The sequence below is a fragment of the Hoylesella pleuritidis genome, assembly GCF_963541955.1.
In the GTDB taxonomy this organism is placed as follows: Bacteria; Bacteroidota; Bacteroidia; order Bacteroidales; family Bacteroidaceae; genus Prevotella; species Prevotella pleuritidis.
In genome coordinates this window covers 57,672-115,342 of record NZ_CAUTUT010000006.1, presented here as the reverse complement: position 1 = coordinate 115,342, position 57,671 = coordinate 57,672, and the positions used below count along the sequence as shown (strand labels likewise).

At 47.3% G+C, this 57,671-nt stretch carries 49 protein-coding genes (2 of these 49 cut by a window edge); 7 read left to right on the top strand and 42 right to left on the bottom strand.

All coding sequences use genetic code 11. The features are described from left to right. The 3 genes from secDF to RWY97_RS03990 all read right to left on the bottom strand — a co-directional run. Positions 1-24 carry the 5' end (the start) of a protein translocase subunit SecDF gene (gene secDF / locus RWY97_RS04000; protein ID WP_315565656.1) on the bottom strand. It extends 2,988 nt beyond the left edge of the window, so only the first 24 of its 3,012 coding nucleotides appear in the window; its start codon is at positions 22-24; the stop codon falls past the left edge of the window. A gap of 117 nt (positions 25-141) precedes the next feature. Then, positions 142-1,224: an endonuclease/exonuclease/phosphatase family protein gene (locus tag RWY97_RS03995; protein ID WP_315565654.1), complete on the bottom strand. Its 1,083-nt coding sequence runs from the start codon at positions 1,222-1,224 to the stop codon at positions 142-144. Between the two features lies 1 nt (position 1,225). Further along, positions 1,226-2,155 carry a rhomboid family intramembrane serine protease gene (locus RWY97_RS03990; RefSeq protein ID WP_024991634.1) on the bottom strand — a complete coding sequence of 310 codons (930 nt, stop codon included), beginning with the start codon at positions 2,153-2,155 and terminating at the stop codon, positions 1,226-1,228. A gap of 212 nt (positions 2,156-2,367) precedes the next feature. Here RWY97_RS03990 and RWY97_RS03985 point away from each other — a divergent pair, with 212 nt between their 5' ends. After that, complete coding sequence (locus RWY97_RS03985) at positions 2,368-2,643, top strand: HU family DNA-binding protein (protein ID WP_021582809.1); 276 nt, start codon at positions 2,368-2,370, stop codon at positions 2,641-2,643. A 124-nt stretch (positions 2,644-2,767) separates the two neighbouring features. Here the strand turns inward: RWY97_RS03985 and RWY97_RS03980 are convergent, their stop codons facing one another. The 25 genes from RWY97_RS03980 to RWY97_RS03860 all read right to left on the bottom strand — a co-directional run bounded on the left by RWY97_RS03980 (position 2,768) and on the right by RWY97_RS03860 (position 33,219). After that, positions 2,768-4,111 (bottom strand): FtsX-like permease family protein, encoded by a 1,344-nt coding sequence (locus tag RWY97_RS03980; protein ID WP_315565652.1) that lies wholly within the window; start codon positions 4,109-4,111, stop codon positions 2,768-2,770. A 255-nt stretch (positions 4,112-4,366) separates the two neighbouring features. Further along, the gene (gene rbfA / locus RWY97_RS03975) at positions 4,367-4,753 is read right to left on the bottom strand and encodes a 30S ribosome-binding factor RbfA (RefSeq protein ID WP_024991632.1); all 387 of its coding nucleotides are present in this window, start codon (positions 4,751-4,753) and stop codon (positions 4,367-4,369) included. Positions 4,754-4,762: 9 nt separating this feature from the next. Continuing rightward, positions 4,763-5,611, bottom strand: coding sequence for a glutamate racemase (gene murI / locus RWY97_RS03970; protein ID WP_273178131.1), 849 nt, complete (start codon positions 5,609-5,611; stop codon positions 4,763-4,765). A gap of 29 nt (positions 5,612-5,640) precedes the next feature. Further along, complete coding sequence (locus RWY97_RS03965) at positions 5,641-6,153, bottom strand: OmpH family outer membrane protein (protein WP_314739665.1); 513 nt, start codon at positions 6,151-6,153, stop codon at positions 5,641-5,643. Between the two features lie 66 nt (positions 6,154-6,219). Further along, positions 6,220-6,720 (bottom strand): OmpH/Skp family outer membrane protein, encoded by a 501-nt coding sequence (locus RWY97_RS03960; RefSeq protein ID WP_021584005.1) that lies wholly within the window; start codon positions 6,718-6,720, stop codon positions 6,220-6,222. A gap of 64 nt (positions 6,721-6,784) precedes the next feature. Then, entirely contained in the window at positions 6,785-7,297 is a 513-nt protein-coding gene (locus RWY97_RS03955) for an OmpH/Skp family outer membrane protein (RefSeq protein ID WP_315565651.1), read from the bottom strand. Positions 7,298-7,338: 41 nt separating this feature from the next. Further along, complete coding sequence (locus RWY97_RS03950) at positions 7,339-9,957, bottom strand: BamA/OMP85 family outer membrane protein (protein ID WP_039876383.1); 2,619 nt, start codon at positions 9,955-9,957, stop codon at positions 7,339-7,341. Between the two features lie 58 nt (positions 9,958-10,015). Continuing rightward, the gene (locus RWY97_RS03945) at positions 10,016-10,771 is read right to left on the bottom strand and encodes an isoprenyl transferase (RefSeq protein WP_021584041.1); all 756 of its coding nucleotides are present in this window, start codon (positions 10,769-10,771) and stop codon (positions 10,016-10,018) included. After that, positions 10,772-11,452: a type IX secretion system protein PorG gene (gene porG, locus RWY97_RS03940; protein ID WP_315565670.1), complete on the bottom strand. Its 681-nt coding sequence runs from the start codon at positions 11,450-11,452 to the stop codon at positions 10,772-10,774. 15 nt (positions 11,453-11,467) lie between these two features. Further along, positions 11,468-12,898: a DUF6242 domain-containing protein gene (locus RWY97_RS03935; RefSeq protein WP_315565648.1), complete on the bottom strand. Its 1,431-nt coding sequence runs from the start codon at positions 12,896-12,898 to the stop codon at positions 11,468-11,470. 970 nt (positions 12,899-13,868) lie between these two features. Then, positions 13,869-14,903 (bottom strand): Rid family hydrolase, encoded by a 1,035-nt coding sequence (locus RWY97_RS03930; RefSeq protein ID WP_315565646.1) that lies wholly within the window; start codon positions 14,901-14,903, stop codon positions 13,869-13,871. A 151-nt stretch (positions 14,904-15,054) separates the two neighbouring features. After that, positions 15,055-15,711, bottom strand: a complete 657-nt coding sequence (locus tag RWY97_RS03925; protein ID WP_315565644.1) for a NigD1/NigD2 family lipoprotein — start codon at positions 15,709-15,711, stop codon at positions 15,055-15,057. 3 nt (positions 15,712-15,714) lie between these two features. Beyond that, positions 15,715-16,863 carry a 1-acyl-sn-glycerol-3-phosphate acyltransferase gene (locus RWY97_RS03920; protein WP_273175230.1) on the bottom strand — a complete coding sequence of 383 codons (1,149 nt, stop codon included), beginning with the start codon at positions 16,861-16,863 and terminating at the stop codon, positions 15,715-15,717. Between the two features lie 152 nt (positions 16,864-17,015). Beyond that, entirely contained in the window at positions 17,016-18,020 is a 1,005-nt protein-coding gene (locus RWY97_RS03915; RefSeq protein WP_315565642.1) for a D-alanine--D-alanine ligase, read from the bottom strand. 13 nt (positions 18,021-18,033) lie between these two features. Then, entirely contained in the window at positions 18,034-19,098 is a 1,065-nt protein-coding gene (locus tag RWY97_RS03910) for an RluA family pseudouridine synthase (RefSeq protein WP_315565640.1), read from the bottom strand. 2 nt (positions 19,099-19,100) lie between these two features. Further along, positions 19,101-19,805 (bottom strand): PASTA domain-containing protein, encoded by a 705-nt coding sequence (locus RWY97_RS03905; RefSeq protein WP_021584052.1) that lies wholly within the window; start codon positions 19,803-19,805, stop codon positions 19,101-19,103. A gap of 505 nt (positions 19,806-20,310) precedes the next feature. Beyond that, positions 20,311-20,919 (bottom strand): ribonuclease HII, encoded by a 609-nt coding sequence (locus RWY97_RS03900; RefSeq protein WP_024991622.1) that lies wholly within the window; start codon positions 20,917-20,919, stop codon positions 20,311-20,313. An 11-nt stretch (positions 20,920-20,930) separates the two neighbouring features. Continuing rightward, on the bottom strand, positions 20,931-22,145 hold the full coding sequence (locus RWY97_RS03895; protein ID WP_315565637.1) for an aminotransferase class V-fold PLP-dependent enzyme: 1,215 nt from the start codon (positions 22,143-22,145) through the stop codon (positions 20,931-20,933). Between the two features lie 135 nt (positions 22,146-22,280). Further along, complete coding sequence (gene sufD, locus RWY97_RS03890; RefSeq protein ID WP_315565635.1) at positions 22,281-23,633, bottom strand: Fe-S cluster assembly protein SufD; 1,353 nt, start codon at positions 23,631-23,633, stop codon at positions 22,281-22,283. Positions 23,634-23,650: 17 nt separating this feature from the next. Next, positions 23,651-24,403 carry a Fe-S cluster assembly ATPase SufC gene (gene sufC, locus RWY97_RS03885; RefSeq protein ID WP_315565633.1) on the bottom strand — a complete coding sequence of 251 codons (753 nt, stop codon included), beginning with the start codon at positions 24,401-24,403 and terminating at the stop codon, positions 23,651-23,653. Between the two features lie 132 nt (positions 24,404-24,535). Then, positions 24,536-25,981, bottom strand: a complete 1,446-nt coding sequence (gene sufB, locus RWY97_RS03880) for a Fe-S cluster assembly protein SufB (RefSeq protein ID WP_060544518.1) — start codon at positions 25,979-25,981, stop codon at positions 24,536-24,538. 104 nt (positions 25,982-26,085) lie between these two features. Next, a complete protein-coding gene (infB, locus tag RWY97_RS03875; RefSeq protein WP_315565631.1) occupies positions 26,086-29,040 on the bottom strand; it encodes a translation initiation factor IF-2 in 2,955 nt (984 codons plus the stop codon). A gap of 121 nt (positions 29,041-29,161) precedes the next feature. After that, positions 29,162-30,427, bottom strand: coding sequence for a transcription termination factor NusA (gene nusA / locus RWY97_RS03870; protein ID WP_021584019.1), 1,266 nt, complete (start codon positions 30,425-30,427; stop codon positions 29,162-29,164). A 151-nt stretch (positions 30,428-30,578) separates the two neighbouring features. After that, positions 30,579-31,046 carry a ribosome assembly cofactor RimP gene (rimP, locus tag RWY97_RS03865; RefSeq protein WP_025065495.1) on the bottom strand — a complete coding sequence of 156 codons (468 nt, stop codon included), beginning with the start codon at positions 31,044-31,046 and terminating at the stop codon, positions 30,579-30,581. Positions 31,047-31,509: 463 nt separating this feature from the next. Beyond that, the gene (locus RWY97_RS03860; RefSeq protein ID WP_024991615.1) at positions 31,510-33,219 is read right to left on the bottom strand and encodes a Na/Pi cotransporter family protein; all 1,710 of its coding nucleotides are present in this window, start codon (positions 33,217-33,219) and stop codon (positions 31,510-31,512) included. Between the two features lie 83 nt (positions 33,220-33,302). Between RWY97_RS03860 and RWY97_RS03855 the strand changes: the two genes are divergently transcribed. After that, the gene (locus tag RWY97_RS03855) at positions 33,303-34,964 is read left to right on the top strand and encodes a nucleoside kinase (RefSeq protein ID WP_315565628.1); all 1,662 of its coding nucleotides are present in this window, start codon (positions 33,303-33,305) and stop codon (positions 34,962-34,964) included. Positions 34,965-35,104: 140 nt separating this feature from the next. On the opposite strand, the gene RWY97_RS03850 is transcribed toward RWY97_RS03855, so the two are convergent. From RWY97_RS03850 to RWY97_RS03820, 7 genes are all read right to left on the bottom strand, one after another. Continuing rightward, the gene (locus RWY97_RS03850) at positions 35,105-36,193 is read right to left on the bottom strand and encodes a C1 family peptidase (protein WP_315565626.1); all 1,089 of its coding nucleotides are present in this window, start codon (positions 36,191-36,193) and stop codon (positions 35,105-35,107) included. A 241-nt stretch (positions 36,194-36,434) separates the two neighbouring features. Further along, entirely contained in the window at positions 36,435-37,925 is a 1,491-nt protein-coding gene (gene cysS, locus RWY97_RS03845) for a cysteine--tRNA ligase (RefSeq protein ID WP_315565624.1), read from the bottom strand. A 145-nt stretch (positions 37,926-38,070) separates the two neighbouring features. Then, positions 38,071-39,075, bottom strand: a complete 1,005-nt coding sequence (locus tag RWY97_RS03840) for a 2-oxoacid:ferredoxin oxidoreductase subunit beta (RefSeq protein ID WP_315565622.1) — start codon at positions 39,073-39,075, stop codon at positions 38,071-38,073. A 43-nt stretch (positions 39,076-39,118) separates the two neighbouring features. After that, positions 39,119-40,969 carry a 2-oxoacid:acceptor oxidoreductase subunit alpha gene (locus RWY97_RS03835; protein WP_314079357.1) on the bottom strand — a complete coding sequence of 617 codons (1,851 nt, stop codon included), beginning with the start codon at positions 40,967-40,969 and terminating at the stop codon, positions 39,119-39,121. A gap of 528 nt (positions 40,970-41,497) precedes the next feature. Further along, the gene (locus tag RWY97_RS03830) at positions 41,498-42,475 is read right to left on the bottom strand and encodes a BamJ family beta-barrel-assembly machinery protein (protein WP_315565620.1); all 978 of its coding nucleotides are present in this window, start codon (positions 42,473-42,475) and stop codon (positions 41,498-41,500) included. Between the two features lie 13 nt (positions 42,476-42,488). Further along, positions 42,489-43,361 carry a BamJ family beta-barrel-assembly machinery protein gene (locus RWY97_RS03825; RefSeq protein WP_273175203.1) on the bottom strand — a complete coding sequence of 291 codons (873 nt, stop codon included), beginning with the start codon at positions 43,359-43,361 and terminating at the stop codon, positions 42,489-42,491. A 63-nt stretch (positions 43,362-43,424) separates the two neighbouring features. Next, positions 43,425-44,030: a BamJ family beta-barrel-assembly machinery protein gene (locus RWY97_RS03820; RefSeq protein WP_315565618.1), complete on the bottom strand. Its 606-nt coding sequence runs from the start codon at positions 44,028-44,030 to the stop codon at positions 43,425-43,427. A 132-nt stretch (positions 44,031-44,162) separates the two neighbouring features. On the opposite strand from RWY97_RS03820, the gene RWY97_RS03815 reads away from it, so the two are divergent. Continuing rightward, entirely contained in the window at positions 44,163-44,870 is a 708-nt protein-coding gene (locus RWY97_RS03815; protein ID WP_315565617.1) for an SIR2 family NAD-dependent protein deacylase, read from the top strand. Between the two features lie 410 nt (positions 44,871-45,280). Here the strand turns inward: RWY97_RS03815 and kbl are convergent, their stop codons facing one another. Further along, positions 45,281-46,468 (bottom strand): glycine C-acetyltransferase, encoded by a 1,188-nt coding sequence (kbl, locus tag RWY97_RS03810; RefSeq protein ID WP_315565616.1) that lies wholly within the window; start codon positions 46,466-46,468, stop codon positions 45,281-45,283. Between the two features lie 181 nt (positions 46,469-46,649). Here kbl and RWY97_RS03805 point away from each other — a divergent pair, with 181 nt between their 5' ends. Beyond that, positions 46,650-47,609: an NAD-dependent epimerase/dehydratase family protein gene (locus tag RWY97_RS03805; protein ID WP_024991610.1), complete on the top strand. Its 960-nt coding sequence runs from the start codon at positions 46,650-46,652 to the stop codon at positions 47,607-47,609. Positions 47,610-47,754: 145 nt separating this feature from the next. Here RWY97_RS03805 and RWY97_RS03800 read toward each other — a convergent pair whose 3' ends face one another. Together RWY97_RS03800 and RWY97_RS03795 are read right to left on the bottom strand one after the other, a co-directional pair. After that, entirely contained in the window at positions 47,755-48,891 is a 1,137-nt protein-coding gene (locus tag RWY97_RS03800) for a TlpA family protein disulfide reductase (protein WP_315565615.1), read from the bottom strand. A gap of 58 nt (positions 48,892-48,949) precedes the next feature. After that, the gene (locus tag RWY97_RS03795; protein WP_315565613.1) at positions 48,950-50,830 is read right to left on the bottom strand and encodes a DEAD/DEAH box helicase; all 1,881 of its coding nucleotides are present in this window, start codon (positions 50,828-50,830) and stop codon (positions 48,950-48,952) included. Between the two features lie 312 nt (positions 50,831-51,142). Here RWY97_RS03795 and RWY97_RS03790 point away from each other — a divergent pair, with 312 nt between their 5' ends. Further along, a complete protein-coding gene (locus RWY97_RS03790) occupies positions 51,143-51,682 on the top strand; it encodes an LOG family protein (protein WP_273175194.1) in 540 nt (179 codons plus the stop codon). On the opposite strand, the gene dprA is transcribed toward RWY97_RS03790, so the two are convergent. The 4 genes from dprA to RWY97_RS03770 form a co-directional block, all read right to left on the bottom strand. Next, a complete protein-coding gene (gene dprA / locus RWY97_RS03785; RefSeq protein ID WP_314079372.1) occupies positions 51,679-52,806 on the bottom strand; it encodes a DNA-processing protein DprA in 1,128 nt (375 codons plus the stop codon). The two genes, RWY97_RS03790 and dprA, sit on opposite strands and share 4 nt — an antisense overlap. A 120-nt stretch (positions 52,807-52,926) precedes the next feature. After that, positions 52,927-53,334 (bottom strand): acyl-CoA thioesterase, encoded by a 408-nt coding sequence (locus tag RWY97_RS03780; RefSeq protein ID WP_021583996.1) that lies wholly within the window; start codon positions 53,332-53,334, stop codon positions 52,927-52,929. A 385-nt stretch (positions 53,335-53,719) separates the two neighbouring features. Then, positions 53,720-55,039, bottom strand: a complete 1,320-nt coding sequence (locus RWY97_RS03775; protein WP_315565609.1) for a DUF2851 family protein — start codon at positions 55,037-55,039, stop codon at positions 53,720-53,722. Between the two features lie 131 nt (positions 55,040-55,170). Beyond that, entirely contained in the window at positions 55,171-55,440 is a 270-nt protein-coding gene (locus RWY97_RS03770) for a hypothetical protein (protein ID WP_315565607.1), read from the bottom strand. Positions 55,441-55,959: 519 nt separating this feature from the next. Between RWY97_RS03770 and RWY97_RS03765 the strand changes: the two genes are divergently transcribed. Further along, on the top strand, positions 55,960-56,955 hold the full coding sequence (locus RWY97_RS03765; RefSeq protein WP_024992351.1) for an NAD-dependent epimerase/dehydratase family protein: 996 nt from the start codon (positions 55,960-55,962) through the stop codon (positions 56,953-56,955). A gap of 1 nt (position 56,956) precedes the next feature. Then, positions 56,957-57,671: the 5' portion of a phosphatase PAP2 family protein gene (locus RWY97_RS03760; protein WP_315565604.1), read on the top strand. The gene runs 233 nt beyond the window's last position; only the first 715 of its 948 coding nucleotides appear in the window; it begins with the start codon at positions 56,957-56,959; its stop codon lies beyond the right edge, outside the window.

Genomic DNA, 57,671 nt, shown 5'->3' with positions numbered 1-57,671 from the left:
AATTACAATTCCTTTGTTTTGCATTTTGTATTTTATTATATTTAATTGTTCATTCAATAACAGAATATAAGCCGTGCAAAGGTAAACAAATTTTCAGATAACAGAAAATTTATACCTCTTTATTATTCAAAAATCAGGCATTTAGCGTTTTTTTAGCCAGCAAGAGATGGGATAATGATCCGAGAAACCGAACTTATCATCCACTTCACAATTGTAAGGCACCCAGTCATCAGAGCACATCAGATTGTCAATTCGCACGTAGAAACCGTTGTGATGATATGAAATGCCCGCTCCGTTGGCCGTTGCCACATAGCAATCCGTGAGCTCGCGGGCCACAACTCGACGTGCATAAGAAATCGGACTATCGTTAAAATCGCCGCAACAGATGATGCTCCGGCCGCGATGGGCCCTTATATAGCGGGCCACGGCATCTGCCTGTGGAGCCCGTTTGCGCGCAGCCTCGGCGAGTTTGTCAATCAATCGGCGCGACTCTCGCTTAGAAGTCTCTCCTTTGAGCTGACCTTTCATCATCTCCTTAAACTGCGATTTATCTTCGGGAGATAAGCCGACACTTTCCAAATGATTGTTAATCACAATCACGGTATCATTTCCTAATTTAACGTGAAACGCTGCGCTAACATTGCCTCGCGACTCATAACGGATCTGTTCGTGCCTGAGGATAGGATATTTACTATACAATGCGATAACATCTCCACGGTTTTTCTGCACTGTATCGGCATAAAGATAATGCTTGGACATCACAGAATCAAGGTATCTCTGCCCATCAGTAGTAGCCATTTGAGATTCTTGCAGACACAGGATATCGGCATCTTGCGCAGCAAGATAATCCACAATAGGATTCGGTTTACCTTCTTCTACGGTCCAACAGGCGAACAACCATACATTGAAAGACATTACTTTGATACAGCCTTGGGGTGCTTCACGACTCACATTCACCGGGAAATATGTCCGAACAGGCCCATAACAGATGATATAACCAATGAAAGAAATCAGTGCATAACGCCATTTAAAGATCAGCCAAAACACCAAAAAGCCGAGATTCAATACCAAAAAGACCGGGAAAATGAGTCCCACAGTGGCCAAAATAGGATGACTGACAGGGTTGATACGGTCTGAATAGCCCACCAAAAACATCAGAATAACGGTGGCGACATTAGCGCCTGCCACCAATTGAACCGTCAATCGCTTCAATTGTCTGATCATCTCACTTGTTACTTTGCTCGAAAAGCCGCTGCTTTTCAGCCTTGGTCAAACTGTCGTAACCACTTTTCCGAATCTTGTCCAAGATACGATCAATCTCTTCCTGTTCGTCTTTTTTACGCGCATTGTAGTCCCAATCGGACTCATTCGGCGTATTGTCGTCAGGCCGATGCTGATCGGTCGACTTACCGGTACGCTGTTCCCACCGACTGCGCAGATTCTGAAAGAACTGTTCTCCGCGTGACTTTCCATAGCCATTTGCGGCTACCGGATGACGCTGCCAGTAACGAATCATCAGGAAACCGAATAACATTCCACCGAGATGGGCCAAATGTGCCACGTTATCTCCGGGTGTTGCAAGAGCCGAAAACAATTCGATTGCGGCATAACCACACACAAACCACTTGGCTTTAATAGGTACCGGAAGCGGGAAAATGAAGATTCTTTCCTCCGGAAAAATCATTCCGAAGGCCAGCAATATCGCATAAATAGCACCCGATGCACCCACCGTGGTCAATCCATTGAGGCCCGATGCGTTGGCTCTCATCACTTCAATAGCCTGTGAAAAGCCAATGGGTGTCTGCGAATAAAGTTCGAAATAGATGGATCCGAACTGTGCTGCCTCTTGCAAAAGACCTGCGCCGACACCACAGGAAATATAATAAAAGAGAAATTTCTGCGGTCCCCACACTCGTTCCACGACACAACCGAACATCCAAAGTGCAAACATATTGAAAAGGATATGCTCGAAACCGGCGTGCATAAACATATAAGTCACGAGTTGATAAATATGGAAATCGGAAGCCATTAAGAAATGCAGACCCAACAAGTCGTTTAAGTCGACGCCCGAAACAGACCTCAACACATACATCAAAAGAAACGCCAAGACGTTGCAGATAAGCAGATTCTTGGTCACAACAGGAATCGTTCGCATTCGAAAATCAATCAAGTTACGTTATCGTTTTATGCCCGCAAAAATACGAAAAATATCCGTTATAAAGCACAAAAACAGTCCTCGAAGCACTATTTTACGCTAAATTGCGCACTTTTTTGTGTTTTTTGTTTGATTTTCAAGATGAAAGTTCTATATTTGTCAGCGAATAACAACAAAAGAGTTAAGTATCATCCAATTTAATAAACAAAGTTATGAACAAATCAGAATTAATCGAGAAGATTGCAGCAGGAGCCGGTTTGAGCAAGGCTGATGCAAAGAAAGCCTTAGAGGCTTGTGTTGACACATTGAAGAAAGCACTTGTGGCTGGTGACAAAGTACAACTGATCGGCTTCGGCACATTCAGCGTAACCGAGCGCCCCGCACGTGAAGGTATCAACCCGGCAACCAAACAAAAGATTAAGATTGCCGCTAAGAAGGTGGCTAAATTCAAAGCCGGCGCAGAGCTTTCTGACGCAATCCAGAAGTAGGATACACTGCATACGAGAAACGGCGGTTCTTTAACGGAACCGCCGTTTTTGTGTTTATAGAGGACGAAAGAACAATTGTCAATGAGCTATTCCCAATTATCAATTGGATGAAAGACGAGAAACCTCACACATTCAAGAGGCGACGGCTGAAGTATCTAACGGGATACCATACTGCCAACCACCCCACAGTGATAACCGTAAAGAAGATAATCGTGACATCGATGTAATGCACACTCACTGGATAAGCATTGACAACGAACGACCCATCGCTGTCGCCGAGATGCACAAAACCGTATTCCTGTTGCAGCCAACACAGCAAAAGGCCCAGCAAAATTCCGATTACAGCACCGATAAACGAAATCATTCGTCCTTCGAAAAGAAATATCCGCGTGATCTGTCGGTCGTCGGCGCCGAGATTGCGAAGCGTCACCACATCGTCTTTTTTATCGATAATCAGCATCGAAAGCGAACCGATGATATTGAAACAAGCCACCACTAAGATAAAGGTCAGGAAGATATAGGCGATGATTTTTTCGATAGCCATAATCTGAAACGTGTCATCCTGCTGCTCGAATCGGTCGAGAACGCGATATTTATCACCCGCAATCTGCTGCATCTCACGTTTGACAGACTCGAGATCGCTACCCGCCTTGAGCCTCAATTCAAGCGAAGAGAGGAATCCCTGTTCACCAAACAGATTGCGCGCAAAGGCTATCGGAGCAATGATATAGCTCTTGTCGTACTTAGATTGCTTGACAGAGAAGACCACTCCGGGCGAATCAAGCGAGTCGACAACGAATGATGAGGCGGGATCAGACAGATCCGGCTGCCCATCTTTAAGCGGAGCATAGACCTTCAAACCACCTTTCCACCGCGTTCCCGTGCCTAAATCCTGTGCAAGTCGAATACCGATGGTACCGTATTGCAGGTTGCCGGCCCGCAAGTCAAAGGCTCCTTCGCCGTAAAGGATGTCCTTGATGTGGGTAAGTTCGGCAAAGTTGTCATCCACACCTTTGATGACTACCATCGCTTGTTTATCTTGATAAACGGCCAAAGCATTGTCTTCTATACACTCGGTGGCCACATCTACTTGCGAGAGTCGGCGTATTTGGGTGAGAACCGGGTCGTCAGCCGGTGCCGTTTTACCCATTACCGGCATCACCTTTAACTGCGGATCGAAATCGGTAAAGAATGAAGCAACAAGGTCGTGAAAGCCGTTGAAGACGCTGAGAACTATCACCAAAGCCATCGTTGCCACCGAAACGCCGACCACCGAGATGATACTGATGATGTTGATAACGTGCGTACTCTTCTTGGAAAAGAGATAACGGCGAGCAATAAAGAAAGAGAAAGCCCTGGTTCGGACCCTTTTTCGAGAGCTGAACGATGAGGAAAAAGGTTCACCTTCGGCCCCTCTTTCTTGGGAGAGGGGAGTAATATATTGCTCAGTTGAGTTGTTATTTTCCATTGCGTTTTTGTGACTTGAAAAACAAGAGATGGCTTTTTACCTTGCAACTAACCGTTAGTTACACTTCAATTAAGCATTACTTGCAGTGCGATTAACCGTTAGTTAGCAGCCAATTAACGATTAGTTAGCGAGCAATTAACCGTTAATGAGCGACAGACGTTCGGTAAGGCGCGAGCGAATAAGTTTTTACTTGTGGACAGATATGCCGATCCGCCTCTACAAAATAACTGCAGCTTGTTTCCTCTTTATATCCTTTCACCTATCACTCTCCCCTTCTGTGAGAGCAGGGGTTGAGCTAAGTCCTTTGTCGTTATTCAACAGTTCGTCGATTCGCTCTAAATAATCGAGGCTGTCATCGATGAAGAAACGGAGCTCGGGGATGATTCGGAGCTGGTTACGCACGCGTTTGCCCAATTCGTAACGGATGGTTTTCTCGTTGCGATTGACATTTTGCAGCATCTCGTCTCCGCGTTCCGAGGGAAATATACTGAGGTAAGCCGTGCAGATACTGAGATCGGGCGAGATGCGACAACGCGTCACACTAACCATCACTCCGTGCATAGCACGGGTCTGCGACTGAAAAATCAAACTGAGTTCTTTCTGTAACAGTCGCGCAATTCGGTTTTGTCTTGTTTCTTGCATACGTTTAAATCATTCTAAATCAACGTGTTTCACGTCTACATCCTCATTAAGAAAGATGCGTGCACTGGCCTTGAAGCGAGCTGCATTCTCGGTTGTAAGATAGCGGCAAAGACCTTGTCGGGTGCAGCGTGCATCCATTTCGGGATGCCGATGCAAGTAATCGCGCAGACTCTCAGCCACATATCGGCCCTGCGGAACTACCCGAACGCCCTGCGGAACATACCTCTTGATACTGCTCATTAACAACGGATAATGCGTACAACCCAGTATAATGGCGTCTATTTGCGGATCTTTCTGCATCAGGGTGTCGATTCGTTTCTTCACGAAATAGTCTGCTCCGGGTGTTCCCGATTCGTCAGCCTCGACGATGGCAGCCCACAACGGGCAGGCCACTCCGCTCACTTCGATATCGGGAAAGAGCTTTCTTATTTCAAGATTATAGCTTTTGCTGCGGATGGTTCCTTCTGTGGCGAGGATTCCGATGTGCCGACTCGTCGTGAGATGACCGATTGATTCGGCCGTGGGTCGGATGATTCCGAGTACCCGCCGACGCTCATCGAGCTGTGGAAGATCATTCTGTTGGATAGTGCGTAATGCCTTGGCCGACGCCGTATTACACCCCAAAATAACGAGATGGCATCCCATTGAGAACAGCTTCAGCACGGCTTGGCGCGTAAATTGATACACAATCTCGAACGAACGAGCACCATACGGGGCCCGCGCATTGTCTCCGAGATAGAGATAATCATAATCGGGCAGCAACTGACGGATGCTGTGCAGAATGGTGAGTCCGCCGTAACCGGAGTCGAAAACACCGATGGGGCCGGGCTGCATAGGGAAAGATTCCTTGCCGTTCATTGTGTCATTGCCTTATCGAGAAGGGTCAATCAGCGGACAACAGCTTCTCTGACAACAGCCGAAATATCTTCGCCCGATGCCGGATTAATGTAAGGCGTTGCATCATTGTCGGTATTCAGGATAAAGGCATACCCTTTATCGCGCCCTATTCTCTGCACGACGGCAGTGAGTTTAGCTTTCAACGGGGCCTCGGCCTCAGCCTTGGCTTTGCCCATCAGGCGCTCGGCCTCAGCCTTGAAAGCCACATTACGATTCATTAAATCCATTAATTCGGCCTGCCGCTTGTTGCGGATCGAAGGGGCAAAGTCGCGTTGTCCGTCGAGAAACTCTTCGTATTTCTTGTTAAATTCGTCCTCTGCACGCTTGGTTTCAGCATCGTATTTGTTCTTCAAATCATTGAGATTGCGCTGCATTACAGCATAGCCGGGCATAGTTTCAAAGGCCTCTCGATAGCTGAAATAGCCGAAACGTAACTGCTGTGACTGTGCATTGGCTGCGAGGGAAAGCGTTGCGAGAAGCAGGAAAAGCAAAAACTTCTTCATTGTATGACACGTTTGGGATAAACAATAAAGGCGGACCCGACGGCCCGCCCCATTCATTCGGTGATATTATTTGAGCTTGTTGAGCTGAGCCTTCACATCAGAAGTGACATCCTTGCTTAGTGTATCGCTGATGTAAGGGATGCCGGCCGACAGGTCCATAATATAGACATAGCCGCCGCTCTTGCCTACTGCCTTGATGGCATCAACCAACTTACTCGTGATTGGTGTCATTTTCTCTTGCTGGAGCTTTTGAAGCGCCTGCTGATTGTCCTGATAAGTCTGCTGAATCTTCGTGTACATCTCTTGCAAACTCTGCTCAGTCTCTTTCTGCTTGGTGGCATTCATCGTGCTCTTTGCTTTCTCATACTCCGAGCTCTTGCGCTGAAGTTCGTCCTGCATAGCTTTTAAGTCGTTCTCAAACTGCTTGGCCTTAGCTTCGATTTCACCACGGGCTTTCACAAATTCGGGCATATCCGACATTACCTGTTGGGCATTTAAGTGTCCGAATTTCTGTGCGAAGAGCGACAGAGGAGCGAACAACAGCAACGTTAAAATAAACTTTTTCATTTCTGTTTTCTATTTTTTGTTTGTTTATCTTCTTGTTCGTTATACGGCTGCAAATATACAACTTTTAGTTTGAATAGCCTAACTTTTGCAACACTTCATTGCTGATGTCTATCCTGGGAGAACCGAAAATGATGCCGTTATCGCTGCTTCGGTCGATGACGAGCGAATAACCGCGTTGCTCGGAAATCTCTTTCACGATGTTGTAAACCTCTTCCTGGATAGGCGTTATCAAGCTCGCGCGCTTCTTGAAAAGCTCCCCCTCGGGTCCGAAGTATTTCTTTTTCAAATCGGCAGCAGCTTTTTCCTTTTTCATAATATCGTCTTGCTTAGCCTTCTTTTGCTCTTGCGAGAGGAAGACAGACTCGTTCTGATAGTTCTTGTACATCGTTGCGGCAGCCGTGTTGAGTGCTTCCACTTCTGCCTGCCACTTCTTGGAGACTCGGTTGAGCTGCTCATTGGCACGCTCGTAAGCAGGTATATTCTTCAAGATATACTCCATATCCAACAGCGCAAACTTCTGTGCGCTCGCACCGACCGCCGTTAAAGCGAATACGGCTAATATCATTAACTTTTTCATTCTCTCCTTATTTAATAATTATCTTGTCGTTATTGGTCTTGTCAGAATTCCTGACCGAGGATGAAATGGAACTGTCCTCCGCCTTTCTTTCCATATACTTTATCGAATCCGTAAGCCCAATCAATACCCATCAAACCTACCATCGGCAGGAAGATTCGTACACCGACACCGGCACTTCTCTTCATATCGAAGGGATTGAACTTAGATGTTTGCGTCCACGCATTACCTGCTTCGAGGAACGTCAAACCGTAAATCGTGGTATTGCCGAGCATAAACGGATAGCGGAGTTCGAGTGAAAAGCGATCGTAAGCGTAGGCTTCTGCACCCCGAGGAGTCAACGATCCGTTTTCATAACCACGCAAACCGATGGTCTCTTCGGCATAACCTGTGGAGTAACCGCTCATTCCGTCACCTCCCATATAATAGGTTTCAAAGGGGCTCTTCTTGTCTTTATTATACGATCCGAGCAGTCCTAACTCGACTCGCGTCATCAAAACGAAACACTTCTGACCGCCGGACAGCGCCGTGTAGGTCTTGGCTTTGAACTTCCATTTATGATATTCCACCCAACGGAACTTCTCTTGCTGCTCTGCCGAATAGTTAGGCGACCTGGGATTGGTTGCTAAATGAGCATAGTCTTTATGATCCCAAGCTGACCAAGGGGGCGTAACCGTCACCGAAGCGAGGAAATCTGAGCCGCGACGGGGAAAGAGTTGGTTATCCGTTGATGTACGGCTGAGGGATATTCCAAGGTTTAAGTTATTGGAATTACCGTTCATCATCAGGAAGTATTTCCAATTCTTGAGCATATAACGGGTATAAGCGAGCTGCACGGAGAGCGTGAAATAGTCATCCGGCCACCGTAAGCGCTTACCCCATCCGAATGAGGCACCGAAGAGTTTGATATACGTATCGGGATCGTAATAGTTCTCATAGTTATTATAATAACTGCGTCCGTAACCGTAAAGAGAATTCAGATAGTTGTTCCTCCACGCCGAATTATAATAGTTACTGGATACATCTGAGTATTTAGAGAAATAAGCTCCCACGCTAAATTGTATCGGACGCTTGCCTCCAAACCAGTTAGTCGAATAGTTAACGTTATAAGATTGATAGTATTTCGCATTGGTTTGGGCTCCTATAGAGAGTACTTCACCGTCGCCGACAGGCAGTATTCCGCGGTGCTCTTTATTCTTATTGAAAAGGTTGGCGATAGAGAAATTATTGAGTTTGAGACCAACTCGCGCAATCAGTCCAGCCTGCCCCCAACCTAACGAGAACTCAACCTGGTCGTTAGACTTCTGAGTCAGATTCCAATTCACGTCTACCGTACCGTCTTCATAGTTCGGTCTGACATCCGGATTAACCTTTTCGGGATCAAAATGACCCATCGATGCCAACTCGCGAACAGACCTTTGGAGAGCTTCTTTGGAGAATAAATCACCCGGTTTAGTACGTAGTTCGCGTCTCACTACATTCTCATAAAGACGGTCATTACCGTTAATACGAACATGGCTGAGGTGTGCTTGTTGTCCTTCTGTTATCCGCATCTCCAAGTCAATGGAGTCACCCACGATGTTGACTTCTGTCGGTTGCAAATTGTAGAAGATGTAACCATTATTCCAATAAGCATTACCCACAGCGTCTTCGTCTTCTGAAAGGCGTTTACCCAACAGTTTTTGGTTATATACATCACCTCTCTTCATTCCGAGAATACGACTCAGATCGTCCGTCGAGTACACCGTATTGCCCACCCAAGTAATGTTACGCAGATAATATTTCTTACCTTCGTTCACCTTCAAATAAATATCAACGTGCTTGCCATCATAGTTCCACACGCTGTCTTTGACAATGGCTGCATCGCGGAAACCAAGCTCATTGTACTTGTCTATTAGGCTTTTCTTGTCTTTTTCCCATCTTTCTGGCGTGTATTTCTTTGATTTCAACAGGTTGGCAAATTTACCGGCCTCGTGCGTTTTAGCAAAAGCGCCCTTTGAGAAGAAGCTACCTTTAATCCGTTTAGCCGAAACCTGCTCATTTCCTACAAGTTGAATCTCGTGCACACGCATCTTTTCTTTCTTATCGATGACTACATCCAAGATTACCTGATTCTTATTAGCGACATCGTTTCGCTGGTTAATCTCGATGTCGGCATTCTTAAATCCTTTGTCATCAAAATATTTTTTGGCCAGAATTTTGGCACGATCAATCATATTAGGCGTAACTTGCGACCCTTTGAGCAAGCCCAACTTGGCCTCCATATCATCCTTTTCCGATTTCTTCAAACCAATATAATTAATCGTGGAAACACGCGGGCGCACTTGCAGTTCAATATGAAGATAAGCCTTACTGCCGATAATCGAATCGACGGAGACGGCTACTTTCGAGAAAAGTCCGTGCTTCCAATAGCGTTTTACAGCATCAGTCACCGCGTTTCCGGGGATAGTGATCTCTTGTCCCACACTCAATCCCGAGATACCTGTCAGCACATAGTCTTCGTAACCATCAACTCCCGACACGTTGATACCGCCTATCGTCACCGTGCGCGGGATGCCAGCGTAAGAGATTTCAGGATAATCGACCTTATCCTGTGCCTTTATTTGCAAACCGAAACACAATGTCACGGCCAACAAAAGCAATACCTTATTTATATGATTCATATCTAAAATATTTTCAAGATACCGAGACTTGCCCACAAACAGGCATTTCTCTCTATGTCTATTCACTCTGTTCCACCTGTGCTTCGGTCTTACCAAACCGGCGTTGACGGCGTTGATAGCTCACAATAGCACGTTGCAAATCCTGCTCTTTAAAGTCAGGCCAATAGGTATCACAGAAGTATAGCTCTGCATAAGCAATCTGCCAAAGCAGGAAATTGGATATACGCAACTCTCCACCAGTACGAATCAGCAAGTCAGGATCAGGCATAAAGCGTGTTTCAAGATGGTTACAGAACGCCTCTTCGGTGAGCTTCTGCACGACATCTTCACAATTTCCGTCTTCCGACAAAGTTATTGCTTCACGCACAGTAACACGCATTGCCTCGACGATCTCCCATCTTGCAGAGTAGCTCAAAGCCACAACCATCGTCATCGCGGTATTCTGCGCAGTGTGTTCCATCGTCTCCTGCAACTTTTTCTGTACGTCTTCGGGCAATCGTTTGATGTCGCCGATCACACGAAAGCGCACATTATTCTTCATAAATATCTCGTCTTCGAGTGACGACAAAACGAGTCCCATCAAGGCCGAAACCTCATCGGCAGGCCTGTTCCAGTTCTCTGTGGAAAACGTATAGAGTGTAAGGAACTTCACACCGAGCCTCGTACACGCTGCGGTAATACGTCTGACAGCATCCACTCCGGCCTGATGTCCGAAGCTGCGAGGTTTTCCCCGCTCTGCGGCCCAACGCCCGTTGCCATCCATTATGATGGCAATATGTCGAGGAATACGATTTAAATCTATCTGTTCTGTCATTCAGAAGTCTTTGTTACAGGTTCTACACTTAGGCGCGAAACTATACGTCAATCCAACTATCATCGTGCTATAACAGTCGGTATTCTTAAAAATACCACTGCTTTTCACACCATAAGGGTCTTTCACTCCATCGAGTTCGTCGCTCAACGAAAAGTGCATCGCCCACTCAATGCCAATGTTCAGGCGCTTGCCTAACTTGTATTTGACACCCAATCCCAATGGGATATGAGCTGTAAAAACATTCTTTCCGCCGCCCGTTACATATGTTCCGCCGAGTCCTGCCAGCACAAATGGCGTCAATCTCTGCGCTCCTCGGTAGTCGCGACCGGTTCCGTAAGGCCAAAAGTTATATTCATATACGAGACCGATATCGGTCAATGTATTATCGAATCGATAAACTTGGCGCCGATACGCGGGATAAACGGTCTTGACATCTGCCGAAGAACCTTTCAACTTTCCATAACTCGCACATAACCGTAAAGCCATATAAGGATTGAGAATACGCCTTAATACAAGCGCGCCTGCGGGTTGCATATCCCGTAAGATGCTGCCATTGAAATCGCCTTCATAGGCTACTGCCCCGATGGCTGCACCCGCTTCCCATCGATACTCCATATCTTCTTGTGCATCGACAGCGATTGCCGTGGCAAGAAACAGGATGAGAAAGAGTAGCCGGTGCATTACTTTCACCCCGCGTTATTCCTTAAACACGTTCTGTTCCTTACGCCAACCGAGCTGTGTAAGACGACCTTTCCATATCCGTCCGCTGCCTCCGCATACCATCCATACATGGTTATTGGCATCCACAGTGAGTGCAAACACAGTGGCAGTAGCGGTGAATCCCTTAGGAATCGTTATTGCCGTGTCGGCCCGCCAGACAATTCCGGCATCATAACTCATATACACCGCGGCAAAGCCCTTTGTCTTGTCAGCTCCGATTCCGTGTCCTCCAACTGCTAATAAACCGCCGTTATATCCTGCGACACACAAGCCTTGAAGACGCGGCAAACGATATTTCCCGCCTTTCACCGTACCATAATAGGCCCACGGTTGTACTTGTGCACCCGCCAATGTTTCTTCAATCTTTCCCCAAATTGCTGCTGCCGTATCGCCAGCATAATCTGTTGCACTGCGATTTCCGACAAGAATGAGACGTGATGTGTTGCTGTTTGTTTTCAAAGGAAGCGTGCAAAGGCTGATATCTTGAACCGGTAGCAAAGCCGACTTATCATCAAGCGATTCCTCACGCCACGTTATTCCACCATCGGCAGATACTTCTAACATCTTCGAAGCATTGAGTGCATAGAGCTTATTACCGCTTGCACCCATCAATCGATGGATATTTGTCACGGCCACTTGCGTCCAATCAGTTCCGTTTGACGACTTCCAAAGCGCTCCGTTATCCAAAATATAAAGTTGAGCGGCCATTACGCATACATTCTTATATGCCTCACGACCAAATGCTTGCATTCCGGTCAGAGCCCAATTGTTACCATCGGAGGTAGCGGTAGCATACGTTACGGTATTCGTTCCATTATCGCCGAAGACGAAAATCTTGCCGTTAAGACTCACAGCTTTCATTCCCAGCAAACTACCCAACGATGAGTTAGCCGTCAATTCCGTCCAATTAAACACGTTAGGCACCTCTTTATGTACATTCACCCGCACGGTATAAGCCCGATAATTATTGCCCGAATTACTGTAAACACGCACCTCACGCGGACTGCTGAAGTCTAACGAGTCAGTTGCCACATAACGAACCAGACTGTCTTTCGTTGCTCCCGCTTTCTTCATATTCAGCGCAATAGCACCGCCGCTCTTACCAACGATTGTGGCAATAACCTTAGATGCGTCTACACCGACAGGCAAAGAGTCAGGATTATAGATTTCACGCTTGGTCTGGTCGATATAGAATGCGTATTTGCTTGCATTGAATTTTGCCTTATAAGTACTGTCTTTGCCGGCCTTAGTCTTGGTATGAACCGTCCTTTTGAGTGTCCCTACTGCAAACGAAGTGATAGCTGTGTCTTCGTAATAAGCCACATCTCGGTCTTCACCTTTCAGACAAGCCGTCATTAAAAACATTGCTGTCAGCAGCAACATAGAAGTTAAAAGCTTCTTCTTCATTACACCCTAAATTATGAATTTAGCTGCAAATTTAATCAGAAATCTGCAAATACAACTCGCTTTTAATGGTTTATTATGCAAAAAAGTACCCGATATCGCATTTTTTAAGTTTGTTTAGGTAAAGACGAGTTATACCGAACGAACATATCGGAAAGCAACGGCCCTGGTGCATATTTACGCATATGGATAAAAAAAAGAGGACAACACGAATCACTCGTATTGGCCTCTTGAAAGAATAATGTTATCGGATGTGTGTATTAACCAAAGCGATAATGCTGAGGATAGTCAACAAAGTGACCCACAACAACATCTCGATTGTTCCATAATCTAATAACATAATCTTTACCTTAAAAAATCTATCAAACTACTAACCTAATGAAAACTTATTAAAATGTAAATGCATTCTCACGAACACGGTGCAAAGATACGACATTGTTTTCAAACCAACAAACATTTTCTTCATTATTTTTCTTCCATCCGAAAGAATTTGATTTAAATCAAATTTCACGAGACTGAATTGACAATTTATTGCTCGCCAAAGTAAAAACTTCTACCTTTCGAACTGTACCCGTAGCCCATCAGCACAGCCGACGATTGTTTCTGATGCCACTCTTTACCTTATTTTAAAATAGATGTATATCTTCCATATTACGGATTTTACCCAAAAGGAAATTCCACAGGCAATTAGATCTCTTCTATTCAATATCTTGCTGAAAATCAGAAGCATACAATTCCAGTAGCAATTAGCCGTCAATCGGTTTGCAACTAACGATTAAATACATTGCGAAAAGCCATTAAACGACGTGTGTTTAACCGTTAGTTGCAAACCGATTGACGGCTAATTGCGAGACATTTTATATATAATTGATTTTCAATCATTTATAAAGACGCTCTCTACTTGTTGATTTTCGTTTGGGAATGATGTTCTTTTGTTTTCTATTCAATTGCGGAGCGATACACCAATTGCCACCTATAAATATGCGGGGTATCGTAAATTCGCTACACATTCCATTTCGATCAACCACTCCGGACGGCACACTTTCGCTCCCAAAAGAATGCGGGGCGTATCAGGATAAGCGGCATTCATAAAGGCTTCTACGGCCTGATAGTCCGACGGATCGCGCAGATAGACCAGCAGATAGGCTACGTCTTTCATCGTAGCTCGGCCGTTTTTGAGCAGTGCCCCAATGTTTTCAAGCAGCCGACCGGTCTGCCGCAGGATGTCGCCTTGATAAAGAACGTCTCCGCGGTTGTCGATACTGGCCGTACCCGAAATAAAGATTTTATGACCGAAAGACATTCTGATGCTTGTTCCCCGTTCGAAAGCCACACCGTATTCGTGCGCCGGATTGAGGTGATCCGGTGCTTTGAGATAGGTCTTGTCAGCCTCGGTGAGGCCGGGATAAGTGAGGAAGTCAATACCCACCAACGCATTGCGCACCTGTGAATAACCACCGATGCCCGTGCTGGCAATAAAATGCGAGTCGGCAGTCAGGCCGTAACGGCGGAACACATCATTGCGAGCACGCACCATTCCTTCGTAATTCACATCGATATCAGCCATATATATCCACGTGCGTACACAATGTTCTTTGAGCGAAAGCCGATGTTTCCCAAGTTCTTCGAGATACTTTTCAAAGAGCAGAATAGTCTGGGTGTAAGCATTATTGCCGCGCGTCTCCTCCTCATTGAGCCGCATACTGTGGAAGAGAAAGTCTTGCGGAGCGTCCGAAGTCTTGATTAATACCGAGACCTTAGAGCCGTTCAGCGGTATCTGTTCAACAATGGTGTGGGGCAATTGACTTAAAATCTCTTTGTAAAGAGCCGATTTCAGCAGTGTGTCATACTGATTTTGGGCGTCGCTCAAGAATATTTTACTGTATTGCAAGCGCCTGCCTGCAAGGCCCTCCATATCCAGACGATTGCCCACCGACATATATAGCTCGATCAATCGTTCTGCAACGGTGCCCCGTCCTTTGGCCGATAAGATAAAATATTGTTCCATTTCGTCTTGCATTTTATAATGCAAAAATAAGGATTCTTGCTGAAAATGCGTAACGAAACGGTGTGAAAGACATACAAAATACCGATAAATGATGTCTCCGTGGGCAATAATCCGACTCCTTTCCGTTGGAGAAAAAGGGAGCGGCCGGCTCTTATTTGATCAGTATTTTACTCTTTTTCCCTTTATAAGTATAGACATTCAGATGGATGACTGACCCCTTGGCAACATTTCGCAGTGGCACACTGAGATGGCCGCGGACGCTGTAATACTGGGGCACTCCGTTCTGATGATGCAACAAGGTGAGATAAATGTGCGACACGTTGTTGGCCGATTGCTTGACGGAATCGCACGAAACGCCGAGCGTCTGACGAGTGTCGGGAGTGTCAGTCTTACCTGTTTTAACAGCGAAACCGATATTGAGATACTTCCGGTTGCGACTGATCCACGCACTCTCAAAGATGAGCGGATCGGTGAACCGTGGCTCACCCTCGGCCATTTTACGCCATTTCATCACAGGAATTTGCTTCATTCGCACCGCTTCCGGCCCCTCTTCGCTAAGGTTGTAATAGGCTAACACACGATAAACGGAATCGCCCCGTACGGCCCAATCAACCGTAATGCGCGGCGAAAAAGCAACGGAATCACCGTCGTCGGTGATAAGATAATCGACCACTCGGGGCGAAGTGGTATGCAACTCGGCAAAATCGGCACGCAGATAAGAATATTTTCCGTCGCCTGTCCGGTAGTTTTCACGTCGGCAACTCATCACGATGATAAGCAGACCGACTACTGCAAGGAATTTCTTCATAGGTTATTGAGCGGCAAGATAATTGATGGCGGGATTGGCATACATTGTCAACAGGCGTTCACGCAGATAGGATTCGTCTTTGTTTTCAAGCTCAATCTTGGCCAACTGACCACTGATGTATTGTTCAAAAGCGGTTTGGTCGACATCCGTATACGCCGAACGGTAGGCCGTCGACCCCCGAAGCAGATCGAGTGCAACATAATTGCAGGGGTAGAGTCGATAGTTTCGGTGAATCTGTCGGTCGATAAACGCAGCGACAGAAGCATACAGTTCGGTCTTCGGCAGTGCCGGATCGAGTTGCGTGAGATAGTTGTCGAGACACGGTGCACATTGATAATGGATACGCCCTTTGTATCCGAAAATGCCCGTTTGCATACTGACAAGGTCGTCTTGCGGGCTCTTCTTCCATCCCTGTACATCGCGTTTGAGCTGAAACTCCTGTGCTTTGAGATAGTCGCAGGGGTCGAATTCATACGAAATTGTCAGCGGAACGATATGCAATTGAATGAGTCGCTCGACCGCAGAACCCGTTCCTCCCATCGCCATCATTTTAAGAACGGCCTCCTGTGTACGGTCATCCGAGTCCTTAGCACGGCCTTCGCGCTGTGCAATCCACACGTTTTCGTGCTTCACATTTACTGCATAGTGCATATATTCGGACAGTCTTCGGCTGGCCGCCAGCATCTGTCGCATCGGCAGATTGCGCTCGACAATAAACGATTTATTGACTCTCACGAGGTCTTTTATCCACGGAAGCGACAGCAGGTTGTCGCCGATGGCTATCTCACAGGTCGTCGTGAAGCCCGCATCTATGAGTAATTTGTCGAGGAAAGCAGAGTCGAGCACGATGTCACGGTGGTTACTTATAAAGGTAAATCGGCCCTGATTACCAATCGCCGAGATGTCGATATCGCAGCTTTTGCTGGCTTTTGACAGGAGCTTTTCAAGAAAACCGTAACAGAACGTGTGCTGAAACTCCAAGCCGGTCTTACATTCCCGCATCCTTGTTGCAAACACATCGAAAGACATTTCGGGCATAATGAAAGCGATAACTTTGCGAAACTGCTCGTTGTTCAGCAGTCTTTCAAACACTTCGGGCAGCTCTTCGGGCTCGAAAGGACGTATCGGATCGAATTCAGATAGCGTGGACATAGATTCTTGTTGATTTTTGGGGATTGTGCGTTTAGACGTTAAATCGTGTGCGTTTAATCATTAGTTGGATTGCATTTAACCGTTAGTTGGATTACGTTTAACCGTTAGTCAGGTTGCGTTTAACGGTTAAATGCAACTCGACTAACGTCTTTTCACGACATCTGATTTTCAATAATATCGGTCAAGACATCCTTAATGTCTAAGCCGGCAGCTTTCACTTGCTGCGGAATAAAGCTCGTGGCGGTCATTCCCGGAGTACTATTGATCTCGAGCATGTTGATGACATCGCGACCGTTTTGATCTTGGGAAATGATGTAATCGATGCGAATGATGCCGTTGCAATGCAATATGTCATAGATCTTCGACGTCTCTTCGGCCACCCGTTCGGCCGTTTCGGGATTGAGACGAGCAGGTGTTATCTCTTCGACTTGTCCGTTATACTTGGCGTCGTAATCAAAAAACTCGTTGCTGGTAACGACTTCCGTGGCGGGAAATACGACCGACTTGTTTTTCGTTTTGTAGCAACCGACAGAGATTTCCGTACCTTTCAGGTAGCGTTCTATCATCACTTCGTCGCTCTCCATAAATGCAACGCGCAAGGCAGGAGCTAACTGATCGGCATTCTTTACCTTTGAAATACCGAAGCTCGAACCGTCGGCTGCAGGCTTGACAAAGCACGGCCACCCAATGCGCGACGCTATTTCAGCCTCGGAATACTTATCTTCTTCACCGCGACGAAGCAGCAAACTATCAGCCACATTCACACCGAAGCCGCGCAGATAATTGTTAAGCACGAATTTATCAAACGTCATTGCCTCCACTAAAACGCCACTTGTGCTGTACGGAATATGCAGAAGCTCGAAGTAACCTTGCATTATTCCGTTCTCACCGGGCGTTCCGTGAATCGTAATATACGCGTAATCGAACACCACGAGCTTGTCATTCACCAGAAAAGAAAAGTCGTTTTTATCAATGGGAGCCGTGGTTCCGTCTTCAAAATGCACGTTCCAATCGAGTCCTTTCACGTCGACAATGTAGACATTATAGCGCTCTTTATCAAAGAAAGAGTACAAACCTTGAGCCGAACGCATTGAGACGTCATGCTCGGAAGAATCTCCACCGCACACGATGGCTATGTTTCTTTTGGGATTTTCCATATCTTTTGTGTCCTTAATTATCGTAAGTGTCGATGGTGGTACCCGTTATAAAGGCTCTCCATTTATCTATCAGCTGCTCCATATCACGCGGAAGCGGTGCACAGAAATCCATCTCTCGGCCAGTAGTCGGGTGCCGGAAGCCCAGCGTTCGGGCGTGAAGTGCCTGACGATTGCATAATTTAAAGCAGTTTTGAATGAACGACTTGTACGTCGAACTACGGTTACCGCGCAGGATTTCGGTACCTCCATAGCGCTCATCGGCAAACAACGGGTGACCGATATGCCGCAAGTGAGCTCGAATCTGATGTGTCCGGCCTGTCTCGAGCATACATTCTATCAACGTAACATAGCCGAAACGCTCGAGCACGCGATAGTGAGTGACGGCTGGTTTGCCGATACCCGAAACGGGATCGAATACTTTCATCCGCAGCCGATCACGCGGATCGCGCCCAATATTGCCCTCGATGCGACCTTCATCTTCGGCGAAATGGCCCCACACCAAGGCATTATAGCTGCGCCGAGTGGTCTTGTTGAAGAACTGAACACCCAACTTACGCTTAGCATCGGGCGTCTTGGCAACAAGCAACAGACCGCTGGTGTCTTTATCGATACGATGTACCAAGCCGACCTCGGGGTCGTTGGGATCATACGAAGGCAAGTCTTTCAGATGCCAGGCAACGGCATTCACCAACGTGCCATGGAAGTTTCCAGCACCCGGATGGACAACAAGTCCAGCGGGTTTATCGACTACCAGCAACTCAGCATCTTCGTAAACGATGTTCAACGAGATGTCTTCGGCCTCGATAGTGCTATCGTGTCGCGGGCGGTCAAGCATTAAAGTGATTACATCGTTGGGCCTAACTTTATAATTACTTTTCACCGGACGATCGTTCACGTGCACGAAACCGGCATCCGCAGCCTGCTGAATGCGGTTGCGACTGGAATGCTGCAACTTCTCGAACATATATTTATCGATGCGCAACGGGCTTTGCCCCTCGTCTACAACGATGCGGAAATGTTCATAGAGCGGCTGTTGCTCATCTTCCAATTCGTCGATTTCTTCTGTATATTCAGTCATTATCACTTCTTTTCCTGACCGTTGGCCGGTGCGGGTTTCGGTGCAGTCGGCGACTCGTTCGCAGGCGGACCTGTCACCTCTTCAAACTCATCGACATCGCCTTCCGCATTCAATTCGATGGGTTCTACATAATTGATGGAGTCTGATTCACTACGCATTCCGTTGCCAACTTGTATCGTCAGTACATCGTCTATGGATATTCTATCGCCAGTCGACACGTGGTGGCCCCGTACCAAGACACCGTACACCCAGTCTTTTTCACCCGGAATAAACTCGGGTGACCCCAACTTGAAGCCCATTGCTCTGAGTTTGGCCATCGCTTCACGCAGAGAACTGTTGTCGATAACATCCGGCAGGGTAATAGTCGGCGTGTTCAGCGAGTTGATCGTGAGGTAAACGATATGCCCGGTCTTCACTCGTTCTCCTGCACCCGGCGATTGGGCGAGGACACATCCGGCCGGAAGTGTCTTGACATAACCCGTATCGATGACCTCGACTTGCAGTCCGGCGTCATTAAGAATGTACTTGGCGTCGTTGAAAGACTTATGCAACACGTTAGGGATTGATATCGATTCGCCGTGATGGGTATAGCTTTCAAGCCCGAACTTGACGCCTAATCCCAATACGACAACTACCGCAACCATTGCCAAAATGTTGCCCCAGAGGTATTTACTCATCAGTTTCTGTACAAAATCCGAAGACTTCATTCCTTTCGTTTCGTTGTCAGCTGCAAAGTTAAAAAATAAAAGTGAGAATCAAGAGTAGATAATTGATAATTCTTAATCCTCTAAGTTAGGGGTTGGGAGACTGTGAACGGAAACACGTTTTATAATTCATCGTATGCAATGTACCATTCGTAATTGATAAATAACGTACCCTTCACATCCATATAGAGAGCAATCGGCATATTATCCCATTAACCAATCCTGCCTGTTTTACCACGCTCTACACCCGTGTAAGGGCCGATCGGCGCATCGCCCCGCAGCTGAATAAGAAGGCGAAAGAACAGAAACTGAGCAATACTCATATAGCATTGATTATCAGCGACATATAAACTGCATCACGAATAACGGTTAAACGCATTACAAATAACCGTTAGTTGGCGTGCGAAAAGCCATTAAACGGCACGCGGTTAACCGTTAATCGTCATACAATTGACAGCTAATCAAAATACTCTTTTTATCTTATTGATTTACAATTGATTACATTCGCTCAATCCTCAATTGCAAAATCGAGTTCTGCTTCACCTAAAAGCTGGAAACTACGGCGGTGGTAAGACGTGATGCCGAACGACCGGATGGCCTCGCGATGACGACGAGTGGGATAGCCTTTATTGCTCGCCCAATCGTACACGGGATATTCGCGCGCCAGCTGCTGCATATATTCGTCGCGATGGGTTTTGGCCAGAATGCTCGCAGCAGCTATCGACTGATATTTTCCATCGCCTTTAACGATGGTGGTGAAAGGCAAATTCTGATAAGGAACAAACCGATTTCCGTCAACGATAATGGCCTGTGGGCGCACCCGAAGCTGGTCTAACGCACGATGCATAGCCAAAAAGCTGGCACGGAGAATATTGATTCGGTCAATCTCTTCGGGCGTAACCACTCCCACGGCCCACGCCAATGCGTCGCGCTCTATCGCCTGGCGGAGCTGCGACCGACACTTAGACGACAACTTCTTAGAATCGTTCAGCGCCGGATTATCATAATCATCGGGTAGAATAACAGCTGCTGCGAAGACGCTTCCGGCCAAACATCCGCGTCCCGCCTCATCGCATCCGGCCTCGATCAGACCGTTATAGTAATGTGGGGTAAGCATTCGACTCGCACTTAAAACATATTGCTTACACGCCGAATGCCTGCTACGAGTGCATCGATCTCTGCTTTTGTGTTGTACAAAGCAAATGAAGCCCGCACCGTTCCGGCAATGCCCAAGTGCGTCATTAGCGGCTGAGCACAGTGGTGCCCGGTGCGAACAGCAATGCCGAGGCGGTCTAATAGCGTGCCCATATCTAAGTGATGGATGTCGCGAACAAGAAAACTTACCACGGCATCCTGATGCTCTGCCTCACCGAACAGTCGTATCCCCTCAATTGTTTTCAGCTCCTGCACGGCATAACGGGTAAGCTCCTGCTCATACCGTTGAATATTATCGAGACCGAGATCGGTCATAAATCGGATGGCCGTTGCAAGTCCGTGAGTGGCAATATAATCAGGTGTGCCGGCCTCGAATTTGAACGGGAGCTCGGCGAATGTTGTCCTTTCAAAGTCTACATTGGCAATCATCTCACCGCCGCCTTGATACGGCGGCAGGCGGTCTAACCACGACTCCTTGCCGTAAAGCACACCAATACCTGTGGGACCATACATCTTATGTCCGCTGAAAGCAAAGAAATCACAGTCTAACTCCTGCATATCCACCTTAAAATGAGGAGCACTTTGAGCCCCATCCAGCACCACGGGGACATCGTGTTCGTGAGCTATTCGGATGATGTCTTGCACGGAATTCACCGTCCCGAGCACGTTACTTACGTGGGCAACGCTTACCAATCGCGTGCGTGGTGTAAACAGATTGGCATACGCCTGTATGTCGAGTTCACCGCGATCGGTCATTGGAATCACGCGAATGGCAATGCCTTTACGAGCCGCTTGTAACTGCCACGGAACGATATTAGAATGGTGTTCCATCACCGAGACAATCACTTCATCGCCCGGTTGCATCTCGCCGTCGCAGAAAGAAGTGGCTACAAGGTTCAGACTTTCGGTGGTTCCGCGGGTGAAAACAATCTCATTCGTCGAACGAGCGTTGATAAACCGGCGCACGGTTTCGCGTGCTTGCTCGTGCAAGTCGGTAGCTTGCTGAGAGAGATAGTGCACGCCTCGATGCACATTTGCATTGACATTGAGATACTCTTCACGCATAGCATCAAGCACGCAAAGCGGCTTTTGCGTGGTAGCTGCATTGTCGAGATAAACCAACGGATGCCCATACACCTCGCGAGAGAGTATCGGAAAAGAAGCACGGATTAATTTATCATTCATCATTCACAATTCATAATTGGCACCTTCGATAGTAGACGTATCCCCTTTCATTACCTTAATCTCTTACTTTCTTACTCTTTTAATCCTCTTTTCATCTTTCATCAATCATCATTCATCCCTTTTCACCCTTTCACCTTTTCACTTTTCCACTCTTAATTGCCTGCATCCCTCACATCGATCGAGTTCACCACGGAAGCGTTTTTCCACTAAATGGTGCAGGCGATCGCGCAAAGGTGTGAGCTGCATTTGGTCGATCACCTCGTTGATAAAGGCAAATTCGAGCAAGAGCTTGGCTTCTTCAAGACTGATTCCACGCTGACGCATATAGAAAAGAGCGGCATCATTGAGCTGGCCTACGGTCGAACCGTGGGCGCATTTCACGTCGTCGGCATAGATTTCGAGCATCGGTTGCGTAAACATTCGAGCCTCCTTGGTGACGCAGATGTTCTGATTGCGCTCCTCGGAACTGGTCTTCTGTGCTCCATGACGTACCAATACGCGGCCCGCAAAAGCTCCGGTTGATCGGTCGTCGAGTACATATTTATAGAGTTCCCGACTGGTACAGCGCGGCACCTGATGGTCTATCATCGTATTATTGTCTACGTGCTGTTGCCCGTCGGCCACGACACAGCCGCAGAGATTACATTCAGCACCCTCGCCTTTGAATATAAGGTCGGCACGATTGCGTGTAATTCCGTTGTGAAGTGTGATGACATTGTGATTCACCCGACTGTCGGCCTGCTGCTCGATATACACATTGCTCACCCTGACATTCTTGTAATGGGTTTCCTCCAAACAGTAAAGATCGAGCTGAGCGTTGGCTTCCACGTACGCCTCTATCACCTGTGTGGCCAGGAAATTGCGGTCGTCCATCGTGTGATCGCAGAAAAGAAACTTTGCTTCTGCACCTTCTTCGAGTACGATCAACACCCGGCGGTTAACCATCAAATCGACATCCGAGCGGAGAATATTCACCACTTGAATGGTGCGATCTATCTTTACGCCCCGCGGAACATACACAACGAGTCCGTCTTCGGCCAGCATCGTGTTGAGCGCCGTTATCGCATCGTCGGCCGTTTGGGCCAACTTTGCATAATAACGGGCAATAAGCTCGGGCCGATCAGTGGCCACTCGGTTGAGCGAATCAACCCAAACGCCCTCGGGCAGCTGTACTTTGGGTTGCGTTCGGGTGTAAAAACTGTCGTTGACAACGAAATACAGTGATGTACTCAGATTGGGAACGTCACAGCTGAAGACGTCGTATGGGTTGACGGGAATGTCGATTCGTTTGAGATTCAACCCATAATCGGGCTCGAAAAGTTGCTGTATGTCGGTATATTTATATCGTTCTTGTTTACGCGAAGGGAACCCTTGGCGACGGAAGTCATCAAAAGCGCGGTCGCGAACGGCATTGAGCGGTGCAGCAGAATGGTCGAAAATCACCTGCCGATTGGCCTCATACAGGTCGATATATTGTTTTTCGCTTTGCATAAATTTAGTCTTCTTGCTTATTCACCGACCTCTGCTTTAATCCAGTCATAGCCTTTGGCTTCGATCTCTTTGGCTAATTCTGGCCCGCCGGACTTCACAATTCGCCCCTTGTAAAGCACATGAATGACGTCAGGTTTGAGGATATCAAGCAGACGTTCGTAATGTGTTATGACTATAGTCGACGTATCAGCACGCTTCAATTTATTGACACCCTCGGCCACAATACGCAGTGCATCGACATCTAAACCGGAGTCTGTTTCATCCAAAATAGCCAATTTCGGCTCGAGCATAGCCATCTGGAAGATCTCGTTTCGCTTCTTTTCGCCTCCGCTGAAACCCTCATTCACAGAGCGATTGGACAATTTTGCGTCGAGTTCTACAATGCTTCGCTTCTCTTTCATCAGCTTGATGAAGTCGGCGGCAGACATCAGCGGGAGTCCCAAATACTTGCGTTTCTCGTTGATGGCAGCACGCATAAAGTTGGTCATAGATACACCCGGAATCTCAACCGGATATTGAAACGAGAGAAACAAGCCCTCATTGGCCCTGTCTTCGGGCTTCATTTCGAGTAGGTTTTTACCGTTAAAGTAAGCCTCTCCACGTGTAACCTCGTAGAGTGGATTGCCCACCAGCACGGCCGACAGTGTACTTTTACCCGATCCGTTGGGTCCCATTATGGCGTGGGTTTCGCCATCTCGTACGGTGAGATCAATGCCCCGCAATATCTCTTTGCCTGCAATTGAGGCGTGTAAATCTTTTACTTGCAACATAAGTTTATGAGTTGATGAGTTCATAAGTTTGTGAGTTGATGAGGTAATGAGTTTGTAAATTGGTGCGTTTTAAGTATTAAACGCTCGTCTTTCATCATTAATCCTTCATCACTCATCATTAATCCGTCACTCCTACCCTACTGTTCCTTCGAGCGAAACACTCAAAAGTTTTTGGGCTTCAACGGCAAATTCCATCGGTAATTTATTCAAAACTTCCTTGGCATAACCGTTAACAATCAGGCCGACAGCTTGCTCCGTAGGTATGCCTCGCTGATTGCAGTAGAACAATTGCTCCTCGCTGATCTTGCTGGTTGTGGCTTCGTGTTCTACGATTGCCGTGTCGTTGTGAATGTCCATATATGGAAACGTATGCGCACCACAGTCACTTCCGAGCAGCAGACTATCGCAAGAGCTGTAATTCCGGGCATTATCCGCATTGGCAGTAGCACGTACCAAGCCTCGATAAGAGTTCTGACTATGACCCGCACTGATACCTTTCGAGATGATGGTAGACTTTGTATTCTTGCCCATATGAATCATCTTGGTACCCGTATCGGCCTCCTGATAATTGTTGGTAACGGCTACCGAATAGAATTCTGCTTGCGAATCGTCGCCCCGAAGAATACAAGACGGATACTTCCAAGTAATGGCGCTGCCCGTTTCTACCTGTGTCCACGACAGCTTCGAGCCGTTACCGCGCAGGTCACCGCGCTTCGTTACGAGGTTAAAGACACCTCCTCGGCCTCTCTCATCACCCGGATACCAGTTCTGAACAGTTGAATACTTCACCTCAGCAGCCTCTTTTACGATAATCTCTACTATCGCAGCGTGCAGCTGATTCTCGTCTCTCATTGGGGCAGTACAGCCTTCTAAATAGCTCACATACGCGTTATCTTCGGCCACAATGAGTGTACGCTCGAACTGACCGGTATTTCTTGCATTGATGCGGAAATATGAACTGAGTTCCATCGGGCAACGAACACCCTTGGGAATATATACAAACGAACCGTCGCTAAACACTGCACTGTTGAGCGCTGCGAAGAAATTGTCACTATAAGGAACGACTGTTCCCAAGTATTCGCGTACCAAGTCGGGATGCGTTTTAACGGCTTCGCCGATTGAACAAAAGATAATTCCTTTCTCGGCGAGCTTTTCCTTAAATGTCGTTTTCACCGAAACGGAGTCCATAATGGCATCTACTGCCGTTCCACTCAATGCCAAACGCTCTTCCAAAGGGATGCCAAGCTTCTCGAAAGTCTTCTCCATTTCGGGATCGATCTCTTTGTTTTTGGGCTTCTTAGCCAATGGATCGGCATAATAAGAGATGGCTTGATAATCGATTTCAGGCAATCGGACGTGTCCCCACGAGGGCTGTTTCAGCTTCTGCCAATAACGAAATGCCTGTAAGCGAAACGCCAAAAGCCATTCCGGTTCACCTTTTTTTACGGAGATCAAACGCACAACATCTTCGCTCAAACCTTTCTCAATGATATCCGTATGCACGTCTGTAGTGAAGCCGAACTCATATTTTTGTTCGGCTACTTGCCTCACATACGCATTCTTATTGTTATTATCCATCATTTACTGAATGATTAACCGATTGTAGGAACATACGCTACGTACGCCCCTACAATCGTCAGATACAAAATCCATACCACACTTCGGGATGGTAACAAATGTGCCTACAACTTCTGTTGAACCTCAATCTCGGTGAAGGTTTCGATGATATCGCCTTGCTGAATATCGTTGAAGTTGACGAAACTGATACCGCACTCGAAGCCGGAAGCCACCTCTTTGACATCGTCTTTATAACGTTTCAAGGCGTTGAGATCGCCTGTATGGATCACAATTCCGTCGCGAACGAGCCGCGCTTTGTCGCTTCTATGCACCTTGCCTTCGGTTACAAAGGCACCGGCAACAGTTCCGACCTTCGATATTTTGAATACTTCGCGCACCTCAACTTCACCTGTTACCACTTCTTTCTTCACTTTATCGAGCATTCCGATCATTGCAGACTTCACGTCGTCGATGGCGTCGTAGATCACGGAATAGGTATTGATCTCTACACCTTCTTGCTCAGCCAGCTTGCGTGCAGCAGCCGACGGGCGCACTTGGAAGCCCACTATGATGGCGTCAGAAGCATCGGCCAGGGTGACATCACTCTCTGAAATCTGTCCAACAGCCTTGTAAATGACGTCTACTTTGATCTTTTCGGTAGACAGTTTGATGAACGAATCGCTCAGCGCTTCTATCGAACCGTCGGTATCTCCTTTAACAATGATGTTCAGTTCTTTGAATGATCCTAAGGCAATTCGATGTGAGATGTCGCTCAGCGTCAATCGTTTCTGCGTGCGAAGACCTTGCTCTCGTTGCAACTGCAACCGTTTGTTGGCGATGTCTCGAGCCTCTTGCTCGATCTCTAAAACGTGGAATGTGTCGCCGGCTGTCGGTGCACCATTGAGTCCCAAGATAATAGCAGGCTCGGCAGGACAGGCTTCTTCGATGCGCTGATTGCGCTCGTTGAACATCGCTTTGATTCGACCCCAACTGGTTCCGGCGATTACATTGTCGCCCACTCTCAGTGTTCCGTTACTCACGAGCAGCGTACTGACATATCCGCGACCTTTATCTAATGACGATTCAATGATACTTCCCGTAGCCTTTCGATTGGGATTAGCCTTCAAGTCAAGCATTTCGGCTTCGAGAAGTACCTTTTCCAAGAGCTCTTTCACGCCCAACCCCTGCTTGGCACTAATCTCCTGACACTGGTATTTACCACCCCAATCTTCCACAAGAAGGTTCATTTGCGAAAGATCTTCACGTATTTTGTCAGAGTTGGCACCCGGTTTATCAATCTTATTGATGGCAAACACCATCGGCACATTAGCTGCTTGAGCATGCGCAATTGCCTCGCGCGTGGTCGGCATCACACTGTCGTCGGCCGCAATGATGATAATCGCGATGTCGGTAACCTGTGTTCCGCGGGCACGCATAGCCGTAAATGCTTCGTGTCCCGGGGTATCCAAGAAAGTGATACGGCGTCCGTCTTCGAGCTTCACGTTGTAAGCACCGATGTGTTGAGTGATTCCGCCAGCCTCACCCGCAATGACATTGGTCTTGCGAATGTAGTCGAGCAGCGATGTCTTACCGTGATCCACGTGTCCCATCACCGTTACGATGGGCGCGCGCGATACGAGTTCCGACTCGTCGTCGGCCTCTTCGGTCACGGCTTCAGACACTTCGGCACTCACATATTCAGTCTTGAAGCCGAACTCTTCGGCAACAAGATTGATTGTTTCGGCATCCAGGCGCTGATTGATCGACACCATAATGCCGACACTCATCAACGTACCGATAACCTGATTGACCGATACATCCATCATCGTTGCAAGTTCGCTGACGGTGACAAACTCCGTGAGCTTCAGCGTTTTGCTGTCTTTGCGCTCGGCACGAGCCTCTTCGTTGAGCTTCTCCTGCACGGCATCGCGCTTCTCTTTGCGGTATTTCGCACCCTTCTTGTTCTGATTCTGTTTATTGGTAAGCCGTGCCAGCGTCTCCTTTACTTGACGTGCTACATCCTCTTCGTTCACTTCCAAAGGCTTGCGATTGCGCTTGCGGTTCTTGCTTTTCTTACCGGAGGCATTTTTGTTTGTGGCCGAATTACCGGTATTCGCAGGCTGATTGGCCGCAGCATTGATATCTACGCGCTCCTTGTTGATACGAACCCGCTTCTTACGCTCGCCTCCTGCCTGTCGGTTTTTCTCTTCGCGCTCTTTCCGCCGTTCTTCTTTCGACTTCTTCTTAGGCCGTGTACTCTGGTTGATTGCATCGAGATCGATTTTTCCGAGTACGTTTACCTTGGGCGCGTTGAGCATCGCTTTCTCACTCTTCAACTGGAAAATAGCGGGGCCGGAAGACTTGTCTTCGGCAGATTCAGATACGCCTTGTTCTACGGATTTTACTCCCTCGGAAACAGGGATATCATCAGTCGGTTTCTCAGATACCGTTACTTGCACTGCGTTTAACGGCTTTTCGTGCTGCGATTTACCGTTAGTTGCATCGCGATTTACCGTTAGTTGCGCAGCAGGCTCATCCGACTTTACAACCATCTCATTATCAACGGGTTGCACGTTTGTCTCTTTTTCTGTCGACACAACGGCTTTTGCGTCTTGCTTTTCTTGTACAACAGTCGGTTCGATTGTTGACGGAGCTGTCTTTTCCGATGCTTCGGAAGCGGCGCTTTTGGCAGAAGACTCCTTCTTCGGAGCCCTCTCCTGCGCAGACTCTACAGGTATATCGGCAGCCGGTTTCTTACCGACGTTGTCAAGATCGATTTTACCCAGCGGTTTAAACTGCTGTTGTTTGGTCGATTTGAGCAGACTCTCTGCCCGATTGTCTTTGGCTTCTCGCGAAGGCTTCTTATCTTTGGGCTTCTTCGAGAAAAGGCGTTCGGCCTGGCTACGGACCTCTGCATCCTGCTTGAAAGCTTCGATCAGCGCTTGGTATTGGGCCTCACTGAGTTTGAAACTCAGTTCGTTTTTCACTTCTCCCAGTTCGTTTCGTTTCTCCAAGAACTCAACGGCCGTTTGAAGTCCGATGTTTAATTCACGTAATGCTTTATTTAATCTGATGCTCATTGAATATCTCTCTTTTCTGTTGATAGGTGTTGGGACGCATCGGCGTTACGTTCCGTTGGTAATCGTTTGCTGGTTGGAAAGAACGCACACGCCGCCGTGCGCTCCTATGACGGGGTGCCCATTACCGTTCAAATTCGGCTTGGAGCACGCGCAGCACGTTGTCGACAGTCTCCTCTTCAAGGTCGGCTTTCTCGATCAACATCTCCCGAGGAGCATTGAGTACAGCCTTAGCCGTATCAAGACCGATGGCCTTGATGGCATCAATAACCCACTGATCAATTTCATCTGCAAACTCATCGAGATAGATATCTTCGTCTCCCTCGTCGCCGGCAACTTCTCTGAACACATCAATTGTAAATTCGGTGAGCATCGAGGCGAGCTTAATGTTGAGCCCGCTACGGCCGATTGCCAATGAAACTTCTTCCGGTTGGAGGAATACTTCAGCCTTATGATTCTCCTCATCGAGCGTAATGCTGCTCACGCGTGCAGGACTAAGAGCACGCTGAATGAAGAGTTTCGTGTTGGAAGTGTAATTGATTACGTCGATGTTTTCATTGCAGAGCTCACGCACAATGCCGTGAACACGACTACCCTTGACGCCCACACAGGCTCCCACGGGGTCTATTCGCTCGTCGTAACTCTCAACAGCCACCTTGGCTCTTTCACCTGGCATCCGGGCGATTCGCTTGATAGAGATAAGTCCGTCACTGATTTCGGGCACCTCAGCTTCCAACAATCGTTCGAGGAACACAGGACTGGTGCGACTCAAAATGATCTTCGGATTGTTGTTTTCATTATCCACTCGCAGGATGACGGCGCGCAAAGTCTCGCCCTTGTGATACTGATCTGAGGGGATTTGTTCAGACTTCGGCAGAATTAACTCATTGTTTTCGTCGTCAACTACCAGCACTTCGCGTTTCCATATCTGATAAACCTCACCCGAAATAATCTGTCCCACGCGGTCCTTATACTTATTATATAAGGAGTCATGTTCAAGTTCGAGGATCTTGGAAGCCAGTGTTTGGCGAAGCGTCAGTATGGCGCGGCGTCCGAATTTGGCAAAATCTACGCGTTCGGAAACGTCTTCGCCCACCTCATAATCGGGTTCGATCTTCTGCGCCTCAGCAAGAGCAATTTGCTTGTTTTCGTCTTCCACATCTCCGTCTGCTACCACAATACGATTGCGATAGATTTCAAAGTCGCCCTTATCAGGGTTTACAATGACGTCAAAATTCTCATCGCTGCCGAATATTTTGGTCAAAACGTTACGGAAACTCTCTTCGAGTACGCTCACCAAAGTAGTGCGATCGATATTCTTTGTGTCTTTAAACTCCCTGAAAGTATCAATCATACTGATTGTCTCTTCATCCTTTTTTCTTAGTGCCATATAAGTTTTTGAATTTTATTTTTTCTGAGTTCATTCGCTTTTAAGTTGATGAGCGGATGAGGTTTCGCTTTCGTCGAGTACAGAACAATAGTAACTCGAAAGCTCGTTTGCTGCAACCTCCGCCGACTTCAAGATTAAAAAACGAAAAGACTTACTTAAAGTCGATGATGTATTTCGTATATTTCACTTTGTCCATTTGATACTCGTGCACCACATCTTGCAGTTCGGGGCGCTTCTTTCCTTCTACTTTCACCTTTTCACGAACCGTGACTGTGAAGTCGTTCCCATCCACATTGGTCAAAATTCCTTTGATTTTCTTGCCCTCGGAGTCCATCACTTCCACCTCTTTCCCAATGAAATTGATGTACTGTTGCGGCACTTTGAAAGGCTGACCGAGCCCTGCCGAACCTACTTCCAGCTCATAATCTTCTTCGTCTCGGCTGAGATGATCCTCAATGTAACGGCTTAATTCTACGCAGTCTTCAATCCATACGCCCTCGGCGTGGTCGATTTCCACCACGATTTTATCGTCTTGGCTGATCTCAATGCCTACTAAAAAGTAGTCTTTTCCTGTAAGCCACTCATCGACTAACGTTTTTACGATCTTCTTGTCAATCATAAATAATTTATTAAAAACAGAATGAGGAGCTCTTATCAGAGCCCCCCATTCCACTGAACGGTGCAAAGTTACGAACATTTCCGCACATAACCAAGCATTTCCTGAGATATTTTCGATCGGCCGATTCACATAAAACTCCCTGTGTTTTTTATTCCGATCGAAAAAAGTTTTATTTCAATCGAAAAACAACAAACAGACACCCCGCTCCTCATTAACCGTTAAATGTCGCGCAACTAACCGTTAGTCACCCTTCGTTTAACCGTTAATTGCGCGCCGATTAACGGTTAGTTGCAGCGTGATTAACTGTTAATCAGAACGGTCTCTCTATCCTTCTCTGCAAATAAGTATATGCTGTTATGTTTTGGAGATAATAAAACGTAAAAAGAAAAAAGGCTGAAAAGATGACACAGAGATGTTTTGTACCGTCTTTTCAGCCGCTCATATTTTCGTATCTAATCTCTAATCACGCTTCGCGTTGCCGCGTACCCATACGCGCTTCGACTACATTGACAACGTAATCGCCGAGCTTTTCACATTCGGCAATAATGTCCATATACATCGTTCCGATAGCATAGGTATAGAGATGATCGTTTACATCGTTGATGTTTTCACTCTTCAACTGGTTGCGATAGTTGTTGATCTCGTTCTCAATGTTGAACGAGCGGTTGACGTCGAGATTCTCCTTGCGGTCGTTGAGCATAATATTCATCTGCGAGAGAGCATCGTCGGTCAGTTCGAACATCTGATGAATGTGTTCGTATTGCCGTTCGGTGAAGTCTTCTTTGCTCTTTACTTTGCGGCTGATGGTGCGAGCTATGTTGTAACAACTGTCTCCGATGCTTTCAAGTTCGCTGATTTCGCGCAGCATCGCACGGATATTCGCTTTGGTTTCATCGCTTAAATGGGCATCGCTCACTTGATCGAGATACTTCGCTATTTCGATTTCCATATTGTCGCTGATGCCTTCATACTTCTCGATTCGGGTGAAGAGCTTGACAAAAACATTGTCTTCGGACGTGCCGAGAAGTTCGCGCACCATACCGAACATTCGCTGAATACGCTCTGCAAACGACTGAATCTCCTTGCGAGCTTCTAACACCGAGAGTTCGGGTGTCTGCAAAATACCGCTGCTGATGAAGCGAAGACGGAAGTCGTCTTCGTCTTCCGAACGGCGAGGCTTGATGACTCGGCACACGATTTTCTCAATTTGGTGGATAAACCAGATAAGAATCATCGTATTGGTGATGTTGAAAACCGTGTGGAAAGCGGCCAAAACGAACGAGAGTTTGGCAGCATTTGCAATGAAAGCGGCGTTTCCTGGCACTAAGTTTTCATCGTAACCGACAAGCGAACAGATCATATCCACGAATGGTCTGAACACACACAGCATCCAAATCACGCCGAAAACGTTGAAGAACATATGGGCGAATGCAGCCCGTCGAGCCTGTGTATTGGCTGTGAATGCAGCGATATTAGATGTCACTGTGGTACCGATGTTCTCACCCATGACCAATGCAATGCCTTGATATATGGGCAGAACGCCACTCGAACACAGGATCATCGTGATGGCCATAATGGCTGCTGACGACTGAACACACATCGTCAGCACGCTGCCGAGCAGCAAGAAGACGATCGTTGTGATAAAACTGTCGGAGTCAAAGGAGGAAAAGAAGTCGAGCACTGGCTGATTATGGGCCAGATCCATATCGATACCCGTCTGGCGGAGTGTGCCCAATCCAAGGAACATAAACGCCACGCCGAAGAGGAAATCGCCTATATTCTTGCGCCGTTTATTATAAATCAGGATAATGGCAATGAAGAATGCGGGATAAACAAAGTCGGTAATGTTGAATGAAAAGCCTGCACTCATAATCCAGGCAGTGAGAGTCGTTCCGATGTTTGCACCCATTATGACCGAGATTGCCTGTGCAAGCGTGAGCAATCCGGCGTTAACGAACGAAACGGTCATCACAGTCGTGGCTGTGGAAGACTGTACGGCGGCTGTCACGAACATACCGGTTATCATTCCTGTAAAGCGGTTTGTAGTCATCGCTTGCAGCACGTGGCGCAGCTGCGAACCTGCCATCTTCTGCAAACTTTCACTCATCGATTTCATACCATACATCAAAAGGGCCAACGAACCGATAAGTTTTAAGAAAATCCAAATCGACATATTTTTATCTAATTTATGTGAGTCGCAATGTCACTCTACGCGTTTTTTGCTTACCTTTACGCAACATTATTCTTTAAAAGGAAATGAAACAATCGATACAAATCCGTTGCAAAAATAATAAAAAAACTCAAAACGTTGCTATCGGAAGCACACTTTCTGACATTTTTCGTGATTTTCAGCTCGCTATGCCGTATGGACCTATCAGCGCAAAAGTCAACAATAAGGTAGAGGGAATGCACTTCCGGGTGTTCCATAACAAAGATGTGGAGTTCTTGGATATGCATTCTGCGTCGGGTTCTCGTGCTTACACGCGATCGTTGTTCTTTGTTCTTTGCAAAGCCGTTCACGACCTTTATCCCGGCAGCGAAGTAGTAATCGACACGCCGGTTTCTAACGGTTATTTCTGCAATCTGCAACTGGGACACCCCGTTATGCAGCAAGACGCCGACCGAATCCACACCCGAATGCAGGAGATTATAGATGCACGATTCCCCATTCTGCGGCACGAAACCACCACAGAAGATGCTATCAATATGTTCCGCAGCTTGGGAGACGGAGCCAAAGTCAAGCTCCTCGAAAGCTCGGGATCGCTCTATACCACTTATTATACAATTGACGATTATAAGGATTACTATTACGGGTCGATGCTTACCAATACTTCGCAGATCTATCTCTTTGGAATTGAGAAATATTACGACGGTGTTTTGCTGCGTATTCCATCTCTTCAAGACCCCGGAAAACTTGGAGAGATGGTGCCGCAAGATAAGATGTTCGAGGTATTTAAGGAGCATCAACGCTGGCAAAGCATCTTAGGCATCACGACAGTAGGCGACTTTAACGAGGCAGTGAAGCAAGGACACACCACCGATCTTATCAACGTATCGGAAGCATTACAGGAGAAACGTATTTCGCAAATTGCCGATCAGATTGCGGAACGCCGCGGAACGCGAGTGGTTTTGATTGCAGGACCGTCGTCAAGCGGCAAGACTACCTTCTGTAAACGCCTCTCGGTGCAGCTTTTGGCAAGCGGAATCAAACCCGTTCAGATATCACTCGACGATTATTTTGTGAATCGTGAACTCACACCTAAGGACGAAAAAGGAGAGCTCGACTATGAAAGTATATATGCACTTGACATTCCGCTCATCAACGAACAGTTTCAAGCGCTCTTCCGGGGAGAAGAAGTGGAACTGCCGAAATATAATTTTCAGACCGGGAAGAGCGAAAAGGGAGGCCGCCGTTTGCAGCTTGCTGACAATAATGTGTTGGTAGTCGAGGGCATTCACGCACTCAACCCGCAGCTCACCGACCGCATTCCGGCTGCACAGAAGTTCAAAATCTATGCTTCGGCACTGACAACCATCCTATTGGATGACCACAATTACATTCCCACAACAGACAACCGACTGTTGCGTCGCATCATCCGAGACAATAAATACCGCGGTTGTACAGCACAGGAAACGATCCATCGTTGGCCGAGTGTACGTGCCGGAGAGAACAAGTGGATATTCCCGTACCAGGAAAATGCCGATGTAATGTTCAATACAGCAATGCTTTTCGAGCTGGCGGTTATCAAAGCACAGGCCGAACCGTTGTTGGAGATGGTGCCGGAGAATTGCGAAGAATACGCCGAAGCCTATCGGTTGCGCAAGTTTTTGAAGTATTTCTCTCAGATTCCGAATCGTAGTCTGCCGCCCACTTCATTGCTCCGCGAGTTCCTCGGAGGTTCATCGTTTAAGTATTGAACAGGTTTAGAGGAGTGAACGAGTAGACAAGTAAACAAGTGAACGAGCTCATCGCTCAAGTATTGAACAAATTTAGAGGAGCGAACGAGTGGACAAATAAACAAGTGAACGAGCTCATCGCTCAAGTATCGAATGAGTTTTCAGTCCGCTAAATTCAAGAGATGGGGCTGTAACTTACTCACTGCTTCACGCCGCAAATACACGGCTACGGTCTTCAAATAAACGTATTCGCGAGACAGATACATCCATCCGCCGTAGCGGTTGTGCGTTCCCCACGAGTTCTTGGCTATGAACCAACGACGCCCTTGATGGTCGCGGGCCAGACCGATGAGCTCCATCACGTGGTCGTCGGTGGTCTTACGACGCTCGAAAAGACGCTGTCTCGCCGCCTGCGTGCAGACCGCTCGAGGAACGATGTCGGCCTTTCCGTCCTCGAAAGAGAAGCCGGGCTCGCTCATATCTCCCTCCCAACACACGGCGTGTCCGGCCGAGAGGGCCGCCTCAATAAGGTTTGTCAACTGCCCGATAGATATATTCAGGAGCGCGTCGCGTGTGCGGTTATCGGGCACTTCAAGTACGAACGTTTTGCCGAAAGGATGGTGCGTGAAACTGGTCAACCCCACATACTCGTCGGGTTTGCACACACTCTCTCCGAATTGCAGCGGTGTATACTCCATCCCCAACATATAAACGTGCTGCGGTTCTGCTCCGATTTCGTTGTCCATCAGTGCATTGCTCTGTTCAATAAAGGTCGACAACGTAGGATATGTACCTGCAATGCGCATCAGTTTGCGCATCAATACATCATAGTTCACAGGTTTTTGATTACAGTAAGCATCGTAAGGCACTGCCCCATATTGCGTCAATGCGTGTTGCGCCATCAGTGGCATACCCCGCAGAGAAATGTCAGTCTGCCCGCCGGAAAGATAATATCGCCGTGTTTCCTCAGCCAAAATACGCCGCGCGAGATAGTCGACGGAAAGATTCACAGAGTCTCCTGACATCAGATGTTCGCTCTCGACAGTAGCTAAAAAACCATAGAGCCAGCACAGTTGACTGCGCCCTTGGTCTTTCACCGGTGTGGTTTTGACAAGCCGTTCGGTGATAAATTCGTTGCGCTCTACCACCTTTTTCGTTGGGCGAGAACATCCAATAAGCAGCAGGGAAGTGAGAAAGAAAAAGAGTTTTGCCAATTGTCGGTCGGCAATCGATAAGGGGTGATAATTCATTTTATATCTTTCTGTATATCAACGAGATACGATTATCATTTCAAATAGCCATTACTTGTATTGCAACTGACGGTTAAATGCACGCTGACTAACGGTTAAATGCCCTGCGTTTAACGGCTTTTCGCAATGCGATTAACGGCTAATCGCCACCTATTCTATATATACCTGATTATCAAATACATATAAGAGAAACTCCATCTCCTGTCCTTTCAGAGAAGAATCGGAGACGGAGCTTCCATTATTATTTATTCAACCGCCACGTAACACCGTCTTTGGTGTCTTTCACTTCAAAGCCATCTTGTGCAAGAGTATCGCGAATTCGGTCGCTCGTTGCCCAGTCTTTGGCCTCCTTGGCCTTAGCTCTGAGTTCGAGAACCATATCTACCACCTTGCCGAAAGCTTCTTCGCGGGCATTGTTGTCAGTACCTTTCTCGCTCTTCAAACCCAAGAGATCGAACGTGAAGAGACGCATCGTGTCAGCCAACTCTTTCTGATCATCAGTACTGATAGCAGCCTTATGATCGAGGACGGAGTTGATAACGTGACACGCTTCAAACAAACAACTGATGACGACAGGCGTCTGCAAGTCGTCGTTCATCGCATCATAGCAACGCTGCCGCAACCGAGAAACAAACAAATGGGTGGTTTCATCCGATATCTCCGACGGCTGCATACGCTCTAAATCGGCGATTCCCGTCATCAAACGGTCTAATCCTTTCTGGCTGGCTGACAGTGCATCGTTGGAGAAGTCGACCGTTCCGCGATAGTGAGCGGATAGGATAAAGAAGCGAATTGTCATCGGAGTATAAGCCTGTTTCAGGCCGGGATGATTGCCGGTAAAGAACTCTTCGAGTGTAATAAAGTTCCCGAGGCTCTTTCCCATCTTCTGTCCGTTGACGGTAATCATATTATTATGCATCCAGTAATGCACCATTTGGTCGCCTTGACTGGCCACAGCCTGTGCGATTTCGCATTCGTGATGCGGGAAGACTAAGTCCATTCCGCCCCCGTGTATATCAAAATGCGCACCGAGATATTTACGTCCCATCGCCGTGCATTCACAATGCCAACCGGGGAATCCATCGCTCCACGGACTGGGCCAACGCATTATATGCTCGGGCTGAGCTTTCTTCCAAAGAGCGAAATCGGCCTGATTACGTTTCTCACCGACACCGTCCAGCTCGCGACTATTATTGACAACGTCATCTAAGTTGCGGTGAGACAGGATGCCGTAATGATGATCTTTGTTGTATTTTTCTATGTCGAAGTAAATCGATCCGTTGCTTTCGTAGGCATAACCATTGGCCAAAATCTCCTTGACTAACTGCTCTTGCTCGATGATATGACCCGTTGCGTGCGGCTCAATACTGGGTGGAAGCACATTGAGTGCAGCCATTGCGTCGTGATAACGATTGCTGTAATGCTGGGCAATCTCCATCGGTTCGAGTTGCTCTAAGCGCGCCCTCTTCTCTATTTTGTCATCGCCCTCATCGGCATCGTGCTCCAAATGCCCCACGTCGGTGATGTTCCGGACATACCGAACCTTGTAACCGAGATGTTGAAGATAACGGAAAAGCACGTCGAAAGTAATGCCAGGACGGGCGTGTCCGAGGTGAGGATCGCCGTAAACAGTGGGTCCGCAGACGTACATTCCTACGTTCGGAGCGTGCAACGGGGTAAATAACTCTTTGCAACGGGTCAACGTATTATATACGAAAAACTTCTGTTCCATTGGTATAATGCTTGTTTATCTGTGTGCAAAGTTAGTGAATTTTATCGGATGAAAGCGACTTTTACGCATAAAAAACGGCAGAGATCCACGGTCTCTCGACTTGAATCTCTGCCTGACTAATAGTATAAAAACAAAAAATTATGGATTACTTCACTTCCCAAATATCGTTAGTCTCGAGCAACTCTGTAAAATTATGATAGCGTTTCTTGCCTTTCACTTCTTCGATTTGCTCGTTAACGGCTTGGTCATAAGTAGGACCGGCTACGTCGCGAATAACTCCCAAGGCTACAGGGAAGCCGCTATCGTTGTCCATCAAGGCCAATTTCATATGGAGCGTAGCATCTTCCGTGTGTGCATCGTGCACCAAAATGTCTTGCTCCGTAATACCGTTCTCACCCAGTTTCACCACTTTCAGGCCGAAGCCTTCTTGCATCAGACCATACTCATTACGCTCTCCGAAGAGCATAGGTTGTCCTTGTTTCAGATAGATGGCATTGGTCTTGCGACCCGGACTGGTGTAAACGGGATCGTAAGCACCATCATTAAAGATGACGCAATGCTGCAAAATCTCACACACCGAAGTACCTTTGTGTTTGCAACCGGCCTTCATTATCTCCACAACTCCGGCACTGTCGGTAGCCACGGCACGTGCAAAGAACTTGCCGCGAGCACCGAATGTAAGTTCAGCCGGCCTGAAAGGATCCTCCACGGTACCGTAAGGCGACGACTTAGAAACAAATCCACGCGGAGAGGTTGGCGAATACTGACCTTTCGTCAAACCGTAAATGCGGTTGTTCAAGAGAATAATATTGATATCGACATTGCGTCGAAGTGCGTGGATAAAGTGGTTACCGCCGATGGCAAGACCATCTCCATCACCACTCACTTGCCATATCGTAAGATCGGGATTGGTTACTTTTGCCCCCGTGGCAATGGCTGCCGCCCGACCATGAACAGTCTGCATCGCATACGTATTCATATAATACGGCAATCGACTTGAACATCCGATGCCCGAGATAACGGCCGTTTCGTAAGGCGGAATGCTTAATTCGGCCATCGCTTTATGCAGTGATGCAAGAAAGAAATGGTCTCCGCAGCCGGGGCACCAACGTGGTTGCCCCTTCTTATAATCTTGTGCTGTATAGGTCATAGCTTAGTTTTTGAGTTGTTTAGTTGATTAGTTTTTAAGTTGTTTAGCCTCTCAATATCTTGTCAAAAGCCTCGACTAACTGGGCAACAACAAACGGTTGGCCCTTCACTTCATTGTATTGATAAGGTACAAAATCATCGATTTGCCCCCGTAGGTACTTAGCAAACTGACCCAGATTCTGCTCTGCCACGACCACTTTCGGATAACGTTTGAGCACTTCTTCGGTGTTTTTCGGCAGCGGATTGATAAATTCAAACTGTGCCATTGCCACCTTCTTGCCGACTTTACGCATCTCTTCCATTGCCGAATAGAGGTGTCCATAAGTGCTGCCGAAGCCCACTATGAGCAGCTCGGCATCGTCTTTATCACCAAGAATTTCCACATCCGGCACTTCAATTTTAGCCACTTTGGCAGCACGCAAGTGCACCATCAGATTATGGTTATCGGGTTCCGTAGAGATAACTCCCGTTTCGCTGTCCTTCTCCAAGCCACCGATGATATGCTCATAACCCTCTTGTCCCGGTACGGCCCAGTAACGAGCATCAGTTTTCGGGTCACGTTTATAAGGGCTGTAAGCACCTTTCATCTCAGGCGTTGCATAGTGAGGATGAATCGAAGGCAATGCATTGATGTCGGGTAAACGCCACGCTGCCGACCCATTTGCAATGAATCCGTCGGTCAGAAGAATGACGGGCGTGAGATGTTCGAGGGCAATTTTGCAGGCCATATATGCCGCATCGAAACAGTTAGTAGGGCTGGTAGCCGCGATGACAGGCATCGGCGACTCGCCGTTTCGACCGTAGAGCGCCTGCAACAAATCGGTTTGCTCGCTCTTGGTAGGCAATCCTGTGGATGGGCCTCCGCGCTGAACATCGATGATAACCAACGGAAGCTCATCGATAACAGCCAGATTTATTACCTCGGATTTCAAGCAAATACCTGGCCCAGAAGTAGAAGTCGCAGCCAAAGCACCTGCAAACGAGGCACCCACTGCACTCGCTGCGCCCGAGATTTCGTCCTCACATTGCACGGTGGTAACGCCTAAACTCTTGTGTTTAGCCAACTCGTGGAGGATGTCCGTGGCCGGAGTAATGGGATAAGAGCCGAGAAACAGCCGCAATCCGGCACGTTCTGCCGCTGCAATCAGTCCGTAAGCGGTGGCCTTATTACCCGTAATGTCCATATAACGACCCTTTACCTTGTTCTTCGATTCAATGCGATAAGTGGCCGGAACAGATGCGTGCGTATTGTGACCGTAATCATATCCGGCCTGCACAACCTTGATATTATTCTCCGCAACCTGCGGTTTCTTAGCAAATTTCTTTCTTAAAAAGTCTGCCGCTAACTGCACATCGCGGTTGAAGAGCCAACAAACGATGCCTACGGCAAACATATTTCGGCATTTGAGAACAGCTTTATTGTCCATTCCACTGTCTTTCAAACAGTCCTTCACCATCTGAGTGACGGGACAAGCCACCACCCGATCGGAATCGATTCCAAGTTCGCCGAGATAGTCTTCACTTTTAAACTCGGCCTTCTTTAAGTCTTTCGGGCCGAAGCTATCGGTGTCAATGATAATCGTTGCCTGTGGTTTGGCATACTTGTACTGTGTTTTCAATGCAGCTGCATTCATCGAAACGAGCACGTCGCAATAGTCACCAGGCGTCAAAACTTCGCTTTCACCGATGTGTACTTGATAACCCGACACACCGTTCAGCGACCCTTGCGGGGCCCGAATGTCAGCAGGATAGTCCGGAAACGTGGAAATTCCGTTGCCGATAGTGGCCGAAACGGTAGAAAAAATGTTACCGGCCAATTGCATTCCATCGCCCGAATCGCCGGAAAAACGCACGACAACCCGCTCTAACTCTTTTACTTCTAACTCATTTGTCATAATATGTAAATATAAGATTTTTGTATATTCTGCCGGCAAATATACCTTAAATTCAAGACACAACAAAACGAAATACGGTTTATTTTCAAATTAATGCTCATAAACATATCGTTTGCTTGCATTGTGATATAATAGGGGGTGAATTACAACGAAATCTTTCTAAAATGATGATTTAAAGTCATTGAAAATGATAGTTGTTGCTTGACAAATGTCAAGCAGTATTGGGAAGCATTGCGATTAACCGTTAAATGGTCTGCAACTAACTGTTAATCAGCGTGCGTTTAACAGTTAAACGGCATACAAATAACGGTAAAACGTAAGGCAAAAAGCCATTAAACGAAAATCAGTTCATAAGTCTATAAGTCTTTAAGTTGCTTTCTTGTCAATGTGAAATCGAATAGATCTCAAAATCATCGACCGATAAGAACTTATCAACTTACGAACTTATGAACTGACAATAAGTATCCAATTTACAGAATCTATATACCTTATTATATATAAAGGAGTTTGTTCTGTCTTTTAAACGAATTATTTACGCTTGCGCGGAGCTTTCTTTACAGGTGCCTTTTTGGCAGGAGTCAGTTCTGCGGCAGGTTTCACTTCGGGTTTAGGTTGCTTGATTTCGACCAATTCTACGGTGAAAATCAACGTAGAATAAGGCTTGATTTTATCGACCTGACTTGCTCCATAGGCCAACGACTGGGGGACATAGAGTTCCCATTTACTGCCTGCCGGCATCATCGTCAGCGCCTCTGTCCAACCTTTAATCAGGCCGTCGCAACGGAAAACGGCAATCTGCGGATCGCGCTTATATGAACTATCGAAGATTGTTCCGTCAATGAGCTTGCCTTCATATTTCACTACTACCTCGTCAGTCGGCTTCGGAACAGCACCCGTTCCTGCTGTCAAGACCTTGTATTGCAGTCCGTTCGCAGTGACTTTCACACCTTCTTTCTTGGCGTTTTCAGCCAACCACTTTTCGTTTTCAGCCTTATAGAGTTCGCGTACAGCTTCTTTATCGGCTTTACGACGCTGCTCGAAGAATTGTTGGGCGGCATCTTCGGTAAAATGAGCGGTATCGTTGGAAAGTGCAGAAACGAATCCGGCAATGAACAACTTGCTGTCAATCGAATCGCGTGTACCCTCAAAATCCTTCTGCGTTCCGGGCAAAATGCGCTGCTGAACCATTCGAGCAATCTGCGCACCGGCCAGATATGCCGCATAGTTTAAGTCGTTTGCTTTACCCAAAGCATCCTTAAAGCCCCGTACGAAGTCGGTCATATAGGCCGTGTCTACTTGATACTGCTGCTGCACATAGGGGATAAGTCCACGCGTAGCAGCCTTTCCTGCGGCATAGCTCAATGAGTCGATAGACGACGAAAGCGTCACGACCGTTTGCTCGGTCTGCGCTTGCCGGCCTTTCTTCTCTTTCTTTTTGCCGGCCCAGGTAGTGCTGACCGATGCGCCAGCCACGAAAACCAACGCCAATAAAAGAATCTTTTTCATTACGCGTAGATGATTACTTACCGGCACTAATCAACTCAATCTTGAAGATCAAAGCCGAGAACGGCTTGATGTCTCCTTGTTCACGCTCACCGTAAGCGAGCTCTTGCGGGATATAAACTTCCCATACCGAGCCTACGGGCATATGCACAAGCGCATCCGTCCAACCTTTAATCACTTGGTTAGCACGCAATTCCAAGGGTTCGCCTCGCTTGTAAGAGCTGTCGAAAACCTTACCTTCTATCGTGCGACCTTCATAGTTTACCTTCACCATTGATGTATCTTTGGGCATCGGGCCATTGCCTTCCTTGATGACTTTATACTGCACTCCCGAGGGCAATGTCTTCACTCCGGCCTTCGTTTTGTTAGCAGCGAGGAACTTTTCACCGGCTGTTTTGTTCGGTCCATACTGCTTTTCCATATTCTTTGCTTTAACAGCCGCCATCTTAGTCTGGGCAATTTGCTGTGCTTGTTCCATCGTCATAATGCCCTTTTTGCCTGTCGTTCCGGCCACAAAACCAGCCATAAAGTTCTTCATTGATATGCTCTTGGTAGAGTCTTCACCAAAAACCTCGTGGTTAATACCCTTAACCATCATATTGCTTATCTGCTGACCGATCTGTATTCCGGCGTAATAAGCAGCCTTAGCTTTATCATCTCCGGCGCCGGCTCCATCGTTAACGCCCTTGATAAACTGGTCCATATACGTGGTATCCACGTTCATCCGACCCACCATAAACTCTTTCAGACCCTGCGTCTGAGAATAACCCATTGCATAGCTCATTGAGTCCAAGTCATTCTTCAAGTCCGCTTTGGGCGTTGAATTGCCGCAAGATGTGATTGTTGCAGCTGCGATAGCCAGAACGGCTACAATTGAAAGTTTCTTCATTTTAGTTTTACTCTATTATTTGTTTGTTTATATTTATCTTTCGTTTTCAGACCGACGGTCGGGCTATACTACTGCAATCAGCTCTACATCAAAGATGAGTGTGGCAAAAGGAGGTATCGACTGACCTGCTCCGCGTTCGCCGTAACCAAGGTGATAAGGGATAAAGAAGCGATATTTAGCACCCTCCTGCATCAGCTGCAAGCCCTCGGTCCAACCGGCAATCACTTGATTCAGCGGAAAAGTTGCAGGTTCGCCGCGCTGTACACTGCTGTCGAATATTGTGCCGTCGATAAGCATTCCCTCATAATGGCACTTCACTTTGTCAGTTGCTTTGGGACATTTGCCGTTGCCTTCTTTCAACACTTGGTATTGCAAACCGCTCGAAAGCGTCACCACGCCGTCCTTTTTTGTATTTTCACTGAGGTATTTTTCGCCTGCAACCTTGCTGTCCTTGTGTTTCTCTTCGGCAACTGCACGCTGCTTCTTTTCTTGCTCTTGGAAGAAATTCTGCACGATTTGCTGTGCTTCCTGGTCGCCGATCTGCGGCTCAGAACCTGCAATTACGTCTTTAATTGCTTGTGCGAAATCATCGATATTCAATGCTTTCGCACCCATATCGCACAACTGTCGGCCGATGCCCAACCCCAAAGCATAACTCACTTTGTCCATAAAGAATTTGTCTTAGTATAATATGATTTATTTAAAAACGCACAAAGATACTACTTTTTATCGACAGTGCGTGCGCAATTTGCCGAAAAAGTGCTATTTTTGTACATTATTAATGACTTGAACCGGATAGAGATGAAAAAGAAAATTGTATTTTTAACCGGTGCGGGAATGTCCGTTGAGAGCGGCTTCAAGACGTTTCGCGGATCCGATGGGTTATGGGAGAACTATCCCGTTGAGCAGGTTGCGTCGCACGAAGGATGGGAAAACGATCCCACACTTGTCACGAATTTCTATAATATGCTGCGTCGGAAACTCTTCGATGCGCAACCGAACGAGGGGCACAAGCTTATCGTCGATTTGGAGAAAGACTATAACGTGACGGTCGTTACACAGAATGTGGACAACCTACACGAACGTGCCGGCTCATCAAAAGTCGTCCACCTGCACGGCGAACTGACCAAAGTATGCTCCGAGCGCGACCCTTACAACCCGCATTTCATTCAAGAACTCACGGCCGATAACCCCGAAGTGAACCCCGGAACACAGGCCGGCGACGGGTCGTTGTTGCGTCCTTTCATTGTATTTTTCGGTGAGTCGGTACCGATGATCGAGCCCGCAGCAACAGAAGTAAGTACGGCCGACATCTTCGTCATCATCGGAACATCGCTCAATGTCTATCCTGCCGCAGGCTTGGTTCGCTACGTTCGTTCCGGCACTCCTATCTACATCATCGATCCCGAACCTGTAACGGCCGACACAAACAGCCGTATCGTGCATATCGCCAAGGGTGCAAGCGCAGGAATGCAGGCGCTAACCAAGAGCTTACGCTCCCTAAATTAGGGGCCGGAGGGCTGTAAACGGGAAACCGTTTTACAATTCACTAATATACAACATATCATTCATAAGTGCTCAATCGGACATCTCTCACACCCGTGCAGAGGACATTCAGTACATTATTCCATCAACTAATCCCGATAATTTTACCACGTCTCACACCTGTGTGTAGGGCGATCAGCGTATAACTCCGCAATAAAACAGAAAGTCAAAAGGACACCATTCCCGAATGAAAATCAATATTTAGGAATAGCGTTTATAAACAATTGAAAATCAATTATATACAAGACACATTACAATTAGCCGTTAATCGGCTTATAACTAACCGTTAATCGCACTGCAACCAACGGTTAGTTGCACACTATTTAACCGTTAATCATAACACGATTAACGGTTAAATGTTATGGGGATTGAATTTACTTCAATACGCCGAGCTCTTTCCCTACTTTGATAAAGGCATCAATACAGCGATCAAGCTGGTCTTTTGTGTGTCCCGCAGAGAGCTGAACGCGAATACGCGCTTGCTCTTTCGGCACCACAGGATAGTAGAATCCCGTTACGTAAATACCCTCGTCGAGCATTCGCGAAGCATAAACCTGCGATAGTTTGGCATCATAAAGCATCACGGCACATATCGCGCTCTGCGTGGGTTTGATGTCGAAGCCTGCCGAAAGCATCTTATCACGGAAATAATTGACGTTTTCCACGAGGCGATCGTGCAGTCCGTTGCTCTCCTTCAACATCTTGAAGACTTCTAAACTGGCACCGATGATACAGGGAGCAAGCGAGTTTGAGAACAGATAAGGCCTGCTGCGTTGGCGCAACATATCGATAATCTCCTTGCGTCCTGTGGTGAATCCGCCCAGCGCACCACCAAAAGCTTTGCCCAAAGTGCCCGTATAGATGTCCACGCGACCGTAAGTTCCGCAGAGTTCGCTTACTCCGTGACCTGTATTTCCTACCACTCCGGCCGAGTGAGACTCGTCAACCATCACGAGTGCATCGTATTTTTCGGCCAAATCGCATATCTTATCGATGGGCGCAACGTTGCCATCCATTGAGAAAACACCATCTGTACAAATAATACGAAACCGCTGAGCCTGAGCCTCTTTCAAGCAACGCTCCAGATCGTTCATATCTGCATTCTGATAGCGATAGCGTTTGGCTTTGCACAAACGCACGCCGTCGATGATAGAAGCGTGATTGAGCGAGTCGCTGATAATAGCGTCTTCGTCGGTGAACAAGGGTTCAAACACACCGCCGTTGGCATCGAAACATGCTGCGTAAAGAATGGTATCTTCCGTTTTGAAGTAGTCGGAGATAGCCGCTTCAAGCTCTTTATGGGCGTCTTGCGTACCACAAATGAAGCGTACCGACGACATTCCGAATCCTCGTTTGTCCATCATTGCCTTGGCACCATCGATGAGTCGCGGATGATTGGACAGTCCCAAATAATTGTTTGCACAGAAGTTGAGCACCTCTTCGCCTTTAACAGTGATGGCAGCTTGCTGTGCACTCTCGATGATTCGTTCTTCTTTGTAAAGTCCGGCATCACGAATCTCAGCCAAAGTCTTGCTGAGATGGTCTTTCATTTTCCCATACATAAGGTTCGATTTTTTAGATTTGTTACCGCAAAGTAAGACAATATTTCCGACAATCTGCGGCCTGTCAATATCTTTTTTCCGTCAAATCGTTATATTTTAACATATTTAACACTTCTCGTGCACAAGTTAATCGGGAAAGCATTTACTTTGTACGTGAAAAACAAAAACATATTAAAATAAGATGAAAAGAATCTTAGTAATCGGTTCTACGGGACAAATCGGTTCGGAACTGACCAGAGAATTGAGGGCGCGTTATGGCAATCAGAATGTCATCGCAGGTTACATTACAGGTGCAGAGCCCACAGGCGAGTTGAAAGAAGGCGGTCCGTCGGCTATCGCTGACGTGACAGACGGTGCGGGAATTACCGAGATTGTGAAGCAATATAATATCGACACTATCTACAACTTGGCTGCACTGCTATCTGTTGTAGCTGAATCCAAGCCGCGTTTGGCGTGGAAAATCGGCATCGACGGCCTGTGGAACATCCTTGAAGTGGCCCGAGAGAACGGCTGTGCAGTATTTACACCGAGTTCGATAGGCTCGTTCGGCCCCGACACCCCGCACCAGATGACACCGCAAGACACCATTCAGCGACCTGCAACAATCTACGGCGTATCGAAAGTTACGACAGAGTTGCTGAGCGATTATTATCAAAAGAAGTACGGCGTTGACACTCGCTCGGTACGTTTTCCGGGCATTATCTCTTACTTAACACCACCGGGCGGCGGCACGACCGATTATGCCGTGGACATCTATTACTATGCCGTGAGGGGCGAAAAGTTTACTTGCCCCATCCGTAAAGGCACTAAAATGGATATGATGTATATGCCCGATGCCCTTAATGCAGCCATCAGTCTGATGGAAGCCGACCCGCAACGACTTATCCATCACAACGGATTCAATATCGCATCGATGAGTTTTGATCCTGACACACTGTATCAAGCGATTCGCAAATACAAACCGACTTTTGAGATGGTTTATGACGTAGACCCGTTGAAAGAGCAGATTGCAGAGAGCTGGCCCGACCAAATGGACGACTCGTGTGCCCGTAATGAGTGGGACTGGAAGCCTCAATACGACCTTGATGCGATGACACGCGATATGCTGGAAAAACTTTCCAAGAAACTGTTACACCAATAAACAGCTGCACTTCTCGTACGAAATGTGCGGGAAGTGCATATCCAATACATCGAATCGGCGGCTTATCGGGAGAAAGAATATATCTCCGATAAGCCGCCGATTCGATGTATCTACCAAATTACTTGTACATTCTCACCCATCCGTTTTATTTCTTGAACAGGCCATCGAGATACGTATAGAATGCGGGGTCTTCACCAACGAAAGTCTTGGCAACCTTTCCTTGCGGGTCGACAATAATCTTTGTGGGGTACCCCTGGATAGCATAGAGCTTGACGGCATCGGCTTCTGCCTTGCCGTTATATACGTGAAGCCACGGCAATTGGTGCTTCTTCACTGCGTCTTTCCATCGTTCTTGGGAATCGTTGCAGTCTATTCCCAAGATTTGGAACTTGCCTTTGTACTTGGCATAATACTCTTTCATCTTCGGAAAACCCTTGATACACCAACCGCACCACGACCCCCAGAAATCGAGAACGACGTACTTCCCACGCAGACTCGACAGTTTCAGCGGCTTGCCTGCAATGTCATTGAGTGTAAAGTCGGGTGCTTCCGTACCGGCAGCCTGCACCTTTTGGGCACGCTCTTTCGATTCTTTCTGTGCTAAATAGCTGTCGATAAAGACAGAATAATAGTCTTTCATCCGACTGTCTCGCACCTCGGGAGCCAACAGTTCAACCAATTTCTGCATCTGTTCGCCCTCTAAATGAGAGACCAGAGCGGCCGAAGCCTCATACGTCGGGTGTGCTTTGGCAAAACCGAAAATAGTCTGCTCCAACTTGGTTTGCAGTCCCGGCGCTTTACTGTCATAGTAAGCGGCAACAGAATCACGGCTTACTCCTTTTTTCATTCGGGCCCGGCACTCGGTCATCAGTTCGTTGATCTCTTTCAAAACAGGCTCTACCAACACGTCGGCTTCGTGATATTGCTGATAGAAACGAGAACCGTTGATGTCATAACGGTCTGTTGCTTCTCCGCTGACAACAACTTCCTCGCCCGGCACTCCGACCACAGTGAAGCCTGCCTGACGGTTTTCGCGCAAGGCCGAAAGACCAATACACTGCACGGGCGCCACCTTTTTGAGAGGCACATAGAAATCGAACTCGCAACCTTTCACGGGCACCGTGTCTCTATATACATAATTCTGAGCAACATAGTCTATTACTCCCACCACGACAGAATCACCTAATCCCGTCATCTTTCCTTTGATATGCAGCTTTCCGTCGGCTGCAATCCCTGTCTGCGCAACGGCTAACAGGACAACACCTAATAATAATTTTTTCATTGTTTTGTTGTTAGTTTATAAACTTGTAAATATTGAATTGCCACAAGAGACATATCAATTATTTCGTTTTAGGTCGTCGCCGAGCCCATCCTTCTTCTGAAAAGTCAGGCTCTTCACCCTTTAATTTCACGTCGTTATGTACAAAGAATTGGCGCCAATCACCTGTTTCCTGGGTGGCAGCAGCTTTCTTCGCGCCTTTGCGCGACTTACGTTCGCTCTCGGATCCGTGTTTCTTAGTCCGCCGTTCACTTCTACTCGGGCGCGACTCACGACCTTTTCCGCCCTCATCGGCATCATTACAGCGCACTTCCCGCCCCTTATAACGGGCTCCGTTGAGTGCATCCATCACCCGATCGGCATCGTTCTCGGGCACTTCAATATAAGAAATCTTGCTCAAAAGATCGATTTGGCCGATCTCCTGACGCCCTTTCACATTCTTATTGACAAACTGCATCACCTCGCCGGGATAAAAACCGTCGTTCTTTCCGAGGTTGATAAAAAGCCTACGGAAGCCCGCTTCTGGCATATGTGAGCGCCGAGCACCTCGCTCTCCACGGCTTTTCCGCTCGCCGCGAGCACCTCTGTCACGTGTATTTTCACCCCGCCTACCGGTCGGTTTCTCAATTTCGGGCGCGTTGGCATAATACTCCAAGAAGCGGCCGAACGTCATACTGACAATCTTTTTGATGATATCCTCTTTGTCTACATACTCAAAATGTCGCGTAATCTCAGCCATAAACGGAGCTATTTCATCTTCATTCACATCCACTTTGAGTATTTCGTCCATCACCTTATACAGCTGTTTGGTGCAGATTTCCTGTGCCGTGGGCAACGTTCCGTCAACAAATTCCTTGCCGATTGTCTTCTCAATAGCCTTGACTTTCGACTTTTCACGCGTGTGAATAATAGAAATCGATGTGCCTTTTTTGCCTGCCCGGCCTGTGCGTCCGCTGCGATGGGTATAACTTTCGATATCATCGGGCAGACCATAGTTGATAACGTGCGTCAAGTCTTCAACGTCTAAGCCTCGCGCTGCCACATCGGTTGCCACGAGAAACTGCGTGAGATGCTTCCGAAACTTCTGCATCGTGAGGTCGCGTTGCTGCTGACTGAGGTCTCCGTGCAATGCTTCGGCATTGTAACCATCCCTTATCAGCTTGTCAGCAATCTCTTGGGTCTCCACCTTTGTGCGGCAAAAGATGATGGCAAAGATACGTGGATAATAGTCGACAATACGTTTCAGAGCCAGGTATTTATCCCTTGCATTCACGAGATAGTATATGTGATTGACCTTCTCTGCACCCTCGTTACGACTTCCTACGACGATTTCCTGATAATCATTGAGGTAACTTTTGGCAATCTTTTCTATCTCCCGACTCATCGTTGCAGAGAAAAGCAGGGTGTTGCGAGCAGCCGGAAGCCCCTCGAAAATCTCGTTGATACTGTCCGAAAAACCCATATTGAGCATCTCATCGGCCTCATCCAACACCACGTTGTTCACCGAATCTAACTTTGCTACGCCGCGTTTCATCAAGTCGATGAGCCGTCCCGGCGTAGCCACAATCACCTGAACGCCGTGGCGCAAGGTGCGAATCTGCGTCTCGATAGACGCTCCTCCATAGACGGCAGCTACGTGCAGGCCGCCTATATACTTAGCAAAATCATTGAGATCGTCAGTTATTTGGAGGCACAACTCACGCGTCGGACTCAGAATCAAGGCCTGTGTCTCCTTACGAGAAGCATCAATCTTCTGCAACACCGGTATGCCATAGGCGGCCGTTTTACCCGTACCCGTCTGTGCGAGAGCTATTACATCATTTCCATTTCCCAGCAAATAAGGAATCACTTCTTCTTGAACAGGCATCGGATTTTCAAATCCGAGCTCTGCGATAGCGCGCCGAATCTCTTCGTTTACGCCCAATTCTTCAAATGTTTTCAAATCTTTCTATTATCTGTTACTACTTGTTCACCCATTCGTTGTCCCCAAGCCATAACAGACAACATCGATGTTTGAACTCCGCAAAGGTAGTGAAGATTGACGGGTTTATTGCCATTCCGTTCCCGATTTATATTTTTTTATACAAAAAGGAATCATCGAATGACAGACGAAATGAAATAAATTGGGTATATTTACCGCACCGTTTGCGGAGAAAAACCAATTTATTCCCCGCATATTTTATGGTAAATCAACATCTCACCCAATAAAAAGGGGGGCCAGACCAATTGAAATCAATCAACAAGCAACAAGCAAATGACAATAGGAATTTTCTGTTCTGCTAATGACAATATTGACCGAACGTATTTTGATTTGACGGCAGAACTCGGGCGATGGTGCGCTCGTCAGGGGCACACTATCGTGTTCGGCGGGTGTAATGTCGGGCTAATGGAGTGCGTGGCGCGTGCTGCCAAGGAGGCGGGAGGCCGCACCGTGGGTATCGTTCCGATGCTCGTCGAGCGACACGGGCGGGCTTTCGACGATATGGATGTGCACATCCCGTGCGACGATCTCAATGATCGTAAAGCGCTGATGATGGCCCGCAGCGATGTCTTCATTGCGCTTCCGGGCGGTATCGGAACACTTGACGAAGTGTTTACAGTAGCAGCTTCAGCCTCAATCGGGTATCACTGCAAACGCGTGATACTCTATAATATGAATGGATTTTGGGATTCTCTCATCGCCGTTCTCAACGACTTGACAAATAAAGGGATGATTCGCGGCGACATACATCGGCATATTTGTACGGCCGACAGCCTCGAAGAGATTGCCCGATTGCTCGAATCCGGAAGTTAAGCGAGCAGATGACAGACACCGCCCGCCAGCGTTTTGACCACACCTTTCATTTCAAGCGAGAACAGCAGAGCTGTGAGCCGACTTACGGGCAGCCCTGAACGGACAGTAAGAATGTTGATTTGCAGATCATTGGTGTGCTGCAACTGCGTAACGACCAACTGCTCATCGGCCGTCAAGTCGGGAAAGAGCTGACGCTCGATACCCTGTTGTTGAGCCGTGCGGAGCTGACGTTCGTCCTCCCACCCCATCGCTTTCACAAAGTCGGAAGCCCCGGTAATAAGCCCGGCAGCATTGTCTCGAATCAGATTATTGCACCCTTCGCTATACGGTAAGCCCACACTGCCGGGGAAAGCAAACACATCCCGATTGTAATCGCGAGCCAATCGGGCCGTAATTAAACCGCCGCCGTGGGCCGCACTCTCCACCAACAGACACGCATCCGACAGTCCGGCAACAATGCGATTACGCCTGACAAAATTCACTTTATCTGCATTCGTTCCCGTAAGAAACTCCGTCAGCAGTCCGCCTTGCTGTAACATAGCATCGGCCGTGGGCTTGTGGCGCGGCGGATAAAGGTAATCCAGGCCGTGGGCAAGCACAGCCACTGTTTCGAATCCGCACTGCAGCGCATTGCGATGGGCACAAATGTCGATGCCGTAAGCCAATCCGCTGACGATGAGGACGTGCGGGCAGCATTGCCGAAGCTCTGAAACGAACCGGCGAATAAGGTCCTGCCCATACCGAGTACAGTGTCTTGTACCTACGATATTGATGATATGAGCCTGGTTGAGGTCCGCAGTACCCTTGTAAAACAATACCAATGGCGCATCGACACACTCACGGAGACGTTGCGGATAACGGTCGTCGACCATACAAAGAGGCTCTATGCCGTGGTCGATATCATATCGATATTCAGCCTCGGCACGACGCATCGGTTCGCTGATATCACGAAAAGCCTCTATCAATCGCGGTGAAGCGTCAGGCAGGATGTCGCGAATCTCACGACGATGTTCGATAACTGCCGTGGCCGAACCACATCGACGATAGAGCTCCAAAAGCCCCGTAAGGTTGAAATAATTGATTCGCGTCAGCGCAATCGTGTTGAGAATCTCCTGTGCCTCCATTGCAGTCAAAGTTTGAGAGAGCCCTCTTTCATCCTCTCCGAAAGAGGAGTAAAAGCCGTTAAGATAAAGAATGGATGATGAGAGATGATAAATTCATTCTCAACTGCCGATTCTTAATTCTTAATTTTCAGCCAAGAACGGGGCGAAAGCCTTGTCTATCTCTTCGCTGTTACCCAAACGGCCGTTGATGATGCACACCAATTCTGCCGTGGCTCGAAAGCAAAGGCGATTATCCGAAGCACGAAAGATGTCTTGATGAAAAACATATCGCAGACCCTCTTTATGCAATCCGAGTCGCGAAACGAAATAATCGTCGCAACGCAAAGGCGTTTTGAATTGCAGATTCATACGTGCCACAACGGCATCTGTGCCTTGTTCGTGGAGGTCGGCAAAACTTAATCCCGTTTTCTGTAAAAACAAATGGCGGGTATGTTCGATGTAATGCAGATAGTTGGCGTTGTTTACTATGCCTTGGATGTCGCACTCATAGTCGCGTACTTCCATTGTCGTTTCAAAGATATAGTTCATATTTCAGTTTGTAAGTTTATAAGTTTATGAGTTTATTTATTCATTGTTCTGTTTATGAGTTTTATAAGTTTATGAGTTTACGAGTCTATTGTTGGGAATCGGCTTTATGAGCATTTAAGCCCACTTATCCACTATCGGCAGATGGACCAACAACACACTGATTATCAACCACATACAAAACCAACTCCGATTAATGCTTTCTTGCCTTGCAATGAATGGTTAATCGCCGTGCATTTAACGGTTAGTCATCGTGCAAAAAGCATCTGATTACGACCCGAAAAGGCATCTTTCGCAAAGCGAACAGCATATCATTAATTCTCAGCGAGTTACAGATCATCTTCCCATTTGTGGCATTTTATTTGTCCGCCCAATCTTTTTCACCTTTTCACCCTTTCACTTTTCTACTTTTCCTACACAGGTATTCAAATCCGATTCGGCACCTGAGACAATCTTTCCGGTCACAATACGCACGCTTGAGTTGAATCAGTGCCTGACTGTCGGCAGCCGTTCCGACCGTCAATCCGCAGTCACGCCACATCCGTACGATGTGATTATTCTCGGCGGGAAGCTGTTCCCAGAATGCAAGAGCGCGGTCGCACAGTGCCTCAGATGACTTATATCGTCCGTAAGCGAACAGCATCGGCACCACCGTGTTGATGATAAGCAGCCGACGTGAAGCCTGCGATAAGCGTTTTTCTCGCCGTTCGCCAGCCGGTCCGAAACCGTAATGTGTCTCCCAATAGGGCGTGACAGCCGTATCAAACAATGTCTCTATTTGTTCCACCGTAGTGCATTCTAACAACTCACTCAGTCCTGCCCGGCGCGAGCAATACAATCGAGCAAGTTGTGCTATGCGGATATGCGGAAAGTTCTGCGGTCTCAATCGCAAGAACTTCCACTGCTCGGCAGCCATCGATCTGATTCCGAACTTATGCGCAAGATATTGATATTCGGTGCGCAGTCGGTTGAAGTAAGCATCTTTCAAAGCCGCTTCCCGGTTGCGTTCCGGAACAGAATTCGGGTCGAGCAACCCTGCCTGACCTAAGAATAGGGCTTCGATCTGGAAGAGACTATCCCGATGATGCGATGCAATATGAAGCGGCACGTGCCGAGCCCACGTTTCAAAAGCATCGCCGTTGACACCGAACCCGTAGTTGCGCGCCAACGTTTGAAAGTATACATCTGCCCAAGAGCCATTGCAACGGTCCGCGCGTTCGCCGATAGCCTGCATTTTCTGCTCCAACCGTTCGGTCTGTAACGCACTCATCCAGCTGTGAATCGTAAGCTGCGAGAGACCCGGGATAATCTTATAACACGGCGGATAGGCGTCTGTTGTGAGCAATTCGCCATAGTGTTGGGCCACATCCGCAGGTACATCCATCTGCATCTGAGGAACGAATTGCCCGTTCCGCGTCTTGATTTCTGTGTCGATGACTGCTGCAATATGCAAAATCACATTGTCGTAATGTGCGTCCTGCTCGTGCCGATGCACATACCAATCGGCCGAACGACGGTGAATCTCAACATTTCCCGCCCATAACGTGTCGCCGATTTTTACCTTGGCATTGAAAAAATCGGGCCCGGCATTAGTGTTATGAAGCCCGGTGTCGATGACTTCCACGGGCTGTCCGTCGGTCGTCTCTAACTCTTTCAACGGGAAAAGTTTATGTTTCCAGCAATAGTGCAGCAGTTGTTCGCCAATCATTCGACAGATTTTTATTGGTGCAAAACTACAAAAAATAATTGAAAACAAGCAATGTATAAATTACAATTGACAATTAATAACGGTTAATAGAGTATTGACAAAAGAATAAAAGAGTGTAAATTAAAAATAGATCATATTATATCAAATCTCATTTCTCTCTCCACGGAAGAAAAGATTGAGCATAAAGTCAAATGCAATGAGTAGTGAGACAGACAAAATACTGTGATATACGCTCCGACGAGAAGTTCTCCATTGTGGCCCTCATTCACTCTTCCCCTGAGCTTGTTAGCCACCACTTGTGCGGCCGACAACATCTCGGCTTCGGCCTGCTGTGCCACAACAGGACATATGGAAAGGGGCAAAGTCAAAAAGAAAGCATTCAGAAAATACTTTCTTTTCATAGTGCTTACATTTTAGTAGTTTATTATTTTGTTGTTGATAAATATCATTACCACTTCGGTATTATTCTTTTCTTTCATTAGACCCTCGTCGCAAGGTTAACGGAATACTCTGAACTCCCAAAAGATAGCGGAAGAAATGTAAAGGCAAAAAGATCGAAAAGTATAATTTGTTCGTATTTCTTAATTTTCAGATAGATAAAGAGTGCGTTACAATTAACGGTCAATCGCTTTGCAACTAACTATCAATTACACTGCGAAAAGCAGTTAAACAGTGCGCGTTTAACCGCTCTTCGGTAGGTATTTAACGAGAAATTAAGATGAAATTTGTATGTCATTTAAAATCAAGTACATACAAAACTCATTATATTCTGTTCTCTGTACTTTCTGTTTGAATCGCAATCGACAGCAGTCTGATCTTTGTCCACGTTTCAATCTCTCCACTCTTTCATCTTTTCATCTTGTCTTTTGCCGATTATCAATTATTTTTTTACTATCTTTGTACCCGATTTGACAAAGATAATGAAAGTATTAGTAACAGGCGCCAGCGGTTTTATCGGCAGCTTTGTCGTGGCCGAAGCCCTGCGCAGAGAGATGGAGGTGTGGGCCGCAGTGCGACCGAGCAGTTCGCGGGAATACCTCACCGACAGTCGCATTCACTTCATCGAGCTTGACCTTTCGTCGGAAGACACGCTCCGGCAACAGCTCGCCAACCATACATTCGACTATATCGTACACGCTGCCGGCGTAACGAAATGTCTGCGGACAGACGATTTTTACCGCGTGAATACCGACGGGACGAAACATCTTGTCAATGCAATTCTCGCGCTGCAAATGCCTATTCGGCGCTTTGTTTATCTGAGTTCGTTGAGCGTTTTCGGTGCCATTCACGAACAAAAACCCTATCAGGAGATTTCCGAGAACGACTGCCCAAAGCCCAATACGGCATACGGACGGAGCAAACTCGAGGCTGAACGCTATCTCGACAGCATCGGAAACAATTTTCCTTACATCGTTCTCCGTCCCACGGGCGTGTATGGACCGCGTGAGAAAGACTATTTCCTGATGTTCAAAAGCATACGCGACCACGTGGATTTCTCGGTGGGATTTAAGCGCCAAGACATTACTTTCGTTTATGTAGAAGACGTGGTGCAGGCTGTGTTTCTGGCTTTCGACCACGGAATGAGCGGTCGGAAATATTTCCTGAGCGACGGAAATGTCTATCAGTCAAGCACATTTAGCGACCGTATTCACGAAGAGTTGGGACGTCCTTGGCGTATTCGCATCAAGGCACCGATATGGGTGCTGCGCGCAGTTACATTCTTCGGCGAACACATTGCACACTATACGGGCAAGGTTTCAGCTCTTAACAACGACAAGTATAACATTCTGAAACAACGCAATTGGCGTTGCGACATCGAACCGGCAATGGACGAACTGGGTTACCACGCACGTTATGATTTAGCCCGCGGCGTGCAGATTACGGCCCGATGGTATCAGGATCATAAGTGGTTATAAGATGTTGCGCTTCATCAAAAACTTGCTTACAATCGACCGACAGCCGCGTCGCGGCCTCTTGGCATTAGAATGGGCAATGCTCGTCTATATGCTCTTGACATTCGTTTTGATTTTTTTCACCTACACAAAATTGCAGCATCCCAATGCAATGATATGGGGGCGAGTACGCATCATAGCAATGACGGCGATGTTGTGGGGCGCTTATCGGCTACTTCCCTGCCGTCTGACGCTCATTGCGCGGGTAGCGGCACAGTTGGCATTGCTGGCTTGGTGGTATCCCGACACCTATGAGTTGAATCGTATTTTTCCCAATCAAGACCACCTGTTTGCTACTTGGGAGCAGCAGTTGTTCGGTTTCCAGCCAGCTTATACGTTCTGTAAAGCCGTTCCGAATGCCTTTTTCAGCGAGCTGATGGCTATGGGCTACGCTTCTTATTACCCGCTCATCGCCCTCACGGCAGGTTTTTATGCAGCATTCAGATACGATGAGTTCGAACGTGCCTCGTTTGTCATTATGGGGTCGTTTTTCCTTTATTACGTCATCTTTGTGCTTGTTCCGGTTACCGGTCCGCAATATTATTATGGTGCAATTGGCCTCGACCACGTAGCAAACGGCATCTTTCCGAATGTGCACGACTATTTCAACACGCATCAAGAGCGGCTTGCCTGCCCCGGTTACAGCAGCGGATTTTTCTATCATTTGGTTGAAAACGCTC

Bases quoted from the DNA above. Each gene is read 5' to 3' on its own strand.
- RWY97_RS03995 (WP_315565654.1), bottom strand. From the start codon at position 1,224: ATGATCAGACAATTGAAGCGATTGACGGTTCAATTGGTGGCAGGCGCT.
- RWY97_RS03990 (WP_024991634.1), bottom strand. From the start codon at position 2,155: ATGCGAACGATTCCTGTTGTGACCAAGAATCTGCTTATCTGCAACGTC.
- RWY97_RS03985 (WP_021582809.1), top strand. From the start codon at position 2,368: ATGAACAAATCAGAATTAATCGAGAAGATTGCAGCAGGAGCCGGTTTG.
- RWY97_RS03980 (WP_315565652.1), bottom strand. From the start codon at position 4,111: ATGGAAAATAACAACTCAACTGAGCAATATATTACTCCCCTCTCCCAA.
- rbfA (WP_024991632.1), bottom strand. From the start codon at position 4,753: ATGCAAGAAACAAGACAAAACCGAATTGCGCGACTGTTACAGAAAGAA.
- murI (WP_273178131.1), bottom strand. From the start codon at position 5,611: ATGAACGGCAAGGAATCTTTCCCTATGCAGCCCGGCCCCATCGGTGTT.
- RWY97_RS03965 (WP_314739665.1), bottom strand. From the start codon at position 6,153: ATGAAGAAGTTTTTGCTTTTCCTGCTTCTCGCAACGCTTTCCCTCGCA.
- RWY97_RS03960 (WP_021584005.1), bottom strand. From the start codon at position 6,720: ATGAAAAAGTTTATTTTAACGTTGCTGTTGTTCGCTCCTCTGTCGCTC.
- RWY97_RS03955 (WP_315565651.1), bottom strand. From the start codon at position 7,297: ATGAAAAAGTTAATGATATTAGCCGTATTCGCTTTAACGGCGGTCGGT.
- RWY97_RS03950 (WP_039876383.1), bottom strand. From the start codon at position 9,957: ATGAATCATATAAATAAGGTATTGCTTTTGTTGGCCGTGACATTGTGT.
- RWY97_RS03945 (WP_021584041.1), bottom strand. From the start codon at position 10,771: ATGACAGAACAGATAGATTTAAATCGTATTCCTCGACATATTGCCATC.
- porG (WP_315565670.1), bottom strand. From the start codon at position 11,452: ATGCACCGGCTACTCTTTCTCATCCTGTTTCTTGCCACGGCAATCGCT.
- RWY97_RS03935 (WP_315565648.1), bottom strand. From the start codon at position 12,898: ATGAAGAAGAAGCTTTTAACTTCTATGTTGCTGCTGACAGCAATGTTT.
- RWY97_RS03930 (WP_315565646.1), bottom strand. From the start codon at position 14,903: ATGGAACAATATTTTATCTTATCGGCCAAAGGACGGGGCACCGTTGCA.
- RWY97_RS03925 (WP_315565644.1), bottom strand. From the start codon at position 15,711: ATGAAGAAATTCCTTGCAGTAGTCGGTCTGCTTATCATCGTGATGAGT.
- RWY97_RS03920 (WP_273175230.1), bottom strand. From the start codon at position 16,863: ATGTCCACGCTATCTGAATTCGATCCGATACGTCCTTTCGAGCCCGAA.
- RWY97_RS03915 (WP_315565642.1), bottom strand. From the start codon at position 18,020: ATGGAAAATCCCAAAAGAAACATAGCCATCGTGTGCGGTGGAGATTCT.
- RWY97_RS03910 (WP_315565640.1), bottom strand. From the start codon at position 19,098: ATGACTGAATATACAGAAGAAATCGACGAATTGGAAGATGAGCAACAG.
- RWY97_RS03905 (WP_021584052.1), bottom strand. From the start codon at position 19,805: ATGAAGTCTTCGGATTTTGTACAGAAACTGATGAGTAAATACCTCTGG.
- RWY97_RS03900 (WP_024991622.1), bottom strand. From the start codon at position 20,919: ATGCTTACCCCACATTACTATAACGGTCTGATCGAGGCCGGATGCGAT.
- RWY97_RS03895 (WP_315565637.1), bottom strand. From the start codon at position 22,145: ATGATGAATGATAAATTAATCCGTGCTTCTTTTCCGATACTCTCTCGC.
- sufD (WP_315565635.1), bottom strand. From the start codon at position 23,633: ATGCAAAGCGAAAAACAATATATCGACCTGTATGAGGCCAATCGGCAG.
- sufC (WP_315565633.1), bottom strand. From the start codon at position 24,403: ATGTTGCAAGTAAAAGATTTACACGCCTCAATTGCAGGCAAAGAGATA.
- sufB (WP_060544518.1), bottom strand. From the start codon at position 25,981: ATGGATAATAACAATAAGAATGCGTATGTGAGGCAAGTAGCCGAACAA.
- infB (WP_315565631.1), bottom strand. From the start codon at position 29,040: ATGAGCATCAGATTAAATAAAGCATTACGTGAATTAAACATCGGACTT.
- nusA (WP_021584019.1), bottom strand. From the start codon at position 30,427: ATGGCACTAAGAAAAAAGGATGAAGAGACAATCAGTATGATTGATACT.
- rimP (WP_025065495.1), bottom strand. From the start codon at position 31,046: ATGATTGACAAGAAGATCGTAAAAACGTTAGTCGATGAGTGGCTTACA.
- RWY97_RS03860 (WP_024991615.1), bottom strand. From the start codon at position 33,219: ATGTCGATTTGGATTTTCTTAAAACTTATCGGTTCGTTGGCCCTTTTG.
- RWY97_RS03855 (WP_315565628.1), top strand. From the start codon at position 33,303: ATGAAACAATCGATACAAATCCGTTGCAAAAATAATAAAAAAACTCAA.
- RWY97_RS03850 (WP_315565626.1), bottom strand. From the start codon at position 36,193: ATGAATTATCACCCCTTATCGATTGCCGACCGACAATTGGCAAAACTC.
- cysS (WP_315565624.1), bottom strand. From the start codon at position 37,925: ATGGAACAGAAGTTTTTCGTATATAATACGTTGACCCGTTGCAAAGAG.
- RWY97_RS03840 (WP_315565622.1), bottom strand. From the start codon at position 39,075: ATGACCTATACAGCACAAGATTATAAGAAGGGGCAACCACGTTGGTGC.
- RWY97_RS03835 (WP_314079357.1), bottom strand. From the start codon at position 40,969: ATGACAAATGAGTTAGAAGTAAAAGAGTTAGAGCGGGTTGTCGTGCGT.
- RWY97_RS03830 (WP_315565620.1), bottom strand. From the start codon at position 42,475: ATGAAAAAGATTCTTTTATTGGCGTTGGTTTTCGTGGCTGGCGCATCG.
- RWY97_RS03825 (WP_273175203.1), bottom strand. From the start codon at position 43,361: ATGAAGAAACTTTCAATTGTAGCCGTTCTGGCTATCGCAGCTGCAACA.
- RWY97_RS03820 (WP_315565618.1), bottom strand. From the start codon at position 44,030: ATGGACAAAGTGAGTTATGCTTTGGGGTTGGGCATCGGCCGACAGTTG.
- RWY97_RS03815 (WP_315565617.1), top strand. From the start codon at position 44,163: ATGAAAAAGAAAATTGTATTTTTAACCGGTGCGGGAATGTCCGTTGAG.
- kbl (WP_315565616.1), bottom strand. From the start codon at position 46,468: ATGTATGGGAAAATGAAAGACCATCTCAGCAAGACTTTGGCTGAGATT.
- RWY97_RS03805 (WP_024991610.1), top strand. From the start codon at position 46,650: ATGAAAAGAATCTTAGTAATCGGTTCTACGGGACAAATCGGTTCGGAA.
- RWY97_RS03800 (WP_315565615.1), bottom strand. From the start codon at position 48,891: ATGAAAAAATTATTATTAGGTGTTGTCCTGTTAGCCGTTGCGCAGACA.
- RWY97_RS03790 (WP_273175194.1), top strand. From the start codon at position 51,143: ATGACAATAGGAATTTTCTGTTCTGCTAATGACAATATTGACCGAACG.
- dprA (WP_314079372.1), bottom strand. From the start codon at position 52,806: ATGGAGGCACAGGAGATTCTCAACACGATTGCGCTGACGCGAATCAAT.
- RWY97_RS03780 (WP_021583996.1), bottom strand. From the start codon at position 53,334: ATGAACTATATCTTTGAAACGACAATGGAAGTACGCGACTATGAGTGC.
- RWY97_RS03775 (WP_315565609.1), bottom strand. From the start codon at position 55,039: ATGATTGGCGAACAACTGCTGCACTATTGCTGGAAACATAAACTTTTC.
- RWY97_RS03770 (WP_315565607.1), bottom strand. From the start codon at position 55,440: ATGAAAAGAAAGTATTTTCTGAATGCTTTCTTTTTGACTTTGCCCCTT.
- RWY97_RS03765 (WP_024992351.1), top strand. From the start codon at position 55,960: ATGAAAGTATTAGTAACAGGCGCCAGCGGTTTTATCGGCAGCTTTGTC.